The sequence below is a fragment of the Psychrobacter sp. APC 3279 genome (assembly GCF_030407795.1).
In the GTDB taxonomy this organism is placed as follows: Bacteria; Pseudomonadota; Gammaproteobacteria; order Pseudomonadales; family Moraxellaceae; genus Psychrobacter.
In genome coordinates, this window is record NZ_JASDCR010000015.1 from 1 (window position 1) to 57671 (window position 57671).

Annotated in this window: 51 protein-coding genes; 20 read left to right on the top strand and 31 right to left on the bottom strand. The window is 43.2% G+C overall.

Translation table 11 applies throughout. The features are described 5' to 3' along the window. From QL898_RS09205 to QL898_RS09225, 5 genes are all read right to left on the bottom strand, one after another. The coding region (locus QL898_RS09205; RefSeq protein WP_087553676.1) for a GTP-binding protein at positions 1-106 on the bottom strand (106 nt) is incomplete at its 3' end. Positions 107-329: 223 nt separating this feature from the next. After that, positions 330-2456 carry an elongation factor G gene (gene fusA, locus QL898_RS09210; RefSeq protein WP_057761733.1) on the bottom strand — a complete coding sequence of 709 codons (2127 nt, stop codon included), beginning with the start codon at positions 2454-2456 and terminating at the stop codon, positions 330-332. Positions 2457-2799: 343 nt separating this feature from the next. Continuing rightward, positions 2800-3273, bottom strand: a complete 474-nt coding sequence (rpsG, locus tag QL898_RS09215) for a 30S ribosomal protein S7 (RefSeq protein ID WP_057761735.1) — start codon at positions 3271-3273, stop codon at positions 2800-2802. Between the two features lie 217 nt (positions 3274-3490). Then, on the bottom strand, positions 3491-3865 hold the full coding sequence (gene rpsL / locus QL898_RS09220; protein ID WP_011281154.1) for a 30S ribosomal protein S12: 375 nt from the start codon (positions 3863-3865) through the stop codon (positions 3491-3493). Between the two features lie 411 nt (positions 3866-4276). Beyond that, the gene (locus QL898_RS09225; protein ID WP_290176585.1) at positions 4277-5398 is read right to left on the bottom strand and encodes an EcsC family protein; all 1122 of its coding nucleotides are present in this window, start codon (positions 5396-5398) and stop codon (positions 4277-4279) included. 498 nt (positions 5399-5896) lie between these two features. Between QL898_RS09225 and QL898_RS09230 the strand changes: the two genes are divergently transcribed. Then, the gene (locus QL898_RS09230; protein WP_290176586.1) at positions 5897-7132 is read left to right on the top strand and encodes a beta-ketoacyl-ACP synthase II; all 1236 of its coding nucleotides are present in this window, start codon (positions 5897-5899) and stop codon (positions 7130-7132) included. Between the two features lie 3 nt (positions 7133-7135). Further along, positions 7136-8869, top strand: coding sequence for an anthranilate synthase component I family protein (locus QL898_RS09235; protein ID WP_290176587.1), 1734 nt, complete (start codon positions 7136-7138; stop codon positions 8867-8869). Between the two features lie 157 nt (positions 8870-9026). On the opposite strand, the gene hisC is transcribed toward QL898_RS09235, so the two are convergent. The 8 genes from hisC to QL898_RS09275 form a co-directional block, all read right to left on the bottom strand. After that, positions 9027-10157 (bottom strand): histidinol-phosphate transaminase, encoded by a 1131-nt coding sequence (gene hisC, locus QL898_RS09240; protein ID WP_290176588.1) that lies wholly within the window; start codon positions 10155-10157, stop codon positions 9027-9029. 75 nt (positions 10158-10232) lie between these two features. After that, positions 10233-11528 carry a histidinol dehydrogenase gene (gene hisD / locus QL898_RS09245; protein WP_290176589.1) on the bottom strand — a complete coding sequence of 432 codons (1296 nt, stop codon included), beginning with the start codon at positions 11526-11528 and terminating at the stop codon, positions 10233-10235. 250 nt (positions 11529-11778) lie between these two features. Continuing rightward, entirely contained in the window at positions 11779-12471 is a 693-nt protein-coding gene (hisG, locus tag QL898_RS09250; protein WP_101205353.1) for an ATP phosphoribosyltransferase, read from the bottom strand. Between the two features lie 94 nt (positions 12472-12565). Next, entirely contained in the window at positions 12566-13834 is a 1269-nt protein-coding gene (gene murA / locus QL898_RS09255) for a UDP-N-acetylglucosamine 1-carboxyvinyltransferase (protein ID WP_290176590.1), read from the bottom strand. Between the two features lie 111 nt (positions 13835-13945). Next, entirely contained in the window at positions 13946-14197 is a 252-nt protein-coding gene (locus QL898_RS09260) for a BolA/IbaG family iron-sulfur metabolism protein (protein WP_102091608.1), read from the bottom strand. 164 nt (positions 14198-14361) lie between these two features. Continuing rightward, positions 14362-15357, bottom strand: coding sequence for an alpha/beta hydrolase (locus tag QL898_RS09265; RefSeq protein ID WP_290176591.1), 996 nt, complete (start codon positions 15355-15357; stop codon positions 14362-14364). A gap of 236 nt (positions 15358-15593) precedes the next feature. Continuing rightward, positions 15594-16394, bottom strand: a complete 801-nt coding sequence (locus QL898_RS09270) for a BON domain-containing protein (protein WP_290176592.1) — start codon at positions 16392-16394, stop codon at positions 15594-15596. Between the two features lie 267 nt (positions 16395-16661). Beyond that, positions 16662-17147: a YraN family protein gene (locus QL898_RS09275; RefSeq protein WP_201549455.1), complete on the bottom strand. Its 486-nt coding sequence runs from the start codon at positions 17145-17147 to the stop codon at positions 16662-16664. Between the two features lie 143 nt (positions 17148-17290). Here QL898_RS09275 and rsmI point away from each other — a divergent pair, with 143 nt between their 5' ends. Beyond that, complete coding sequence (gene rsmI / locus QL898_RS09280) at positions 17291-18247, top strand: 16S rRNA (cytidine(1402)-2'-O)-methyltransferase (protein ID WP_201549456.1); 957 nt, start codon at positions 17291-17293, stop codon at positions 18245-18247. Between the two features lie 53 nt (positions 18248-18300). Then, on the top strand, positions 18301-19320 hold the full coding sequence (locus tag QL898_RS09285; RefSeq protein ID WP_201549457.1) for an adenosine kinase: 1020 nt from the start codon (positions 18301-18303) through the stop codon (positions 19318-19320). 114 nt (positions 19321-19434) lie between these two features. Here the strand turns inward: QL898_RS09285 and QL898_RS09290 are convergent, their stop codons facing one another. Both QL898_RS09290 and nfuA read right to left on the bottom strand, forming a co-directional pair. Next, positions 19435-20757, bottom strand: coding sequence for an aminotransferase class I/II-fold pyridoxal phosphate-dependent enzyme (locus QL898_RS09290; protein ID WP_201549459.1), 1323 nt, complete (start codon positions 20755-20757; stop codon positions 19435-19437). Positions 20758-21013: 256 nt separating this feature from the next. Next, the gene (nfuA, locus tag QL898_RS09295) at positions 21014-21697 is read right to left on the bottom strand and encodes a Fe-S biogenesis protein NfuA (protein WP_057761762.1); all 684 of its coding nucleotides are present in this window, start codon (positions 21695-21697) and stop codon (positions 21014-21016) included. 570 nt (positions 21698-22267) lie between these two features. Between nfuA and QL898_RS09300 the strand changes: the two genes are divergently transcribed. The 4 genes from QL898_RS09300 to QL898_RS09315 all read left to right on the top strand — a co-directional run bounded on the left by QL898_RS09300 (position 22268) and on the right by QL898_RS09315 (position 27196). Then, positions 22268-23269 carry an alpha/beta fold hydrolase gene (locus tag QL898_RS09300; RefSeq protein WP_201549461.1) on the top strand — a complete coding sequence of 334 codons (1002 nt, stop codon included), beginning with the start codon at positions 22268-22270 and terminating at the stop codon, positions 23267-23269. Between the two features lie 410 nt (positions 23270-23679). After that, positions 23680-24747 (top strand): bifunctional nicotinamide-nucleotide adenylyltransferase/Nudix hydroxylase, encoded by a 1068-nt coding sequence (locus tag QL898_RS09305; RefSeq protein ID WP_057761766.1) that lies wholly within the window; start codon positions 23680-23682, stop codon positions 24745-24747. A 197-nt stretch (positions 24748-24944) separates the two neighbouring features. Continuing rightward, a complete protein-coding gene (locus tag QL898_RS09310; RefSeq protein WP_290176594.1) occupies positions 24945-26342 on the top strand; it encodes a nicotinate phosphoribosyltransferase in 1398 nt (465 codons plus the stop codon). Further along, on the top strand, positions 26336-27196 hold the full coding sequence (locus tag QL898_RS09315; protein ID WP_290176595.1) for an SGNH/GDSL hydrolase family protein: 861 nt from the start codon (positions 26336-26338) through the stop codon (positions 27194-27196). Before QL898_RS09310 ends, QL898_RS09315 begins: the two co-directional genes overlap by 7 nt. A 111-nt stretch (positions 27197-27307) precedes the next feature. On the opposite strand, the gene QL898_RS09320 is transcribed toward QL898_RS09315, so the two are convergent. Then, positions 27308-27586, bottom strand: coding sequence for a type B 50S ribosomal protein L31 (locus QL898_RS09320; RefSeq protein ID WP_057761772.1), 279 nt, complete (start codon positions 27584-27586; stop codon positions 27308-27310). A 503-nt stretch (positions 27587-28089) separates the two neighbouring features. On the opposite strand from QL898_RS09320, the gene QL898_RS09325 reads away from it, so the two are divergent. Both QL898_RS09325 and QL898_RS09330 read left to right on the top strand, forming a co-directional pair. After that, entirely contained in the window at positions 28090-28689 is a 600-nt protein-coding gene (locus tag QL898_RS09325) for a YceI family protein (RefSeq protein WP_290176596.1), read from the top strand. 232 nt (positions 28690-28921) lie between these two features. After that, positions 28922-30013 (top strand): GNAT family N-acetyltransferase, encoded by a 1092-nt coding sequence (locus tag QL898_RS09330; RefSeq protein ID WP_290176597.1) that lies wholly within the window; start codon positions 28922-28924, stop codon positions 30011-30013. A 154-nt stretch (positions 30014-30167) separates the two neighbouring features. On the opposite strand, the gene QL898_RS09335 is transcribed toward QL898_RS09330, so the two are convergent. Next, the gene (locus tag QL898_RS09335) at positions 30168-30602 is read right to left on the bottom strand and encodes a hypothetical protein (protein ID WP_290176598.1); all 435 of its coding nucleotides are present in this window, start codon (positions 30600-30602) and stop codon (positions 30168-30170) included. A 560-nt stretch (positions 30603-31162) separates the two neighbouring features. Between QL898_RS09335 and QL898_RS09340 the strand changes: the two genes are divergently transcribed. Next, positions 31163-32782 (top strand): FAD-dependent oxidoreductase, encoded by a 1620-nt coding sequence (locus QL898_RS09340; RefSeq protein ID WP_290176599.1) that lies wholly within the window; start codon positions 31163-31165, stop codon positions 32780-32782. A gap of 133 nt (positions 32783-32915) precedes the next feature. Here the strand turns inward: QL898_RS09340 and QL898_RS09345 are convergent, their stop codons facing one another. Beyond that, the gene (locus QL898_RS09345; protein ID WP_290176600.1) at positions 32916-33599 is read right to left on the bottom strand and encodes a TIGR00730 family Rossman fold protein; all 684 of its coding nucleotides are present in this window, start codon (positions 33597-33599) and stop codon (positions 32916-32918) included. 381 nt (positions 33600-33980) lie between these two features. On the opposite strand from QL898_RS09345, the gene QL898_RS09350 reads away from it, so the two are divergent. Beyond that, positions 33981-34868, top strand: coding sequence for an alpha/beta fold hydrolase (locus QL898_RS09350; protein ID WP_356638981.1), 888 nt, complete (start codon positions 33981-33983; stop codon positions 34866-34868). Between the two features lie 48 nt (positions 34869-34916). On the opposite strand, the gene QL898_RS09355 is transcribed toward QL898_RS09350, so the two are convergent. Next, a complete protein-coding gene (locus QL898_RS09355) occupies positions 34917-35639 on the bottom strand; it encodes a DUF3820 family protein (protein ID WP_290176602.1) in 723 nt (240 codons plus the stop codon). A 197-nt stretch (positions 35640-35836) separates the two neighbouring features. Here QL898_RS09355 and QL898_RS09360 point away from each other — a divergent pair, with 197 nt between their 5' ends. Next, positions 35837-36427, top strand: coding sequence for a M23 family metallopeptidase (locus QL898_RS09360; RefSeq protein ID WP_290176603.1), 591 nt, complete (start codon positions 35837-35839; stop codon positions 36425-36427). Positions 36428-36534: 107 nt separating this feature from the next. On the opposite strand, the gene phoR is transcribed toward QL898_RS09360, so the two are convergent. The 3 genes from phoR to dtd all read right to left on the bottom strand — a co-directional run bounded on the left by phoR (position 36535) and on the right by dtd (position 38954). After that, the gene (phoR, locus tag QL898_RS09365) at positions 36535-37626 is read right to left on the bottom strand and encodes a phosphate regulon sensor histidine kinase PhoR (protein ID WP_201549547.1); all 1092 of its coding nucleotides are present in this window, start codon (positions 37624-37626) and stop codon (positions 36535-36537) included. 58 nt (positions 37627-37684) lie between these two features. Further along, positions 37685-38389, bottom strand: a complete 705-nt coding sequence (phoB, locus tag QL898_RS09370) for a phosphate regulon transcriptional regulator PhoB (RefSeq protein WP_057761786.1) — start codon at positions 38387-38389, stop codon at positions 37685-37687. Positions 38390-38501: 112 nt separating this feature from the next. Continuing rightward, complete coding sequence (gene dtd, locus QL898_RS09375; protein ID WP_201549548.1) at positions 38502-38954, bottom strand: D-aminoacyl-tRNA deacylase; 453 nt, start codon at positions 38952-38954, stop codon at positions 38502-38504. A gap of 113 nt (positions 38955-39067) precedes the next feature. Here dtd and asd point away from each other — a divergent pair, with 113 nt between their 5' ends. Beyond that, the gene (asd, locus tag QL898_RS09380; RefSeq protein ID WP_290176604.1) at positions 39068-39904 is read left to right on the top strand and encodes an archaetidylserine decarboxylase; all 837 of its coding nucleotides are present in this window, start codon (positions 39068-39070) and stop codon (positions 39902-39904) included. Between the two features lie 93 nt (positions 39905-39997). Here asd and QL898_RS09385 read toward each other — a convergent pair whose 3' ends face one another. The 4 genes from QL898_RS09385 to fadB form a co-directional block, all read right to left on the bottom strand. Further along, positions 39998-40627, bottom strand: coding sequence for an HD domain-containing protein (locus QL898_RS09385; RefSeq protein ID WP_290176605.1), 630 nt, complete (start codon positions 40625-40627; stop codon positions 39998-40000). A 238-nt stretch (positions 40628-40865) separates the two neighbouring features. Beyond that, a complete protein-coding gene (locus QL898_RS09390; RefSeq protein ID WP_201572413.1) occupies positions 40866-41441 on the bottom strand; it encodes an isochorismatase family protein in 576 nt (191 codons plus the stop codon). A 285-nt stretch (positions 41442-41726) separates the two neighbouring features. After that, a complete protein-coding gene (gene fadA, locus QL898_RS09395) occupies positions 41727-42899 on the bottom strand; it encodes an acetyl-CoA C-acyltransferase FadA (RefSeq protein WP_057761795.1) in 1173 nt (390 codons plus the stop codon). Positions 42900-43129: 230 nt separating this feature from the next. After that, positions 43130-45289, bottom strand: coding sequence for a fatty acid oxidation complex subunit alpha FadB (gene fadB, locus QL898_RS09400; RefSeq protein ID WP_290176606.1), 2160 nt, complete (start codon positions 45287-45289; stop codon positions 43130-43132). Positions 45290-46154: 865 nt separating this feature from the next. Between fadB and QL898_RS09405 the strand changes: the two genes are divergently transcribed. From QL898_RS09405 to QL898_RS09420, 4 genes are all read left to right on the top strand, one after another. After that, positions 46155-47249 carry a polyprenyl synthetase family protein gene (locus QL898_RS09405; RefSeq protein WP_290176607.1) on the top strand — a complete coding sequence of 365 codons (1095 nt, stop codon included), beginning with the start codon at positions 46155-46157 and terminating at the stop codon, positions 47247-47249. Positions 47250-47320: 71 nt separating this feature from the next. Then, positions 47321-48139 carry a DUF72 domain-containing protein gene (locus QL898_RS09410; protein ID WP_290176608.1) on the top strand — a complete coding sequence of 273 codons (819 nt, stop codon included), beginning with the start codon at positions 47321-47323 and terminating at the stop codon, positions 48137-48139. A gap of 142 nt (positions 48140-48281) precedes the next feature. Beyond that, on the top strand, positions 48282-49076 hold the full coding sequence (locus QL898_RS09415; RefSeq protein WP_290176609.1) for a tetratricopeptide repeat protein: 795 nt from the start codon (positions 48282-48284) through the stop codon (positions 49074-49076). An 853-nt stretch (positions 49077-49929) separates the two neighbouring features. After that, on the top strand, positions 49930-50670 hold the full coding sequence (locus tag QL898_RS09420) for an SDR family oxidoreductase (RefSeq protein ID WP_290176610.1): 741 nt from the start codon (positions 49930-49932) through the stop codon (positions 50668-50670). 135 nt (positions 50671-50805) lie between these two features. Here QL898_RS09420 and QL898_RS09425 read toward each other — a convergent pair whose 3' ends face one another. Then, complete coding sequence (locus tag QL898_RS09425) at positions 50806-51435, bottom strand: superoxide dismutase (protein WP_290176611.1); 630 nt, start codon at positions 51433-51435, stop codon at positions 50806-50808. A gap of 552 nt (positions 51436-51987) precedes the next feature. Here QL898_RS09425 and rdgB point away from each other — a divergent pair. Both rdgB and tig read left to right on the top strand, forming a co-directional pair. Then, positions 51988-52641 (top strand): RdgB/HAM1 family non-canonical purine NTP pyrophosphatase, encoded by a 654-nt coding sequence (rdgB, locus tag QL898_RS09430; RefSeq protein WP_290176612.1) that lies wholly within the window; start codon positions 51988-51990, stop codon positions 52639-52641. A gap of 533 nt (positions 52642-53174) precedes the next feature. Next, on the top strand, positions 53175-54518 hold the full coding sequence (tig, locus tag QL898_RS09435) for a trigger factor (RefSeq protein WP_102091742.1): 1344 nt from the start codon (positions 53175-53177) through the stop codon (positions 54516-54518). Between the two features lie 168 nt (positions 54519-54686). On the opposite strand, the gene QL898_RS09440 is transcribed toward tig, so the two are convergent. From QL898_RS09440 to ureE, 4 genes are read right to left on the bottom strand one after another with little or no spacing between them, the layout of a single operon-like run. Next, entirely contained in the window at positions 54687-55439 is a 753-nt protein-coding gene (locus tag QL898_RS09440) for a HupE/UreJ family protein (protein ID WP_290176613.1), read from the bottom strand. 49 nt (positions 55440-55488) lie between these two features. Further along, on the bottom strand, positions 55489-56178 hold the full coding sequence (gene ureG, locus QL898_RS09445) for an urease accessory protein UreG (RefSeq protein WP_290176614.1): 690 nt from the start codon (positions 56176-56178) through the stop codon (positions 55489-55491). Positions 56179-56235: 57 nt separating this feature from the next. Then, positions 56236-57030 carry an urease accessory UreF family protein gene (locus QL898_RS09450; RefSeq protein WP_290176615.1) on the bottom strand — a complete coding sequence of 265 codons (795 nt, stop codon included), beginning with the start codon at positions 57028-57030 and terminating at the stop codon, positions 56236-56238. Further along, positions 57020-57646, bottom strand: a complete 627-nt coding sequence (ureE, locus tag QL898_RS09455; protein ID WP_290176616.1) for an urease accessory protein UreE — start codon at positions 57644-57646, stop codon at positions 57020-57022. Before ureE ends, QL898_RS09450 begins: the two co-directional genes overlap by 11 nt. Positions 57647-57671: the final 25 nt, after the last annotated feature.

Genomic DNA, 57671 nt, shown 5'->3' on the forward strand with positions numbered 1-57671 from the left:
CTACGGTTGCGATTGCAGCGGTAAGGGTTGTTTTACCATGGTCAACGTGTCCGATTGTACCGACGTTGACGTGTGGCTTGTTACGTTCAAACTTGGCCTTTGCCATGGGTATTTCCTCTTTTTTTGGGGTTCAAGACTTAACTCATATAAATATGATTATTAAGACGATTTTGACCACATTAAGATAATTGTTAAAAGGTTGCACATACTAATGTGCAGATATTATAAGAAAATCGCGGCCAATAACAAGTCTTTTAACAAGTTATTGGCGTATTCTTTAGTGACAATACACAGACGCACTCTATATTGTCACCTTCAGTAAGTTTTATTTACTCGTCATCATCTTTAGAGTTGAACTTAGAGATGATTTCAGCAGCAACTGATTTTGGAATTTCAGCGTACTTTTGGAATTCCATTGAGTAAGTTGCACGGCCTTGTGACATAGAGCGCATTTGAGTGGCATAACCAAACATTTCCGCTAATGGTACTTCAGCACGAATCTGTTTAGTACCGCCAGGTAGATCTTCCATACCCTGTACCAAACCACGACGACGGTTAAGATCGCCCATGATGTCGCCCATGTAGTCTTCAGGTGTTTCAACTTCTACTTTCATTACTGGCTCAAGTAGCGCTGGATCAGCTGCTAAGAAACCTTTTCTGAAGGCCATAGAACCAGCCATCTTAAATGACAATTCATCAGAGTCAACGTCATGATAAGAACCATCATACAAGGTCGCTTTTACGCCAACTACTGGGTAGCCTGCAAGTACGCCGTTTTTCATGCGCTCTTGGATACCTTTATCAACAGCACCGTGGAATTCTTTTGGTACAGTACCACCAACAACTTCTTCAGCGAATTCATATTCAGTGTCGCCAGCTGGGTCAAGTGGCTCAAGACGTAACCAAACGTGACCAAACTTACCACGACCACCTGTTTGACGTACGAATTTGCCTTCTTGTTCAACAGTGTTACGAATCGTCTCACGATAAGCAACCTGAGGTGCACCGATGTTTGCTTCAACGTTGAATTCACGCTTCATACGGTCAACAAGAATCTCTAGATGTAGCTCACCCATACCACTGATGATCGTCTGACCAGATTCTTCGTCAGTGTGTACACGGAACGATGGATCTTCTTTTGCCAAACGGCCAAGAGCGATTGACATTTTTTCTTGGTCAGCTTTGGTCTTCGGCTCAACAGCTAGAGAGATAACTGGATCTGGGAATTCCATACGCTCAAGAGTGATCACGTTGTCTTCATCACATAGCGTATCACCAGTAGTCACATCTTTCATGCCGACTAGAGCTGCGATATCACCAGTACGAATCTCTGCAAGCTCTTCTTGAGAGTTTGCCATCATCTGTACGATACGGCCAACACGCTCACGCTTCATCTTAACTGGGTTATAAACACTGCTACCCTGCTTCATTACACCAGAATAAACACGTACGAAGGTTAAGTTACCAACGAATTTGTCATTCATGATTTTGAACGCTAGTGCTGAGAAAGGTGCTTCATCTGATGCTTCACGGCTGCCTTCGCTTTCGTCTTTGTCATCAAGAATACCTTTAATAGCAGGTACGTCGATTGGTGCAGGTAGATACTGAATAACGGCATCTAGCATCTTCTGTACACCTTTGTTCTTAAAGGCAGTACCACAAAGAAGCGGGATGATTTCGTTATCGATGGTTAACTGACGAATAGCACCGTGAATTTGTTCTACAGTCAATTCACCGTTTTCTAGGTATTCGTTCATCAACTCTTCGTTTGCTTCAGCAGCGCTTTCTACAAGATGCTCGCGGTATTCTGCTGCTTTTTCTTGTAGTTCAGTTGGGATTTCACGCTCATCATACTGCATACCTTGAGACGCTTCGTCCCAATAGATAGCTTTCATGGTTACTAGATCAACAACGCCTTCGAAGTCATCTTCTTTACCGATTGGAATAACCAATGGTACAGGGTTACCACCCAAACGAGTTTTAATCTGTTCGATAACACGATAGAAATCAGCACCAACACGATCCATTTTGTTTACAAATGCAAGACGTGGTACTTTATATTTGTTCGCCTGACGCCATACGGTCTCAGACTGTGGCTGAACGCCGCCTACTGCACAGTAAACCATGCAAGCGCCATCAAGTACACGCATAGAACGTTCAACTTCGATCGTGAAGTCAACGTGACCTGGGGTATCGATGATGTTGATACGGTGTTCGTCAAACTGTTTAGCCATACCTGACCAAAAACAAGTTGTTGCCGCTGAGGTAATAGTAATACCACGCTCTTGTTCTTGCTCCATCCAGTCCATAGTGGCTGCGCCATCATGTACTTCGCCAATTTTGTGGCTAACACCGGTATAGAATAAAACACGCTCTGTAGTGGTTGTCTTACCAGCATCGATGTGCGCTGAGATACCAATATTGCGATAGCGTTTTAGGGGAGTTTTACGAGCCATAGTGTTTTCCTAGGAAAAGTCGTGTATATAATAATGTATTGTGTCTCTACCTCATACTCTATGACAAAGCGTTCAGCTTCGTAATATTACTTACTGATTATTGAGCCTAATACGGACAAAAAAAGAGCAAATACTAAGAATAGTGCGGCATCAAATTTGGGATGCTCTCCAGCAAAAACTGTATTTGTTAAGAGAGACATCTGAATAGATGTCCGCCACCTCAGTCATCAATAAATAACATTTATATATGACCGAATGATGATGGCGGCAATCAATAGAATAAACAACAATGTAAGATTAAATGGCTTGAGCCTCTAATCTCAAGCTACTATTAAAAAGTAGCTTAGAAACGGTAATGAGAGAATGCTTTGTTAGCATCTGCCATGCGGTGAACTTCGTCACGCTTTTTCATAGCAGCGCCTTTGCCATCAGCAGCATCATTCAATTCGCCAGCTAAACGCAAAGCCATTGATTTTTCAGAACGCTTAGCAGCAGCTTCAGCTAACCAACGCATAGCCAATGCAGTACGACGGGAGGGGCGTACTTCCATTGGTACTTGATAGGTTGCACCGCCAACGCGGCGAGCTTTTACTTCTACCATTGGGCGTACATTTTCTAGTACTTCTTCGAAGAAAGATACTGGATCTTCAACTTTACGCTTCTCACTTACTGTCTCAAGTGCACCGTAAACGATACGCTCAGCAGTAGATTTTTTACCATCACTCATTACATGGTTGATGAATTTTGCAACAGTTTGGCTACCAAACTTAGGATCCGGTAGGATCTCACGGGCAGCAACGACGCGACGTCTTGGCATAATAAATTTCCTTGTCTTCAGGAGTGTCTAACATTCATAACATCGACTATATTTCTTAATAAAAAATAGCGAGTTATCAGTTAGCCTTACTGCATGGTGGTATGTTTTAAGAGCAAATCACAGATATATATTTATATAAAAGCGATATTACTACTGACACCAAACCCATGCACAGTTATTGGGTAGTGCAAAAAGCTTAGTTAATAACGTTTAGTTATTAAACTTTAGGCTTCTTAGCACCGTACTTAGAGCGACCTTGCTTACGGTCTTTAACGCCTGCGCAATCTAATGCACCGCGAACAGTGTGATAACGTACACCTGGTAGATCTTTTACACGACCACCACGGATTAGAACAACACTGTGCTCTTGTAGGTTATGACCTTCGCCGCCGATATAGCTTGATACTTCATAGCCTGAAGTCAAACGTACACGACATACTTTACGCATGGCAGAGTTAGGTTTTTTTGGCGTGGTAGTATATACACGAGTACATACACCGCGACGCTGTGGGCACGCTTCCAACGCAGGAACTTTTGACTTTTCCTTGATGGTTTTGCGACCTTTACGAATCAATTGGTTAGTTGTTGCCATAAGGCATCCTTCTCCCGTTTGGTATAAAACAAAAAAATGGGCCAATGCACCATCTATCTGACAATAATTGCAGATTTCGGGGCACCCATTTTTAGGACAGTGTATTATAAAGAGTTGTTGCTGCTATTTCAACCACTTATGAATGGTTTCGCTTTACAACATTTGATAGATATGCATTCAGCCTCTCATTGTATCACTTTATAGATTTTTCGCCGAAAAATAGCGTAATAAATAAAGCAAACAAAGTGAGCTCAAGCATCATTAAGAAAAGATGTTTAACATTGAAATGGTACTTGATAGTAACTAAGTGGTGGTATTTATCCTAATTTTCAAGTCGTGTTGCTCAATCAAACTAAGATAAATACCATCATGCTTATAAAGCTATAACCCAACTAGCAAATAATATGTTTATTACTTGGCTTTTTTATCAGTCGTTTGCTTGTCTGCGTCTTTTTTACTGCTAGTTTCTTCTTTACTGGTTTCTTCTTTATTAGGGGCTTTTTCTGAATCACTGCTTTTTTCTTGGCGCTCTGTGTCTTTTTTCGCCTCATCAGTACTAGCCTTTTCTACTTTAGCCTCACTGCTGCTGTCATCAGTAATGGCACGATTGGCCAATTTTGCTTCTGGTGCAAAGGTCGCCTGAGCAACACCAATCACTTCATCAATCAATTGGCTATTATAGTGCATGCCGATCGCTACGGCGGTGACAGGAATAAAACGACGAACCCATGATAAGTTGATCTGATCTAAATCTACACCTACTTGACTGGCGACTTTGTCTATTTGCTCAGCATAGAAATTTACATTTTTATTTTTTAGACCGAGATTTTTAAGTTCACTATGTAGTCCATTGCTCTGAGCATTATCAAGCAAGCCTTTACCGATACCTAGACCAGCTAGTAGCGCTTGTTTTTCTTGCATTTTGCTTAAATCAGCGTTTGATAATAGTTCGTACGCCATTTTGACGCCTTGCTTACCTGTCAGCGGCTTATTATATACAGCAGCAATCTGGTAGACCGTACGTAATGAAACCAGTAATAGCCATAGTGTATCAGCGAGCAAACCTGGTAGACCTGCCAAACCCGTCAAACCACCCATCATTGCAAGTGCACGGTTTTGGTTAGCAATATCAGTAGCTAGCGCATAACGCTCTTCGTCATCTAAAGTAGCAATGTTAGCAAAACGATGTTCATTAGGTAAGTCTAGTTGACTCCAGTTGGCAGCGAGGTTGGCCACTTGGGCAAATGCGCCATCAACTGTTGATTGAAAAAAACTATTCGGTACGACTTTCTTGGCATATTTACCATAAGTAGCAAAGCGTGGTCCTAACAGTTGCTGCGTCGCCTTTAGTGTTTGCTCACGAAACAAGTCTTGTTGGTAGTCTTCATCGCCTAGATCTACGGCTTTATATTGACGCGGTTTGCCCGTTTTTGCGTTTACGCTGTCAATCATAGCCCCTACGCGCTCTAGGTTGTTTCGAGTGAAAGAGCCAATGGTATTGATGCTTTTAGAAAGAGTACTACGCTTTGCCATCGTGATGTCCTTAATATGATGAGTTGGTTTTTAATATAGTTGTATTTTAATGCGATAATTTATTATTAATAATAGTGAACTTATTATTTTAGCCAGTTATCTTAACTGGTGTCAGTGCGAACAATGTTATTAGAATCACAAATTTTGTATCTAAAGTATAATTCCGTCCATAGTCAGTAGCTAGTCTTACTTCTCTTCTCTTCACTCAAAACTCAGTCATAAGTGTTATTTTGTCGTTATTTTACACTTGTCCAAAGATTTTCAGTGCTTGATACGTTATCATGTGCCGTAACTGAGAGCATAATTGTACACTGAATTTATATTACCTCTGATAGATCGTTAACAGAATTTAGTTACCTAAATTCATGCTATCGTTATCTACATAGACTATTTTTTCATTATAATGCTCGAATTAACTCATAGTTAAACATCATATATAGATTTACCACGATTATTGCAACCAACTGCTAGCAAGTCGTTACTTATAAGGAATAGCATATGCGCCGCGTCGTTATTACTGGAGCAGGGATTGTCTCTTGTATTGGACATGATTTAGATACTGTCACCACTGCCCTCAAAGAAGGTCAGTCTGGCATCACATTTAATGATTCTTATGCTGAGCACGAGTTTAAATCACACGTGAGCGGTAGCATCAATCAATCAGAACTTGATACCAGTGGTATCGATCGTAAGCTGAAACGGTTCTTTAGTGACGCCAGTCTTTATGCTTATGTTAGTGCGCTAAATGCGATTGAGCACTCTGGCCTGTCACTTGATACTATCAATAACAACCCACGAGTGGGTGTAGTGGCAAGTTCGGGCGGCGCATCAACAGAAAATATCGTCAATGCTATCGATGCTATGCGCGAAAAAGGTCTACGCGGTGTCGGCGCAATGGCAGTACCAAAGACAATGGGCAGCTCAGTATCAGCTGCTTTAGCAACCGGTCTCAAAATCCAAGGCGTCTCCTACTCGCTCGCCTCTGCCTGTGCGACTTCAACACACTGTATCGGTCATGCTGCTGAGCTCATCCAATTGGGTAAAGCCGATGTGGTATTGGCTGGTGGTAGTGAAGCTGAGCATTGGACACAGTCTTGTATGTTTGATGCCATGGGCGCAGTTAGTACTCAGTATAACGACACACCAAAACTTGCTTCAAGAGCTTATGACAAAGACCGTGACGGTTTTGTAATTGCTGCTGGGGGCGCGATGGTTGTTGTAGAGAGTCTGGAGCATGCCCAAGCACGTGGTGCCAATATTTTGGCTGAAATCGTGGGCTATGGTGCCAGCTCTGATGGTGCAGAAATGGTTGCGCCAAGCGGTGAAGGTGCTGTTCGCTGTATGCAACAAGCCTTGGCCGAAGCGGGCCTAGAAAGTGTTGATTACATCAACAGCCATGGTACTAGTACACCGCTGGGCGATATTACTGAGCTTAAAGCGATTGCTAAAGTATTTGATAATGACGTCAGTAAAGTACCTGCTATCAGCTCAACCAAATCAATGACAGGCCATAGCTTGGGCGCTGTTGGTGCACAAGAGCTGATTTATTGTCTACTGATGCTACAGGACAGCTTTATCGCTCCAAGTATCAATGTTGATAACTTAGATCCTGCTGCTGAAGGTTTCGATATCGTCACCGAAATGCGTGCAGCAAATCTTGAAACCTTGATGAGTAATAGCTTTGGCTTTGGTGGTACTAACGCTACGCTAATTATCAAAAAGTTTGACGCTTAACCCATGCTTGTATCAAACCACAATGCAACTGAGCAGACAGATTCTGCGCCATCGCCAGCTAGCAAACCTAGCTGGCGTTTTGGTGACTTATCTGCTGCAGAGCTGATACCGCAGCTACAACGTCACTTGCTCGCTCAAGATATTAAGGCAAACTGGCAACTTGTTTGGCTTAATAATGATGGTCGACCAGTAATCGGTTTCCTCCCAAAAGTCAGCTGGTCTATTTATCTCAATGATAAGCAAGCTCTTAATAGTTTACCTAGTATTTATAAAGTGATTAAAAGTTTTCGCAATACTGACTTAAGTCACGATACTGATGTAAATAGCGATAATAATAGTTATGCTAGTACGACAGCATATATAAGCTATCTAGAGTGGCAAGAGGAGCTGATTGCTTATAGCAATGCTCAAGAAGCTAATCATAATACGTCATATATCAATAACGAAGAAATCCCAAAACCCAGTTATTATCACGGGCTAATCGGTTTTATTGGTTATGATATTGCAGCTCTCGAACTAAGTCCTGCCGATAGAATTGAATTGGCAATGCAGCCGTGTGCCTCGTTGGGACATTATGATATTTATCTAACGCCTACAGCATATGCTGATACAGGTTGGATGTTAAAGAGTCATCTAACTAACAATGATGCTTCTGAGAATACCGATCATGAGACAAACGATATTCTTATAAATACTCTTACCTCTTACCTAGATGAACTGGATCAAAAACTGTCTGATAAACACCTCAATCAGTCACAGTTTAAAAATGTATCAAACATCACCCCCCTAGTTTTAAGTCCGCGATGGAGTAAGCTTGATTATCAACAAGCATTTAATCGCACACAAGATTATCTACAGCAAGGTGACTGCTATCAGATAAACCTGACACAGAAATGGTCTGGCAGTTTAGCGCGTGAAAATAACGATGTTCAATCAGCCTTTTCGCTTATTGACTATTTGCCTGCGCTATATCGCAATACAAAAGCGCCTTTTGCAGGATATGTGAGCGTTGCTCGTAATGATGGTGATTACCTAAATAGAAGCAACAGCTTTGTCGCAGACAGCAATCATTTTGAATTGTTGAGCTGCTCACCTGAGTTGTTTTTTACATTCACTAGAGAAATCGACACTGGCAAACACTCTATTTGCACCAAACCTATCAAGGGAACCATGCCGCGAGGTGGTACTAACGAGCAAGATGAAGTGTATAAGCAGCAACTGGTCAATAGCGAAAAAGACCGTGCCGAAAATGTCATGATTGTAGATTTACTGCGTAATGATTTGGGCAAATACGCCAAAATTGGTAGTGTGAAAGTACCGCAATTATTTGCGATTGAAAGCTTTAGCAACGTGCATCATATGGTCAGTACTATTACCGCTGAGCTAAAAGTTGATGCTCATCCATTGGCTGTATTGTTTGGTAGTTTGCCTGCTGGCTCTATCACTGGCACACCAAAAAAACGCGCTGTCGAAATCATCGCTGAACTGGAATCTACGCCACGCGGTGCTTATTGCGGCACTATGGGTTATATGAACTTTGATGGTAGTGGTCAATGGAATGTTTTGATTCGTACACTGCAAGCCAATGCTTTGTCGAATGATGACTGTAATAAAGAAAGACACGTTAACCTGTGGGCAGGTGGCGGTATTACAGTCGCGTCTGATTGTGATGCTGAATACCAAGAATGCTTAGATAAAGTAGGTAACTTATTATCAGTACTGGCTCAAAAAACCTAAGATAGCGAACTCAAATATTATTGCTAATTTAAAGCAAAAACAAAGCCTGCCAACATAACGTTAGCAGGCTTTGTTTTTAAGACTTATCGATAGTGTTTTACGTGATGAGTAAAGAGACTCACCTATCAATATTCTATATTAAGCTATCAATATAATATTATTCAACAACGCTAGCATCGACTTGCAAGGCTTTTAGAGCATCAATTAAACGGTTGTTCTGCTCTGCCGTACCGATAGTAATACGCAAGTACTCTGCAATACGCGGCTTATCAAAATGGCGAACGATAATGCCTTGCTCGCGTAACGCACTCGCGACAGCACTTGCATCGCCATCTTTTGGACGAGCAAAAACAAAGTTAGCATGTGACGGTAGGACCTTATAGCCCAATGTAGTCAACTCTGCCGTTAGCGACGTACGTAAATCAATGACTTGCTGACGGGTCTGCTCAAAATACTCAGTATCTAACACACTCGCAGTCGCCCCAGCTTGAGCCAACTTATCCAGTGGATAGCTGTTAAAGCTATTTTTCATCCGTGTTAGTGCTTCAATCAACGATGCATTGCCAAAGGCCATACCAACGCGCAATCCAGCAAGAGAACGTGATTTTGAGAAGGTTTGGGTCACGATAACGTTGTCACACTCATTAATTAGGCTAACTGCTGAGACTGGAGCATCTGCATTGCTCTCGTCTATCTGAGCAAAATCAATATACGCTTCATCAATCACAATGACCGCATTAGAATGCTCACTTGCAAGCTTACGAATATCAGCAAGTGACAGCAGTAAGCCTGTTGGTGCATTAGGATTAGCGATGATGATACCGCTACAAGGCTGACGATAAGCATCAGGGTCAATGCTAAAATCTTCTTCTAGAGGAATCTGTACAAGCTCTACACCGAACGTCTGCGCATATACAGGATAGAAGCTATAACCAATATCAGGTGATAGCAGCGGACGCTCTTTTAAAAAGAAACTCGCAAAGACTAAAGCCAAGACTTCATCCGAACCATTACCAACGAATACTTGATTGATATCAAGGTTGTATGACTGTGCCAATGCAGCACGTAGGTCATTAGATTCAGGAGCAGGATACAAACGTAGTTCATCAGCTTGCTGCTCTAAAACCTTGGCAATAGCCTGCCCTACTTTTGGCGAGGGTGGAAATGGGTTTTCATTGGTATTTAGTTTGCATAGATTGTCGTGTTGCGGCTGCTCACCTGGAATATAAGGTGACAAGTTGCGCGCTTTAGACGACCACAGTCTGGTGTCTATCTTTGACTCACTCATAAATTATCCTACTATTAGCCACAAAGACTATTAAAAATAAATATCAAAAGTAAAAGCTAAAAATTCAAAATAAAACTACTGATAACGATAACGTGCAGAACGCGCATGGGCTTCTAAGTCCTCACGCTGCGCCAAAATATCTGCTGTCTCAGCCAAAGGTTTACTGCCAGATTCACTGCAATAAATGATAGATGATTTCTTTTGAAAATCGTAAACACCTAACGGCGAAGAAAATCGCGCTGTGCCTGATGTTGGCAGTACATGGTTCGGTCCTGCACAGTAATCTCCAATAGCTTCAGGCGTATGACGACCCATAAAGATAGCGCCGGCATGACGAATATCGTTCAACAGTGCGTCAGGATTATCAACAGATAACTCTAAATGTTCAGGAGCGATACGATTAATAAGTGCCATACCTTCGCTACGATCTTTTACCAAAATCAGTGCGCCGCGGTTCTGCAATGAGTCACGCGCGATATCTGCTTTTGGCAGTTCAGACAGTGCTTTTTCTATCTCAAGTGCTACTTCGTTGAGCTGCTCTTCGCTAGTCGTCACAAAGATAGCTTGTGCAATACGATCATGTTCAGCTTGAGACAATAGATCCATCGCTAGCCAGTCCGCTCTATCTTGTGCTTCGCCTTCTGCATATACCAATACTTCTGAAGGTCCAGCAATCATGTCGATGCCAACTTGACCAAATACCGCGCGTTTGGCTGCGGCGACATATTTGTTGCCTGGTCCTGTAATTTTGTCCACGGCTGGAATCGTTTCAGTGCCATAGGCCAAGGCTGCTACTGCCTGAGCGCCACCAATGGTAAAGACGCGATCGACTTGAGCCAGATGGGCCGCTGCCAATACTAACGGATTAAGCACACCTTTAGGCGCTGGTACGACCATGATAACTTCAGTGACGCCAGCCACCTTAGCAGGAATAGCATTCATCAATACTGAAGAAGGATATGAGGCCAGACCTCCCGGTACATAAATCCCAACGCGATCAAGTGGTGTAACTTTTTGACCCAATCGGTTGCCTAGCTCATCCTCATACTGCCATGTTTCTTGTACTTGGCGCTCATGGAATGTCTGTACCCGAGTCGCGGCTGTGGTCAACGCTAACTTTACTTTCTCATCAAGATTGGCAAACGCTTCAGCAAGCGCTTCTTTAGACAACTCTAACTCTTGCATCGACGTTGCTGGATGCTGGTCAAACTGCTGAGTCAATGCCAATACGACGTTATCACCATCAGCACGTACTTGGGCGATGATATCATCGACGGTATGTAGTAGTTCGGCATCGTTGACTGTTTCAAAGGCAAGCAACTGTGTCAATTGACTATCAAAATCGGCATTTTGGGTACTTAACTGGCGCATGACCTAATCCTATATCTGAGCATAAAGTAGTGCTAAAAATGAACGGTTTGGAACTGAGTAAAGTGGGTTTATCTTTCAAAGCATTGTGACTTATTCTATGTCTTCTTGTCTGAATTTTACGATGATTTTATGTTTTCGCAAGCTAAGACAACAAAACCAGTTTAGCACGCTACGTCACTCATAGCCTGCTAAACTGGTTTAAAAATTTGTATAACCGTGCTTTATTTTACCAATGACTTGCACTGGATAATTAGCTGTTGGCGATACTATTTTTAAAGCTATCTAAGATTGGTTCTAGTAGTGCAAATTTGCGCTTGTAGCTCACTTGATTGACGATCAGACGTGATGAAACATCACAAATGTGATCGCGGGCTTCAAGTCCATTGGCGCGCAATGTATTACCTGTGTCGACCACATCGACAATCAGATCGCCCAAGCCGACTAACGGCGCAAGCTCCATCGAACCGTAAAGTTTGATGACATCAACCTGCTGACCTTGGCTCGCAAAATAAGCACGAGCGACATTGACATATTTGGTCGCGATACGCAGACGACGATTTGGTAGTGGTGCATCTTTCACACCCGCAGTCATCAGTTTGCATTGAGCAATCTGCAAATCGAGTAATTCATAAACATGATTGGCACCATGCTCAAGCAGCACATCTTTACCCGCCACCCCAAAGTCAGCAGCGCCATGTTCGACATAGGTCGGCACATCGCTGGCACGCAAAATCAATACACGTACATTTGGATTTGAGGTCGGAAAAATCAGTTTACGTGACGCTTCAGGATCTTCTAAAAGATCAACGCCAGCTGCACGTAGCAGCGGCATGGTCTCTTCTAGAATACGGCCTTTTGATAAAGCCAAGGTTAGACCTGAAAACTCATCGTTTACTTCGTTTAATAAACCGCTGGCTGGTAAAGATTTGCTTGTCTCAGTCATAATGACATCGTGTCCATGTGCAGTCCCCTATTGAAAGGGGAGTTTTTAATTTATAACGTAATATGGGTAACAGTCGATATTGAGTCAATCAATATTAAGCGTTGGTATTAATACGCTCGATGTTCACGCCTAAGCTACGCAGCTTGTCTTCAACATGCTCATAACCACGATCGATGTGATAAATACGGTCAATCAAACTCTCGCCTTCAGCGGTCGCCGCTGCCATTACCAATGACATAGACGCGCGTAAATCCGTCGCCATTACTGGCGCTGCAGTAAAGTTTTCCACACCTCTTACTACCGCAGTGTGACCGTCAACCTGAATAGACGCGCCCAAACGATTGAGCTCTGGTACATGCATATAGCGGTTTTCGAAGATGTTTTCGATAAAAGTACTTGTACCATCCGCTAAACAAGCAATAGCCATAAGCTGAGCTTGCATATCCGTTGGGAAACCAGGATGTGGCTGTGTACGGATATCAACTGCCTTTGGACGACCTTTCATCTGCGCACGAATCCAATCATCACCGCTCGTGATAGTTGCACCCATATCTTCGAATTTCTCTAGCACTGGCGTCAATAATAGAGCAGATGTTTTTTTGGTCAATACGTCACCACGTGTCATCAAGGCACCAGCAATGTATGAGCCTGTTTCGATACGGTCAGGGACAACTGAGTATTCACAGCCGTGTAGACGCTCTACCCCTTCGATGGTCATCGTTGATGTACCGATACCGCTTATTTTGGCACCCATCGCAACCAACATGTTTGCTAAATCAACCACTTCTGGCTCTAACGCACAGTTGCCTAAGACAGTTGTGCCTTTGGCCAATGCTGCTGCCATGATGACGTTTTCAGTACCACCAACAGTGATCATATCAAATGAGAAATTACAACCTAATAGCTTGCCACCTTTTGGCGCTTGAGCTTTTACATAGCCATTTTCTACGCTGATTTCGGCACCCATCGCTTCAAAAGCTTTTAGATGCTGATCAACAGGGCGTGAACCAATCGCGCAGCCACCTGGCAATGAGACTTCAGCTTCGCCAAAACGTGCCAGTAACGGCCCTAGTACCAAGATTGACGCGCGCATGGTTTTGACCAAATCATACGGGGCATAAAAGTTATCGATACTCTTGGTATCACAAGTGACCGTATCATCTTGCTTTTGGATTTTGATACCCATGCCACCGATCAATTCAATCAACGTTCGCACGTCTTGTAGTGACGGCACGTTATGCAGTGTCGTTGGCGTCTCAGCCAATATCATAGCTGCGAGTAACGGCAAAGCGGCATTTTTGGCGCCTGAGATGGTGACTTCCCCTGCGATACGACTACTACCAGTGATTAAAAATTGATCCATAAAGGTGACAACCTAGCGATGAGTATAAAAAATTATGAAAACCAGAACTACAACTTTCAACCATGCATATGGCCGATTCAGTAATGTCCAGTCATATAGACAGCTATTTGATTAGCCTTTTGATTGAACGTCCCATTCAGCAGGCGTCAGCGCTTGGATATTGAGTGCGTGAATATCGCCACTCGCAATCTTATCATTGACTAACGCATATACTGCTTGCTGACGTTGAACCGCGCGTTTGCCTTCAAAGCTGGCATCGACCACGCGTACGTCAAACTTATTACCTTGGTTGGCAGCTTGAATAAAAGCGTCTGGGAAGTGAGTCTGTAAAAATGCGATCAAATCGTCAGCGTTCATGCTCATAGAATAGTCTGCCTTAAAGTTTAGAATAGGGTATAGATTTAAAGTGATGACATTATAACAAGAGTTTGCATATCTTACAGTACTGTCTTACTCAAGTGTGTTTAAGCATTAAGACAGTTCTATCAATTAAAAGGTCAAAAGTCGTCGATATGCATAGTGATAAGCTAGTTGAGCGTTTTATCCAAATACGTCAATACTTGCGCACGTACATCATTGACCCAGCGTAGCGGCGGTGCCATCGCACCAATACTGGTTGCGTGACTGGCCCCTTCGATTTCGCCCGTTTCAACGGTTACGCCTGCTTTTTTAAACGCTTCTGTCATTTTGATTGTATTCGTCACATGTACAATTTTGTCTTTTTCAGCGGTTAATAATAAATACGGTGGCTGCGCGCCTTTAATCTGACGATCTGGCATCACCTCATCAGGTGTGGCATTGGGGCCAAACGCTGTTGCACTACTGAACTTACGGAAATCATAGCTATAAGGACCCGCAATCCCAATAACGGCTGCAATATCTGTTGGCTTAATACCATAAGGCGCCAAAAAGTCTTCGTTGGCAACGGCTGCAACAGCATTGAACGCGCCAGCAGAATGCCCCATTACCGCTAGGCGTGACGGATCAGCATGGAGACTGGTCGCATTTTCAATACTCCAAGCAATTGCCTGAGCTGCATCTTTGACATAATCAGGATAGACGTGCTCAGGCGCTTTACGGTAATTAATCACTGCGGTGACATACCCTGCTTTGGCTAAGCTCTGACCTACAAACGCATATTGTTCTTTATTGCCGCTCTCCCATGAACCACCATGGACAAATACCACCATAGGATAGCTGGTATTGATAACACTTTGAGATTTCATTGCTTGTGCTAAAGGTTTTGGATAATAGATATCTAGGTCTTGTGAAGGCTGATCACCATATAAGATATCCTTACTCACTCCAATGCCGCCACTAGAAGTAATGCCATTGACAATAGCCAATGGCGATAATGCCTGTGCGTTTTGCGTGGCTAACGCGATACTGCCCAATGCCAATATTGCCGCACCGCCAAATCTCAACGTTCGTGTTTTCTTATGAGCAGGTTTATTGTGTATGCCTACATTACCAATGACGCTTGTTTCTTCATTTGGTTGTATATTTGTCTGTGAACCCTTCATGACCAGTATCCTATTATATTTATTTATCAATCAGTAGTAACAGCCTAACAGCGATAATGTGTTATCCACTAGCCAATGATGTTTTTGATATTATCATCGTTGGCTAATGCGTTGACTCTACTACCTTTTACTATTGATATAGTAACCACTGGCTGAAGATTTCTCGTGCCTTTACTGTTATTACTATTTAGGCTTATTGTGATTGACGTCATTTATCGCTTGGCGAACTAGAGTGCCTACTGGTTCTGATAAAGGTCAATATAAGGGCTTGATGACGGCTGCGTAGTATTGGCCTCTTCTTCCGTTATGACAATAGGCGTTGCCGTGCTAATAGTAGTATCTTGGGCAGTTGGCGCTACTGCAGGATTGGCCAAATTATTCTCGTACATGATGTCATCATTATTTATTTTGACACCTCTATCGTCAACGACAGTTGTCAGCAATACCAACTCGGTGACCCCAACAGTGCTATTGGCGATATCAATCAGATGACTCTGCTGAGTGGGTGTCATACGACCCATAATGTAGACCACACCATTATTGGTAACGGCTTTAATTTGTGAGGCACTCACACCATCGCTAGCGGCTATTTTGGCCAGCAGCTTTGAAGTGATATAACCATCATGAACCGTTGAGCTATACCCTTTTGACGCACTCACTTCCATCTCATTGTAGACACGGCGTACATCCGGCATAGAGCTAACGACTTTTTCTACTTCTGCTTTGAGCGTTTCAGTTGGCACTTCACCTGTGAGCAGCACTTCGCTATTGAAGCTATCGATACCCATACGACTGGTTTGCTGCAAGTCTTCTTTTAGCCCGTATACATTGATTTTAGCAGTATGTTCAATACTACGATCGAGCAGACGCTGCGGAATCGTGCGCTCAGTCATTGGCACACCATAAGTCCCTTCTGTACTGTTGGTCAGATAGTTGGTGGCACAACCTGTACTGACAACACAGGCAGCAATCATAATGCCAGTCGTAATACGACGTGATGAACCAAAAATAGCAGTGCGCAAATGCATCCGTGTCATTATTTACCTCTTAGAACATGGTTGTGACAATTTTATAAATTGAACAAATCTTACTCTAGGTCGTGTTTTTATTTTGGAGAAACCACGACCTAGTAGTGACGAGCTAAACGTAGCTGTAAGCTAATACTGTATCTAATTTATAGGAACTTGACTATAACCGCTACTTTACTTAATTTTGGCCATCAGCGGTTAGCTTTTTAGTAACGAACCTTACTTGTCAGATGTGGTTAAATGCTTCACTTGGCAGCATCTATCTTATTTACTCTATTACCAAGCACTGGCTATAAAAGCATTTTGAATCCATTCTGGTTGATGGTCTAACTGCTCATTTCTTGAATTTGACTCATTCATCGTGTTGTAAGCAATGACATCAAAGCGGCAATCATAATGAGCATACTCAGGATACTGCTGCAAAAAGGACTGCGCTGTCTTAATAACTTTGCGCTGTTTGCTTGCTGTCACGCTGAGTGCTGCATCGCCATAATTCGAGGACTTGCGCTGACGAACTTCAATAAATACCAGTGTTGACCATGCTGAACTTGTCTCAATCATGACCAGATCCAGCTCACCTATCTTTGGCTGTTGCCAATTTTGTGCGACCAACCTCAACCCTTGCGTTTGTAAATACTCACACGCCTGCTGCTCAAACCGACTACCTTGGCGCTGTTTTGGTGAGGTTAAGATTAAGGACTTATGATTAGGCATAAGGTTAATTGGTCTGATTAACATTTGAGAATTATCATAGCACAACATGCTAAACTAGCCACTTCTACGCATTCTACTCTCACAATCTGTCAATTTCTTCAATTATTATTTGACTGAAAAACCATAGACAATGATTGTACGTACTAGCGCACTATTATTTTTTAACGTCTTTTTAACGACCCGAGGTTTTCATGTCTACCCCTACTGCGATGCCAGCTTGTCTCTATATCGTTGCCACGCCAATTGGCAATATGTCCGACATGACATCGCACGCAATTGATGTCTTAAAGCAGGTCGCCATTATTGCCTGTGAAGACACCCGCACCTCAGGTAAACTACTGTCACATTTTGGCATCGATACCAAAGGCAGCAAAAGTGACGAGACAAAAGACTCAGAGACTCGTCCTGCCAAAAGCAGTGTCGAAGATGATGACACGACCACAAAGCAAAAAGGTCACAATAAGCTATGGGCCTATCACGAGCATAATAGCGCCATTCAAACGCCCAAAATTATCGAAATGATTGAGCAAGGTCATTCAGTTGCCTTGATTAGTGATGCTGGTACACCTCTAGTCAGCGATCCAGGTTATCAACTGGTGCAAGCCGCGCATGAAGCTGGCGTGACCGTATCACCTATCGTTGGGGCTTCTGCTGCAATTGGCGCATTGTCAGTAGCAGGGTTACCCTCTGATAGATTTAGCTTTATTGGGTTCTTGCCCGCCAAAACGCATGGTCGTCAAAAACAGCTGAGCGATTTAATCGCACGTACCGAAACTTTAATCTTTTATGAAGCGCCGCATCGTATCATAGCTAGTTTAGAAGACATGGCAGCGATATTTGGTGCAGATCGCGCGGTAACTTTTTGCCGAGAATTGACCAAGACGTTTGAAACGGTACACAAGAGCACCCTTGGTGAATTGGTTGAGTTTGTCAAAGCAGATGACAATCAGCAACGCGGTGAGATAGTTGTGGTCGTCGCTGGCGTCGGTGTGGCAAAAGATACTGACGACATCAGTACGCATGATAAATTGCTACAGCGTTTGTTGGAGGATTTGTCAGTCAAAAAAGCAGCCGCACTGGCCTCTGACATCACTGGCGTGAAGAAAAATGCACTTTATCAGCGTCTACTAGAGTTGCAAGCAGACTAGTTTTTAATAATAAAAAGATAACCATTTATAAATGAATTGAGGAGAAATAAGCAATGTACGATGTAATGGCAATAGGTAATGCGTTGGTTGATCACGAATATGTGCTGTCAGATGCGGCACTAGAAGAGACCGAGTTGACCAAAGGTAATATGACACTAGCAGAATTTGAGGAGCAGCAGCAACTACTGGCCTACTTTAAACTGGCTGAGATTGAGCCATCAAAACAAGCAGGCGGCGGATCAGCAGCCAATACTATGTTTACCTTTGCCAGCTTAGGCGGTAAGCCTTTTTATGCTTGCCGCGTCGGTGATGATGATCAAGGGGCGTTTTATCTCAGAGACTTGCATGAAGCAGGTGTCGCGACCTCAGACAAATCTATCCATGAAGGCGGTGTGACCGGCTCATGTGTGGTTGCCGTTACCGAAGATGGCGAACGCACCATGCAGACCTATCTTGGCACCTCAAGTGAGATTGCCGCTGACAATGTTGATTTTGACGCATTGACTCAAGCAGATTGGCTATATATAGAAGGCTATCTGGCGATGTCTGAGAGTATCCAACCAGCAATGACTCAATTACGTCAGCAAGCTGGTATTCATAATGCAAAAATCGCCGTAAGCTTTGCTGACCCTGCGGTAGTGAAGTTTGCCAAAGATGGCTTGCTTAATATGCTCGGCAACAAAGTCGCTGTGATATTCTGCAATAGCGAAGAAGCAAAGCTATTCACCGATAAAAAACAAGTCAAAGCAGCAGCGCGTGCACTGCTTGAATATTGCCAAATTGCCGTCGTCACTGATGGTGCCAACGGTGCGGTCATTGCCCATCAGCCTAATGATGAGGCAGAAGTTGAAGTGTATGACGTTGCAACACCAGCAGTGGCCAATGTCATCGATACCAATGGTGCAGGTGATAACTACGCTGGTGCTTTCTTATATGCATTATCGCAGCAGTATAGTCTGCTAGAATGTGGTCGTCTTGCCAGCGAAATATCAGCACAAGTTATTCAGCAGTTTGGACCGCGTCTTGCCTCGCAGGATTATCGAGATATCGCACAGCGTGTACTGTCTGCTTAATCATTAAACACATCTGTGGGACGCAAAACAAAAAGCCCATATCAAATCGATATGGGCTTTTTGTTTATATTAGACTTGTTCAAACAGTTTGCTCAACTTAATAAGCGCTTGTTATTAAGCAGAAGCTAATGCTTGCGCGAGATCGGCTTTGATATCTTCGATATGTTCAATACCAATCGACAGTCGTACCATATCTGTACTAACGCCTGCATTTTCTAGCTCTTGCTCATTTAACTGACGATGGGTCGTCGTCGCTGGATGACAGGCCAATGATTTCGCATCACCGATGTTTACCAAACGAGTAATCAGTTGCAGCGCATCAATAAAGCGCGCTCCTGCTTCCAGTCCACCTTTAACACCAAAGGTCAAAATAGCAGAAGGCGTACCTTTCATGTATTTTTTGGCAAGCTCATGCTCAGGATGGTCAGACAGACCTGCATATTTCACCCACGCAACTTTATCATGGTCACGCAGATATTCTGCAACGGCTTGTGCATTTTGCACGTGACGCTCCATACGCAGACTTAGCGTCTCCATACCTTGCAAGATACCAAAAGCATTGAGCGGGCTGAGGGCTGCGCCAGTATTACGTAATGGCGCAACGCGCGCACGGGCAATAAAGGCTGGCGCGCCTACGTCTTTTACGAAATTTACCCCATGATAGCTATGATCTGGCGTATTCAACAGTGGGAAACGCTCAGGATAATCACCCCAAGCAAACTTACCGCTATCGACAATCGCACCACCGATTGAAGTACCGGTTCCGCTCATATATTTGGTCAATGAGTGAATCACAATATCTGCACCGAACTCAAATGGACGACATATCGCAGGCGTCGCCACGGTATTATCAATCACGACAGGTACACCGTATTTGTGAGCGACATCACTGAGCGCTTGAATATCAACGATATTACCTAGTGGGTTACCGATACTCTCGGCAAAAACCATTTTAGTTTTATCATCAATCAAGTCACGAATGGCTTCTGGGTCTTTATGATCAAAGAAGCGCACTTCGATACCTTGACGCGGCAATGCATGGGCAAACAAATTGTAAGTACCGCCATATAGGGTCGATACGGCGACGATATTGTCGCCTGCTTCGCAAATAGTCTGAATCGCATAAGTAATGGCAGCCATACCAGAAGCTACAGCAAGCGCACCGATACCGCCTTCTAACGCAGCCACACGCTCTTCTAGCACCGCGTTGGTCGGATTCATGATACGAGTATAGATGTTGCCTGCGACTTTTAAATCAAACAGATCTGCACCATGCTGAGTATTATCAAACGCATATGAACTGGTATGATAAATAGGCACGGCGACTGCTTTGGTCGTTGGCTCTACACTATAGCCTGCATGAATCGCTAAGGTCTCAAGACGTTGAGGGGTTTCTGGCTGTTGGGCTGTTTGCTGGTCTGCTGATCCATCACTCATAGTACATTCCTTTATGTTGATAAAAGATGATTTGTTGACGACGTATCGCTCGAAAACCATCTTAAAAAGCTGTCTGCTAAATCATAGCAATAAAAAAAGCTGAGTTCATCATAACTCAGCTTCTTTATTAAAAGAATAGCAAAATACTCATCTCTTCATGACAAATATTCATAAGCAGCAAACCAAACAGGCATATCTATACTAGAGATGATGGCCACCTTTATAGCAGCCACTTTGCTTTTAACTATTTTTTACTTTATTTGTAGTAAGCATTCTCTGTACGAGTATGGTCAGTCTCGTCAACCACTTGGGTCAATTCTGGAATTTGCTGTTTTAGCTGCACTTCAACGCCTTGACGTAGAGTCATATCAACCGCTGAACACCCTTGGCAACCACCGCCAAATTTCAATACAGCGGTCAGACCAATGCCTTCTTCATCAATCAGCTCAAGTAACTGTACGTCACCACCATGCGCTGCTAAGCCAGGGTTAATCTCTGACTGCAATACATAGTTGATACGCTCTTCGACACTGGCATCAGCGCCTACTTTAGGTACTTTAGAGTTTGGTGCGCGGAAAGTCAGCTGACCACCGAAACGATCTTTATTATAGTCGATGACCGCGTCTTCTAGATAAGGTACTGACGCCGCCTCGATAAAGGCAGAGAAGTTTTCATACGTAAAACGCAAGTCAGCACTGTCTTCTTCGCCCGGTTGGTTATAAGCCATGCAGCACTCTGCGCGCGGCGTACCAGGATGCTCAACGAAGATACGCACACCGATACCATCGGTATCCTGTTTAGATAACAAATCTGCCAAGTAGCCTTGAGCTGACTCAGTGATAGTGATGTTACTTTTCGCTTCGACTTGCTCGGTATCTAGGGCTGATTCATAGCCAGCAGTTTGATCTAGTTGGTTATCAGCTTGGTTTTGCTCACTCATAATTTTTCCTATGCGTTATGACACAAACGCTATATCTATTATGGCTACTGTGTCGTGAATTTGGATTTTTAAAATGTTTACGATTTATATAAGACATGCAGACTGGCAATATTTTCGATTTATTATTGTATGACATTGGCCGACATGAGTATAAAGTTTAATCCATCTATAGCAGTCATTATACCTGAATCAAGCATCAATTCCGACCACGCTACTGCGAATTGAACCGTGGCTGTTGCAAATGGTCGTCATTGGTTTTTTTAATGATGCTGACAGTTGCCAAAGTAACTTTATATTTAGATGAGAAACCACAAACACGCTAAATGACTATGTTGGCTGCCAAGTTATTCTCTATATAAAGACAGCGGTACCATTTATCAAGCGCACTCAGCGTTTCCGATATGCCATACCGTTCACATCTAGTCTGAGCAAGTCATCTGGTTTTGACGTAGTATAGTTAATTTGAATGATTGTGCGCAGTAGCGTTATGAGCATAGTAGCTTTTAATCGCCTTGTATTATAAGTATCAACTTGTATAAAGATTAAGTATTTTTTGGATAGGATCATTTTATGATGACACGGACGTTGCACCTAGTAACTACCAAGGATGATGAGAAAATTGCCGTTTGGAAAGTGGTTGATAATTCAGACAAAGATACGATAGCTAACACATCAGAAAACAGCCTGCCTAACATCACACCGCAAAACATATTTTTGACGCATGGTACGTTTTCTGACAAGCAAACTTGCCTCAAAATCGCCGAATATTTTGCAGGGCTTGGTCATCACTGCTACATCATGGAGTGGCGCGGGCATGGTGATAGCTCAAAACCCACCAAAAAATTCAATTTTGAGACGGTTGCTACTTATGATTATGAAGCAACTTTTCGCTATTTTTTTGATGAATTAAAACTCGATAATCTGCACTGCGTCACCCATAGCGGTGGCGGCGTTGGCTTAACCATGTTTCTCGTCCAAAACCCAAGCTATATCGATAAGGTCAATAGCATCAGTATGTTTGCCTGCCAAGCTTTTGGTGCGGCGCCAGACTCGACCAGCTACGCGAAAATCCTTACCGCCAAGGTACTTACTCGACTGGTCGGCTTTATACCCGCTAAGCAGTTCAAGGTAGGCCCTTTTAACGAAAGCTACTATACGATGACCCAGTGGTACGATTGGAATTTGCGTAAAAACTTTAAAAGCAGCTTTTTGAATAAGGCTAATTTTGATAAAGGTAGAGCGAATACAGACGAAGTGAACGAAAGCATTAATCAGCAAAAGAATGTTGGCGATGACTTTATTGACTATCGACATCATATGGCTCAAATCACGATCCCCGTTTATTCTATTAGCGCAAAAGGCGATACCTTCATATCCCCTACTTGCGGCTGTCGTTTGTTTTTTGATGGCTTTAACAATTCAACCAATGTCTTTCGAGAGTACTCGCTTAATAACAGCGATTTAGATGATTATACGCACAGTCGTATTATGATTAGCCGTAATGCTGCAACAGAGATTTGGCCAACGGTGACGGCATGGATAGAAAGGCATGCGAGAACTCAGGATAAATAATGACCACTTTAATACTGATTAGCTTTGCTGTTTTAACTATTGCTATGGCAATTGTCTATCAGTACTACTTTACTGTGACCAAGCAAATAATGAATCGTTACGACAAAGCGCCCTATGTACTCGTCCTGTTTTATAATCCCTCATATCATATAATCTTTTATGCGGATCACAAAAGTGACCTAAAGCCCAAAGAAGCAAATGCTTTTAAGTGCTACTTCTCAATATATACTGTCATGATTATTTTATTTATTACCCTGTTCCTTATAGGAAATACACTCATCTATCTACATACAACCTAGCTAACATTTTCAACAAAACATCTTTATACTTGTCAGAAAGTCATGGGCTGTGTCAGTATTAGCGTCATTAATTTTTAATCAATAAAAATAAGTCGTAGGAAGTTGGCGTCTATGAGTGAATTATCAGAGCAACAGTCAGATAAGCAAAACCTAGATCAGAAAAGCAGTAAGCACTATCGTTATCTGGTCTTTATCGGACGCTTTCAGCCGTTTCATGCTGGGCACAAAGCCGTCATCGATGAGGCACTAAAACGCTCAGACGAAGTAATTATGCTGATCGGCTCAGCCAACTTGCCACGTAGCTTACGCAATCCATTTAGCGTCGCTGAGCGTGCCGCAATGATCAAAGGCGCCTACTCTGAAGAAGAAGCCGCACGCATTCACTGTGTTGGCTTAGATGATGCACTCTACAATGACACCCGCTGGCTACAGTATGTGCAAGCAGGTGTAAAATCTGTCACTGGTGACTTGCAGACGGATATTGGTTTGATTGGTCATTCAAAAGACAGCTCATCGTACTATCTGTCACTGTTCCCCAACTGGGACTCTGTGTCAGTGCCCAATTATCATAACTTATCAGCCACACCGATTCGCGACAGCTATCTGATGGGTGCTACACCGACACCTGAGCGTACGCCTGAGTCGACGCGCAACGTCCTCGATGCATTCAAACAAACTGACGATTATCATCAGCTGCATGAAGAAGCAGACTTTATTGATAAATATAAAAGACAATGGGAATCAGCACCGTACCCGCCTACTTTTATGACTGCCGATGCCTTGATTGTACAGTCGGGACATATCCTACTGGTTGAGCGACGTAGTATGCCAGGGCGTGGACTCTGGGCGCTGCCAGGTGGATTTCTAAATCCAAAAGAGACGCTGTTTGATGCTTGTATCCGTGAACTGCGCGAAGAAACTCGCCTCAAGGTGCCCGAGCCAGTACTGCGCGGCTCTTGCCATAGCCAACATACCTTTGACGACCCATATCGCTCAGCGCGTGGTCGCACCATTACTCAAGCGTTTTATTTTCAGCTCAAAAACGATCCAAAAGGTCTGCCAAAAGTAAAAGGCGGCGATGATGCGACCAAGGCATTTTGGTTACCCTTAGCTGAGCTCGATGCGAAGATGATGTTTGAAGATCACTATGCGATTATTACTAAAATGGTTGGCTTATAGTTCGCTGCTAATCGTTTTTTCTAGTAGCTTTCTTTAGTAGCTTTTTCTAATAGCTACTTGAGCAAATTATTATCAAAACAGCTATCACTAAATATCGCACTAATCATTTGATATCAATGCCGATAGACGGCAATCAACCGCCGCCACTGTTCTTTTATTAAAGCAGCTGCGGCATTTCAAAGCAGAGGAGTTCTGTGATGTATACCAGTAACCTAAACAACTTAATCTTAAATAGCGACAGCTATAAGACCTCACATTGGGTGCAATATCCAAGCGGAAGTGAGTATCTGTCAAGCTATATTGAGGCGCGCAAGGGCGACTACGATGTGGTGTTCTTTGGTCTACAAGCCTTTATCAAAGAGTACCTAAGCACGCCTATCACTCATCAAGATATTGATGAAGCCGAAAAGGTCATTCAAGCGCATGGCCTAACCTTCAATCGTGCTGGTTGGGAGCATTTGATTGAAAAACACGACGGCTATTTGCCATTGCGTATCCAAGCCGTACCAGAAGGCAGTATCGTGCCTGTGTCCAATGTAGTCTGCCAAGTGATCAACACCGATCCTGAGTTTTACTGGCTACCCAGCTATATCGAAACAGCGCTATTGCGTGCAATTTGGTATCCATCCACGGTCGCTAGTGTTTCCCACTATTGCAAAGACATTATCCGTCAAGCGTTAGAGAAATCAGCGGACAATACAGAGTCGCTACCTTTTCGCTTGCATGACTTTGGCGCGCGCGGTGCATCGAGCCAAGAAACGGTTGCACTTGGTAGCTTAGCGCATTTGGTCAACTTTGCTGGTACTGACTCGATGACAGCGCTTATTGCTGCTAGTCGCTGGTATCAGATGGGTAATGATATGCCTGCATTCTCTATTCCAGCGGCCGAGCACAGTACGATGACAGCTTGGGGACGTGATGGCGAGACTGCTGCTTTTCACAATATGATTGAGCAGTTTGGCGGTAAAGACAAAGCCTTTTCGGTCGTTTCAGATAGTTATGATTTATGGAATGCCATCGACAATATCTGGGGTGACGCCTTAAAAGATGAAGTCAAAAATATGGGCGGCACTTTGGTCATTCGACCAGACAGCGGCGAACCTACCAAAGTCGTCCGCGAAGCGTTGGAGCGCTTGGCAGTGAAGTTCGGTACGACTGTAAACAGCAAAGGCTATAAAGTGCTGCCCGACTACGTACGCATCATCCAAGGTGATGGCATCAGCTCGCAAAGCTTAAGCAAAATTATTAACGTAGTAATCAAAGCGGGCTTTAGCATAGAAAACGTGACGTTTGGCATGGGCGGTGGTCTATTGCAGCAAGTCAACCGCGACACCATGAGTTGGGCAATGAAATCTAGCGCTATCTCTATCGATGGCGCATGGAAGGATATTTATAAAGATCCTGTCACCAGCCGCTCAAAACGCTCGAAAAAAGGACGATTGGCACTGGTAAAAGACGACAGCGGCCAGCTAACAACCGTCAAAGAAAATGAGATGAGCGACCCAACTGATAATCTATTACGTGATGTCTACGTCGATGGTCAATTGTTAATTGAAGACAGTCTCACCACTATCAGGGAACGTGCAGGATGGTAGATACTAATAAGCTGACATCGGTTGCAAGAGACGTCTTACTTGCCCCTGTCTACCTCTATCAAGGTCGCAAAATCAAGCGTGATACGGTTCGCTTGCCTGAACCACATGGCGAAAGGCACGGCATGATTGAGCTGCCTCAAGCGAATAATGAGGTATCAACGCAAAATGCTAAGACATTTAACCTCATGGTAGTTGGTGATTCGGCAGCGGCAGGTGTGGGTAGCCAAACGCAGCAAGAAGCGTTGGTCGGTAAGCTCATCCCGATACTGGAACAAAACGAAACTATCCAATCAAGCTTTGCTCGACTCAATTGGTCATTGCAAGCGACAACAGGTCATACCAGCTTTGATATTCTACGCAGGTTATATGTCCTACCGGCTCCTGAGCAGCCTATTGATGTGATGTTGCTAAGCGTAGGGGTTAATGACACGACGTCCAATGTCTCTGTACATAAATGGCAACAGCAAATTGAAGACATTATCAATATCGCACAGCGCAAATTTGGCGTACGAGAATTGGTTTTTTTAAGTTTGCCGCCGATGGCGCAAATGCCTGCAATCCCTGCCCCGCTCAATAACTTTGTGGGCGCAAAAGCATCGATACTTGATGGGATATTACAGCAGGTCTGTGCGGCTCATGCTAGTGTCACTTATATGGCAACCGACTTTACAAGGATGCTAGAAGAGCATGCAAATGGTTCGGCTATAGATATCAATGTGATGTTTGCCAGTGATGGATTTCATCCTAACAGTCTGATGTACGGCTATTGGGCACAGCAGATAGTAGAGACTATTATCCAATTATTAGATTCTATTCAGTTATTAGACTCATCTACCACTGAGTTTGAGCGCTAAACAGCCTGTTAGCTTTATTTTTAGACAATAGAAAATTAAACCAAAAAAAACCGCTGAATAATCAGCGGTTTTTTATTGCTTAGCGAAATATATTTACACCATAAGTGTAAATTATTCAGCAGCGTCTGCAGCTTTCTTGCTACGGCCACCAAATGCGCCAAAGCGTTTGTTGAAGCTTGCAACACGACCTTCAGTAGAAGTTTTACGTTGCTCACCAGTATAGAATGGATGCGACGCACTTGAGATATCAAGTGGGTAGTATGGGTATTCTTTACCTTCGTATTCACGAGTCGCTTTAGTCTTAGCAGTTGAGCGAGTCAAAAAGAACACGTCAGCGTTAGTGTCGTGGAATAAAACTTCTTGGTAATTAGGATGGATATCTTTACGCATAATATACTCTCTAGGTCCGATGTATGTACAACGTCTAAATACAGCATCAGCGATGATGTATCAAACAAATGATGACATACGTAACTGAGGCACTAAGGACATTACAAGTATGGCAACTGCGTCACTGGCTTATTCCAGCACCCAACACCACCCTTCTGTTCGCTTAGCCTTTCCCCAGCGGGAAAATTAAACCGCGATTTTAACGGTTTTTGACGTAAGACGCAAGGAGCAGTTGTGATAGAGATATGTGATAAGTTGTCACTGAAAGCTCGAGAGTGTTGAGATAGGCGATTGATTTTAGTACAGTAATAAAGTTAGTTAAATTAATCAATGATATCTACTATTGTAGATAATCTAACCAAATACAACCTTAGCTCTTAATTATACATAGTATACTTAAAGGGTACAGCTACGCGATACAAACTCCATTTGAACATCGCTACCAGCAACTAATTTACTTCTCAATCACTCGTAACTTAACTGAATTAAATAAGGAATATTTAATGATAAATACTAAAATAAGCACGGCCACCAAAGCACTATTTATTGGCTCAGCATTAGCAGTTACTACCATGGCAAGCGCTGCCCTACCGACTCAATGGCAGCTAGATGACTCCCATACTCGTGTTGGATTTTCTGTCAGTCATTTAGGGTTTTCAACCACGATGGGCCACTTCAATGATGTCAAAGGCATGGTGAATTACGATATCAAAGCGCCCGATAAAACCAGCATGAACTTTACCATTGCAACTGATAGTATCGATACCAATTGGGATGCTCGTGACAAGCATTTAAAAACGGATGAGTTTTTTAATGTTGCAAAGTATCCAACCATGACTTTCAAATCTACTCAGGTCAAATTCATTAATCCGCAGCAGGCTAAAGTAACGGGTGACTTTACTTTACTTGGTCAAACCAAACCACTAACCCTAGATGTCACGTTAAACAAAATCGCTAATAGCCCTCTTACCAAAGAGCCAGTCGTTGGTTTCCGCGCTACTGGTACACTTGATCGCGCCGCTTATGGTATGACCGCTTACGTTGACGGTATCACGACCAATGTCCCTATCCAAATCGATGGCGAGCTAGTAGAAAAGAAATAACTGTAAGCTTATAGCTCTCTAACGGCTTTTGAAAAAAACGAGGAAAGCAGCCTACCCTCATCTATAGAGGCAGGCTGCTTTTTTATTTCCTGCAAATTCTTCTACGCTCTTATCAAATATATTCATTATTTTACATAAAAGGTTTTTATATACTTGAAGGCTTCATACTTTGTTGTTATATTCATATATACGGATTTACGAATATATAACGCAACACTGAGGGAGCAGCAACGTGGATACAGTACAAGTTGATTACATAGCGATAGATGCTGGGTGGGATAAGAAGGTATCAAATCATCATTTTGATATATACCACTTATCTGGTTGGATTGCGGCCTCAGCTGTCATCGACAAGGGCAAACCTCAAGGAATCATCGCTCGCTATAAAGATAAAGAAGTATTGTTACCCATCATAATTAGAGACATTGACTCAGAGCACTGGGATGCTACTTCCACTTATGGCTACGGTGGCCCGTTAATGGACAAAACCCTCACTGATGCCGAGTTAGACGTCGTACTAGATGAGATAAGAGCTTTTCTTTGCGAGAGAGGCTGCGTGTCTTTGTTTATGCGGTTGCATCCGATTATTAATAAAGAATGGATACCCACAGTTGGCAAAGCACTGACTCACGGGCTGACTCTGATGTCTGATTTGAGTAAGTCAGAAAAAGAGCATTGGAGCGAAACACAAAATCGACATCGCCGCGGTATCAAAAAAGCCATAAAAATGGATGTCGTGACAAAAACAGAATTCTTAACCAGACAGAATGCGATAATGTTCTCAGACATTTATAAAGAGACGATGCGACACGTCAATGCCAGTGATTATTACTTCTTTGATGATGATTATTTCTTCAATTTGCTTGAAAACCTTCAAGAAAAAATACTGTTGATAACTGCCTATCAAGACGATAAAGCGATTGGGTCTTCTATATATACGCTCTGCCAAGAGTCTGGCATTATGCAGTTCCATCTTGGCGGTACGCTGAACGCTTATACACATCTACAACCTTCTAAACTTATCACTCACGTTGCTCGCAATTGGGGACGAGAGAACCGTTATGAAGTGCTACATCTTGGTGGCGGCGTTGGCTCCAATTTAGATTCTTTATATGAGTATAAGAAAGGCTTTAGCTCACAAGAGTTACTATTCAAGACTTACAGGCTCATCGTCAACGTAGTGAAATATACAGAGTTAGTGGCGGATATCTGGTTCACGGAAAGTGATCTGCTTTCAGACTTTTTTCCTTTATATCGAAAAGAGCCTAGCAAAGAAGAAGTGCTAGAGACTATTCAGATTGAGCCTTTAGCAAAGATGACATAGTACAGATTACATCTAATACTAGAGAATATATGAGCGCTGCTGTTAATATAGTAAAGAGTAACCCCAAGCAAATAAAAAGCAGCCTGCCTCTATAATTGAGGACAGGCTGCTTTTTTATCTTAACGTTTTCGAGTCAGTCTATATCTAACACCTGCTATTTGCTTGGGATAACATGCCAAACACCAAGTTTATCATCACCGTCTTTGTCACCAACTTTTGTGTCATTAGCGTAGAAGTATAAAGGCTTACCGTTCATTGCCCACTGATATTTGCCATCTTCACGCTTGAATGCAGCAAACTGACCTGAAGCTTTAGCATCGTTAGGCGCTTTGAAAATTGGCCACACAACTTGGCAAGCTGCACCGCAATCTGACTGGTTCATAGAGTCTTTATCAAACGTATATAACGTCATATGGTTGGTAGCATCCACCAACACCCCATTTTTACTAGTGACTGGTGCTGTATTATTGCTCGTTGCCTGTACTTCATGCGTACCTGACATATCGTTACCGACTACGTTTTTTAAAGTAGTACAGCCAGTTAGTGCCAATACACCTGTTAGTGCCGATAACACCATTATATTTTTCATCATAACTTCCTTGTAATTTTAGTCGTATTTTTTATAGCGATAAGCTTGTGGTTGTTTACTGTGTCGACTGTCCCTGTTGTTAATTCTGATATTTGTAGTTTTGAACAGTCATCAAAACAGAACCTACGCTTTTTGTTAAGCAAAATAAATATAGCATATGGTTTTATATTATCTTGATAATCAATATACTCGCTTACAAAAGTGGTCGAATTTTACAAAACAGTAAAACGGGCTTATTTTCGATTTCACAAATTTGCCACCTCTCTCGTTTACTCTATTTTTAAACAGGTTCGTTTGTCTGGAAAACTTCACACTTATAGCGCCTCGTTGACAAAACTCATGCATCTTCTTACGTATTTCCCATCATATTGTCTGTAGTTCTTCGTAAAATAAACCTATAGAGATGAAGAATAGCTAAACAATAGAAAAGATGACTATTGAAGTTCAGATTTGTGTGTTGAACTTAATTACCTTCGCACGCATATCAAGAAATATAGAACATTGAATAAATATACCGAGCACGGCCTAATACAGATGCTATTAAGGATACAACGACGACAATGACTCAGTCTTTTGATAAAAACTACGCTCAATCCTTTAATCATGACGCTAATTCTGAGGTGTTATTTTACGGGGCAAAAAACACTCAACCTAAAAAACGTGTTGGCATTTTGGGCGGCGGTACTGCGGGATCGACGATTGCAATTCGACTTGCTGCGTTAGGATTAGAGACCTATTTGTTTGAAAAGAAAAAATCTCTCATTGATGGACCACCTATGTGTCATTTGCATGCAGGTGGTAATTTATATCGTGAAATACCGGACGAGGATTGCGTAGCACTGCTCAAGCAATGTATCGATATTTTGCGTTTGTATCCGCACACTATTGACGTTCGTCCTACGGTGTTTGCCGTACCGACACGTGATGAAGGGTTGCCTGAAGATTTACTACCGCGTTTAGATATTTTGACCGATGCTTATCAAGAACTGATTGAGCAAGATGCTAATAATAAGGTATTGGGCGAGCCTGAAGATTACTATCAGCTCTATAGTCATGAGCAATTGATTGAGCTGTCTGAACGTGAGCAAGTCGCTGTACCAAGTACGGTTGATGAGTGGATGATTCCAGTCGCTAGATATTTGGATTTGAACAAAGTTAAATTTCCATTAATTGTCGTTCAAGAATATGGCTGGAATATTTTTCGTTTAGCCGCTTCTGCTAAGCTTGCGCTCGAAGAGTACGACAATGCGCACGTATTTACTGAAACTGCGGTACAAAAAGTCGTGCCGGTAGATTGTGAGAACTGTACCAACGCTGACCATCATGTCACCAAATGGCGTATCGACTATCAACAAATCCATAATCAAGAACACGCCTCTCAGCCTGAGTCTATCGAAGTTGATTATTTAGTCAACGCTTGCGGATTTCGTACAGGTGTTATTGACGATATGGTTGGTGTCGAAGTCACGCGTATGGTTGAGTTTAAATCGTCTTATGTGACCCATTGGGGCGATGCTGGTGGACAGATACCAGAGATTATCGTTTATGGTCAACGAGGTACGCCAGAAGGCATGGCGCAGCTTACTCCTTACCCTGGCGGATATTTTCAGATTCATGGTATGAGTAAAGCCATTACTTTGTTTGATGATGGTCTTGTCGCATCAAGTGAAGACAGTGCGCAGCCCAAACTGCCACAGCAATATGTGCATTATATTGAAAATGGTTGGGATAAAGCGCCTCTACAAGCGCGTAGCCAGCAAGCGATTGAGTATGTGGCTGAGTTTGTACCGACATTTAACAGCGCACGTACTGTTGGTAACGCGCTATATGGTGGACAGCAGATTCCTGGACAAGATGATACGCTGCGAGTCGCTGATGTGAGTTTATACTCTAATATACGCTATGCCCGTGCAGAAAACGTCAAAGCATCTTCGACTTTGATTGCCGCTGACCAAATAGTTAATGAGCTAACAGATCTAGGTTTGATAGAGAACGATACACCTCTGAATCGTAGTCGCTATGCTCATGAGTGGTCGTACCTTGTCCATAACGATAGTCTGGCTGTCGATGAGGTTGCACGTGAGCTCGCTGAGCAGCGTGGATTCCCAATCGCTATGGCTCATGTTAATCATAGTATTCGTGAAGTTGCATTGGATGATCTTACGCCTGCTGATGCCTAATAGACATGATTCGCTGATAGGTTGTTAACACATATAAAAAAAGGAGCAGATTACCGAGATTTGGTTGTCTGCTCCTTTTTTGCAATAGCTTTTAATATTTAAGCATTTGCTGTGTACTAATAGCTATAATGGCTTAACTATTACTACCAGCCATTTTCTCCGTATCCACAGCATCATCTATGGTTACTACTGTCTGTAGCATATCGATCGCTTCGCTGATGGTATTACACACCACTAGACGATCTAAATCTTCCTGCTTCATAAAGCCTTGCTCAGTGGTATATTTCAAATGCTCAATCATACGGTCATAAAAACCATTGATGTTCAAAATGATCATTGGTTTTTCGTGTTGGTACAATTGACGCCATGTGGCGATTTCCATAATCTCTTCTAATGTTCCTAGCCCGCCTGGTAGCGTGATAAAAGCATCGGCATACTCTGCCATAACGGTCTTACGCGTGTGCATAGTGTCAGTCAAATGCAACCGAGTCAGCTGCTCATGAGCGATTTCGTGCTTGAGCATAAAGGTTGGAATCACGCCTACTGCTTGTGCGCCGCCATTAATTACTTCATCCGCAACTGCGCCCATCAGACCGATACTAGCGCCACCATATACTAGCCCCATGCCATTATTTGCTAAGGCACTGCCAAGCTCGCGTGCCGCCTGTTCATAAACGTCACCATTGCCCAAGCGCGAACCACAATACACAGCCACGAGCGGCATTGACAAGGCAGACTTATCGACTGCTTTTTCGATATTTGTAATGTCTTTACTCGTGATTACGTCATAAGTATCATCTTTAATTTTCATTTGCATATAGCTTCCTTAATTAACTGTCAGTTTTTATTGAGTGCTTGTTATTAGTGAAGGCTGCATACCGACACCTATCATTTATATTGTCATGCACATGATTCATAAGACAAACTCAACCAAGTTATACGAAACTTGGAAGTCATATTTGAGCAACTGTCTTGCCAGCATTTATCTTAACATAAGCAATGCTACCACATAGTCACAACGATTTATCACTACGCAACGACTACACTTTCAAGATGCGCATTTATTGTTCATCATAGTTCGATATTCATTATCTACTAATAAAAATACTAAGGTATACCCATGGATAATCACAACACCTCTCCTACTGCCGAGCTATCAAGCTCTGTGGTTAATAGCAATCTCACTAATAAAAGCAATATGAATGACGCGAGCAATATTGATATTTACTCATTAAGCATCATGACCGATCGCAACCAAGCATTGGCAGCCACTGTCTATCGCCCTAAAGATGCGACAAAAAAAGCAATCATGATGGCACCTGCCACAGGTATTAAGCGTCACTTTTATCATAATTTTGCGACCTATCTAGCAGAAAGCGGCTTTGGGGTGCTGACATTTGATAACGAAGGAATCGGTGAGTCCCTATCGACCGATCTGGCAAAATGTAGCGCTTCCTTGATCAGTTGGGGTCGCCATGACATGCCAGCTGTACTTGATGCCTTACAAGATGAGTTTCCTGATGCGACTTATCATCTCATCGGTCATAGCGCAGGTGGTCAGCTCATCGGCTTGATGCCTAATTATCAGGCGATTAGCTCAGTGTTCAACGTCGCTTGCTCGTCAGGACGTATCAAAAATATGGGCATGCCATATAAGCTCAAAGCCATGGGGTTTATGGATGCGTTTATTCCATTCACTAATTTAACACTGGGCTATACACCCTCAGACAAAATCGGTATGGGTGAGCCACTGCCACGCGGCGTGGCTCGTCAATGGCGTGAATGGTGCAATGGGGCGGGCTATATCAAAACCGCATTTGGCAAAAGCATACACACGCATTTCTATGATGAGCTCAGCATGCCAGCACTATGGCTTGGCTTTAGCGATGATGATATCGCCAACAGTGAAAACATGGACGATATGATAAGGGTATTTACAAAAATGCCCATAGAAAAGCGATTCTTAGACCCTGAGGATTTTGGACTAAATCATATCGGTCATATGCGCTATTTTAGCAGTAAGACCAATATCAAAGCGCCGCAGCTATGGCAAATGGCGGTGACATGGTTGCACGACCAACCATAATCTTATCGTCACGTAGCCTCTTATATATTAGCTACGTAATAACTTAGATTACTTTTTCGCGTTTTCTGCTTCATCCAGTTGTAAGCGTTTAGTCAGTGCCGAATACAGCGAAGGCTGCATGTTATGAATATTGCCTATCATCCATTTAACATAGCTGATGGGCACGTCTTTAATCGGTTTGCCTTTATGCTTACCAAACGGCATTTTGTTCACAGGAGTCGCTTTATTAGAGATAGCATGTGCTGCTGCAAAATCTGTCGGCGCAATCTCTAGACGCTCGCAGCATGCTTGATACAGCAAATAGCACATTCGAGCATCGCCAAGCGCATCATGAGCGGCAATCGTCATTGCACTCGCTTCACCCTTACCCAACAGCTGCTCGATACACTTAGACTGACCGTAAGCACGCCATTCTGGAAAGGCGGCCCGCGCAAGTCTCACCGTACAAATCAGCTTAGCAGAAGGACTGCCAATCACTCGCCAATCAAAACGTACATTGTGACCAATCAAGTACTCTGGCAATTCAAACTGCTTCAACTCAAAGCGCTCAAGTCCAGCCACATCAGCATCGGTAATACCATGCACTTTTATGACAATAGGTGAAATAGATCGACCACTGTTAAAGTATTTCATCCATTCAAAGCCAGTTGCTACATTGATAGTAGCAACTTGGATAGGTCTAGGATCACTACCCTGATCTGTTTCGGTATCGATAACCAGCGCTGTTTCGCGCGTGGCAGAAATATCAGCAGGCTTAAAAACATTATTCATAAAGTATTAACCGTCAGTAGCAACTGTCTATGCTCAGCAGAAATGCTAAGTAGATAAAACTGTATTTGCTGTCTATATCCTTAACCATAAGAATAACTATGGGGGTAAAAACGATAGATAACAATGCGATACATACGTTGTTAGACGAAGCTTTTATAATAAAATCTCAAATGACATCAAATATATATGAGACATCAATGCTAGCAGATGGAAACAACCAGCCTCCCAGACCTTCTTTTTTTAGTCGTTTAATAAGCCTGTTGATTAAGGCTATCGTATTGCTAGCACTGTTATTTGTCTTCGATAAACTGCTACCCAGTATCAGTCAACAAACGCAATCATTTGTGGTTGCCAAATGGCAGCAATTGAGTCTATTGCAACAAGAACTGCCGACCGAAAACAGCTTGCCCAGTCCACTACCAGAACGAAACCTGACAGACACTTGGGGCGCGGCACGTAGTCAAGGCCGCTCCCACGAAGGTATCGATATCTTTGCGCCTCGCAATACTCCCATACAGTCGACCACGCAAGGTGTGGTAAGCAAGGTTGGTGAAAACACATTGGGCGGACGCGTGGTTGTGGTGGTAGGGCCGGGTGGCGCAGGACATTACTACGCCCACCTAGAAGACTATGCTGACATCTCTCCCAATGACTGGGTCAATCAGGGCGATGTGATAGGTTATGTGGGTGATAGCGGTAATGCAAAAGGGACACCAACACATGTCCATTATGGTATCTATATTAATGGTAGTGCGGTCAACCCTTATCCGCTTTTGCAAAAGGATTAACGAATACAGAAAAGTATGTCGTTATCCTAATTTGAAGTAGTGCTAAGTTTATATTAACCAAAAAGCTAAAGCCGAAAAACTGTCGTTAATACAGACCCTAAATCATATTAATTGGCTGTGACGGATCTGACATAATTTGAGGGGAATACCACACTAAATGTCGACCCTTCCCCTTCTACTGAATCGATTTGCAATTGCGCTTCGTGCTGGTGCAATACGTGCTTTACAATCGCGAGTCCCAACCCCGTACCACCTGTCGCACGACTGCGACCTTTGTCGATACGATAGAAACGCTCTGTCAAACGGGCGATATGTTCTGACGCAATACCGATCCCATCATCTTCGACCGCGAAACGGCAACCATCAGACGTCCTTGTCCAGCTGATAGTGATATTGCCGCCCTTTGGCGTATATTTGATTGCATTGATTACTAGATTGGATAGCGCACTATTCAAGTACATCTCTGACCCGTACAGCCCATCATAGGTATCTATATGCAAATGAATGATGTGTTTGTACGCTTGGTTGTACGCTTGGGCATCGTCGTAGATATTGGTTAGTAGCTTAGTCATATCTATATAATGCAGCTCGTGTGACTCTTCAATTTCAATCTTAGACAGTAGCAATAAATCATTCACGATTCTGTTCATACGGGCTGTTTGCTGCGTCATCAGCTCAAAACCGCGACGCCATTGCGGCGGCATATCTGGCTGATCGGAGAAATTCTCCAGATAGCCCATCATCACAGTCAATGGTGTTCTAAGCTCATGCGAGACATTCGCCACAAAATCTTGACGCATTTGCTCTAAGTGCCGCAAGCGGGTCACATCATATACAAACAGCAGTTTTTCATCACCGAAAGGGGTCAATTCACACTTCAAGTAGCGACTAGGATCTCGCCATGATTCTATATGGACGCCATCGTTAGGTATCGTTGTACCTTCATAATACTGGCGGAACTCAGGGACAGTAATAAAGTCAAAAATGTTCTGACCTTTATCCTCTGGCTGTAGCAGCAATAAATCTTGTGCCGCCTGATTCCACCATTCTAGGCCGTCATTATTGTTGAGCAAAATCACTGCATCGCGCAAGGCTCGTAGTGCACTGCCGATTTTTTTGAGTTGCTCCGCTGTACTTTGAGTAGAGATTTGCTCTAGTAAAGCTGATTGCTCACTTTGTACTGACGCTATCTTGTCCATCTCTTATCCTTACCACTATCCGCGGCCTTTATATTGCTGCGGCATTATTTGTACAAGATTAACTTGGCTCAATCAGGCTAGAAAATCGGTAGCCTGTTCCACGTACTGTCTGTATCAATGTATCACAGTCATAAGGTCGCAGTAATTTGCGTAGACGTTTGATATGCACATCGATGGTTCGGTCTTCGATATATACATTGCCGCCCCATACCTGATCGAGCAGCTGCGTTCGTGTATAGGCGCGCTCAGGGTGGCTCATAAAAAATGCCAATAGGCGATACTCTGTGGGCCCAACATCAACGATTTTACCGGCAGCTGTCACGCGCTGACTCTTGGTATCTAAACTTAACTGGCCAATTTCGATAGGTTTGTCGCTGCTCATCGCGCTACTGCGGCGTAGTACGGCTTTGATTCTAGAAATCAGTTCACGAGTCGAAAAAGGCTTGGTCATATAATCATCTGCGCCTGCATCTAGACCATGCACCTTACTGTCTTCTTCACTTTTTGCCGTTAGCATAATGACTGGTATTTCAGAGAGTAGCTCATCGTTTTTTAGCATGCGACAAAAATCCACACCGCTCTTGTCACCCGGCAACATCCAGTCTAATAGTATCAGTGATGGTCTATGATCGACCACTTGCTGATGCGCCTCTGACACGTCAGCCGCTTGCAAGCTATCAAACCCAGCCATCTCTAGCGTCATGACAACCATTTCACGAATCGCAGGTTCATCTTCAACAATCAAAATTTGCTCATTATACATAGGACATTCTCGGTGTTAGCGGACAAAATCTAGCATGTAAAAAGGCGATATGTACTCACCAGTCTCTACCTATTAAACGGATTAATTATGACAGCTTGATGACACTCTAAAATCAGATTTCTAGTAAAAAATTGAGCGGCCCATCATTGACACTCGACACTTGCATATCAGCACCAAACTGACCAGTTGCCACGTTCGGGTGCTTAGTTTTGGCATAGTCGACCAGTTGTTCAAATAGCGCTTGTGCCGCAGCAGGTGCCATCGCACCACCAAAGTCTGGTCGGCGACCTTTGTCTGTTTTTGCCATCAAGGTAAATTGTGAAACTAATAATAGCCCACCAGCAACCTGCTGAACGTTTTTATCCAGTTTACCAAATTTGGCAGGATCTTCGTCATTTTCAAAAATGCGATAGGTTAGTATTTTGTCAATCATACGCTGGGCAGTAGCAAAATCGTCTTCGTGTCCTAAGCCAATATATGCCAATACCCCATGCTCAATTTCACCAATACACTGCTGATCGACGACCACACTAGCGTGCTTCACCCGTTGTATGAGTGCTTTCATTTACTGACTCCTTAACAGATTATGGCCATACAATAATATGCTGTCCATGATAAAATACCGTCATTAACTTAACTATTATTTATTACATTACACCTTATTTTGGTAGCCTTATTATGAATGTATTTACCACCTTACAACAGCTTGTGCCGCAGCAAAAGCTCAGTAAAGTCGCTGGACGTTTGGCCGCCAGTCGTCATCCTTATGTCAAACGCACCTTTATCCGTAGCTTCGCCAAAGCTTATAATATCAGCTTAGACGAGTACGAACGCCAAAGCCTCAACGCTTATGAAAGTTTTAATGACTTTTTTACCCGCGAGTTAAAAGAAGACGCTCGTACCATCGACGCCACTGCAAATGGTATCGTGAGCCCTGCGGACGGTATTATCTCTCAGCTAGGACAAATCGAAGACCACAAACTACTACAAGCCAAAGGTCGTCACTATGATGTCGGACAATTACTTGCCGATAGTGAAGACGGCAGTTATTTCGCTGATGGTAGTTTTGCAACTATCTACTTAGCACCTAGCAATTATCACCGTGTGCATATGCCGTTTACTGGCACATTGACCAAGACTCGCTATGTGCCTGGTACACTGTTCTCGGTAAATAATACTACGGCGGCTAACGTGCCAGACTTGTTTGCGCGTAATGAGCGTCTAGTCTGTATGTTTGATACCAAGTATGGCAAAGCAGCTGTCGTAATGGTTGGTGCTATGATCGTCGCTGGTATTGAAACCGTCGCCACTGGCAAAATCACCCGCACGGATGATATACAGGAAGCGGATCACGATATGCAGTTTGCTGCAGGCGAAGAGCTTGGACGCTTCTATCTAGGCTCAACGGCTATTGTAGTATTACCAAAAGCAGCGAAGGCTGACTGGCTAGATAGTATGCAAGCCAACGGCGTCGTGCAAATGGGTCAATTGCTAGGATTGGCAAACGCTCAATAACATGTTGGTATAAGAGTACTGAAAATATCAGCCCAGTTAAGCGTAAATCATCATGCTTAATTGGGCTTTTTTATGCCTATCATTTATGCAGATTTACGCGTCAATTAACCAGCCTTGCTGAGTTGCGTATGCAATATTATGTGAGAGCCAATCATGGATAGGGGGAAAGCTGTCTTTGATAAATGCATGAGCACCCGCCACCTGCGAGCGCGTAACGCCAAGCTCAATCCACGTTTTACCGTTGGTATTCAGATTGAGCAAAAACGGCAATAAGCGGTCGACCACTCTGAGTAACTGACTCTCTTTGCTACTTCCTGTTTCCTGCGCTTCCCAAACCTCGCTTAAATCACTAATGCCATTGCCTCGCTCACGTTGCAATCTGGCAATGCCTGCACGCTCTTCGACGTGTGCATCAGTACGCGTAACGGCATACAAAAAAGTATCGCCGGCATCAATCTCACCTAAATCATGAACCAGCGCCATCTTCAGCAATTTTTCATGATTGACATCTAGCGCAAATAATTCAGCAATCGACCAACATGCCATTGCTAAATGCCAAGAATGTTCGGCAGAGTTTTCTTTGCGAGTGGTCTGTGTCACATAGCTGCGGCGATTCACGAGTTTAAGCGCATCTAACTCTAATAAGAAATGAGTGACATCGTCGATGTTGATATGTGGAGTTGATTCGGAATGAGTGAGTGATATAGAGCTGGCTTGCGACATTGATTTTCTCTGGCTTTCTCTAGCTATTGGTTTTAACGCTTATAAGTTCTAGCGATTTTAAGTTTCATTGTTCAAGATATTATAGTGGGTTTGATATCTAGCAATGGTTAAAAGACTATTACCATTGTCAAAAAAATAGCGCTTATTTTACCAAGCGCTATCTATTATAAATTAGAAAATAAATGGTCAAATTGAGTCCCTATTTATCCAAGTCTTTAAGCACCTAAAGCTTAACCACCTACTTAATCAAATTAATAATGGTTTTAAACGCAGGATCTTCGCTGCTACGGCACAGTTCAAACAAGATTGATTCGACAGTACTGATCACCCCACCTGCACGGCGAATACGGCGAATTGCTTGCTTTTTGTCATAAGGAAAACGTGAACCCACTGCATCCCCAATAATGACAGGCTGCATACCATTATCCAATAAATCTAGTGCCGTTTGCATAATACAGACATGAGCTTCAGCACCAAAAAGCAACACGGTACTACGGTTCTGCTGCGCTAAATGGTGCCATGAATCATTATTATCGCAGGCACTAAAGGTGACCTTTTCAAAGCTCTTGGCATTGTCTCCTTCGAGTATGTCGCGCAGCTCTGGCAAGGTATCGCCCAATCCTTTTTTATATTGTTCATTGAGCATGATTGGAATATTGAGCGCTTGCAGCCCTTTAATCAAGGTAACGGTTTTTTTGACGATATTTTCGTGATCATAGATATGCGGCGTTAAGCGCTCTTGCACATCAACAATCATTGCTTGGGTATTCTCACGAGCGATTCGATAGGTGCGATCATTAATCATAGTAGACATAGTACACTCCTTGTACGGCTGACAGTTGCAACTAAAAACTATTTTAGAATTATCATAAACAGTGCCATGGTTCATCTTTCTCTTATTTAGTCATAGTTTCATGAATGCGTCAATGGAGATAATTTTTAATCGCCGTAATACTGTGTTTTTCGACTCTGTGATTTACTAACTGGCCAACTATTAATTTTACTCATAAAAAAACCTCTAGCCGTTATGACTAGAGGTTCTTCGTTAGCGAGTAGCTACTTATTGAGTGTTCAAATAATATTGTTTATATCAATAAGATTAAACACGCTCAATAATAGTAGCGATACCTTGGCCAAGACCAATACACATTGTCGCTAGACCGATTTCAGTATCTGATTGCTCCATCGCGTTTAGCAATGTCACCGTGATACGAGCGCCTGAACATCCTAGTGGATGACCTAGAGCAATGGCACCACCGTTGATGTTAACGATGTCTTGCTTATCAGATAGGTTCAGACCTTTTAATACTGATAGACCTTGAGCAGCAAATGCTTCGTTTAGCTCGATGGTTTGCATGTCATCGATGCTCATGCCAGCACGCTTCAATGCTTTTTGGGTAGCAGGTACAGGACCATAGCCCATGATAGCAGCATCACAACCAGCAACAGCCATACTACGGATACGGGCACGTGGTTTTAGACCTAGGTCTTTGGCTTTTTGTGCGCTCATTACTAGCATTGCTGACGCACCGTCAGATAGTGCAGATGAGGTTGCCGCTGTTACTGTACCGCCTTTTGGATCAAACGCTGGACGTAGCTTTTGCATTTGTTCCATCGTTGCGTCTGGACGAATCACTTCATCAACCGTACATAGTTGCAGACGACCAGCAGCATCATGACCTTCGATACCGATGATTTCATTGTCAAAACGACCTTCAGTGGTTGCAGCCCATGCGCGGCGATGTGACTCAAGACCAAACGCGTCTTGCTCTTCGCGCGTGATGTTGTTCATACGACCTAGCATTTCAGCAGTCAAGCCCATCATGTTTGACGCTTTTGCATAATGCTTAGAAGCAGCAGGGTTTAGATCAACACCGTGCATCATGCCGACGTGACCCATGTGCTCAACACCACCGATAATGAATACATCACCTTGGTTGGTCATGATTTGTGCAGCGGCAGTATGTAGTGCCTGCATAGAAGAACCACATAGACGGTTAACCGTTTGGCCACCAGCAGTCTTTGGGATACCAGCTAGCAAACCGATGTTACGACCGATGTTCAAGCCTTGCTCTAGTGTCTGGTTTACACAGCCCCAGATAATGTCTTCGATATCATTGGTATCAAAGTCATTACGTTCTACTAGCGCACGTACTAGTTCAGCTGACATGCTATCAGCACGTACATGACGGAACATACCGTTTTTGGTTTTGCCCATTGCCGAGCGTACGCCATCTACGATGACCACATCTTTTGGACTTAAAGTTGTCATACCATATTCCTTTTCAATTTTTATTGTCAGTGTAGTCAACCCAATTTACGACTATTACCTTGTTAACCCCGCTCAAAGTACAATAGGTACATTTGCGCTTGATTTACTCGTACTAGCATTAAACTGAACCAACTATAATCGTACGTTCGCTATTGGAGACGATTCATGTCTCAATTGCTTTCATGCAAAATAGCAAACGTACTGCACTTCATCCTAGTAATGACTGACTATTACGCTGTTGCGTAAAAAGTCTCGCCTGCGGCTGCCATGTCGCGAATCTTTTGTGGCGCTTCATAAGCTTTGCCAAGATGTGCGTATTTTTCACATAGTGCCAAGTAGTTATCTAAACCCATTTGGTCGACATAACGGCAAGGGCCACCACGGAATGGCGGGAAACCTACGCCCATAATCATCGCCATGTCGGCCTCGCTTGGTGTGCTTACTATGTTGTCTTCTAGGCAGCGAACCGTTTCGTTGCAGAAAGCAATCATAGTGCGATCAATGATTGCTTGATCGTCAAAGGTTTGTTTTTCGCTATCGGTCGTGGCTTTTAGCAGCTCGTAAGTGGCTTCGTCAGCAACTTTCTTTGGCTTACCGCGCTTGTCCACTTCGTACTTATAGAAACCGATACCGTTTTTCTGACCCAGACGCTCATTGTCATATAGATGCTGAATCGCACCTTTATAATCAGGCTTCATGCGATCAGGGAAACCATCAGCCATCACTGCTGCACCATGTACACCTGTATCTAGACCGACCACGTCGATTAGATATGCAGGGCCCATCGGCCAGCCGAATTTTTCCATCACTTTATCGACATGAGCAAAGTCAGCACCTTGCTTCAGTAGCAAGTCAAACGCGCCAAAGTATGGGAACAATACACGGTTTACCAAGAAACCTGGGCAGTCGTTAACTACTACTGGCACTTTACCCATTTTAGAAGCAAGTGCAACAGTAGTCGCGATAGCTTCTTCAGATGATTTCTCACCGCGGATAACTTCTACCAATGGCATACGGTGTACTGGGTTGAAGAAATGCATACCGACGAAGTTTTCTGGACGCTCAAGCGCTTCTGCTAGGAACGTAATAGAGATAGTCGAGGTGTTTGACGCTAGGATACAGTCGTCTTTTACCAAGCCTTCTACTTCTTTTAGTACCGCACGCTTCACGTTTGGATTTTCTACGACCGCTTCGATTACGATATCAGTCTCAGCAAAATCACCGTAGTTCAAAGTAGGACGGATACGGCTTAACGTTTCACCCATTTTTGCTGGGGTCATTTTGCCGCGTTCTACCATTTTGCCAAGTAGTTTGCTCGCTTCGCCCATACCAAGGTCTAATTGCTCAGACTTGATATCTTTCATAATGATTGGCAACCCTTTGCTGGCTGCTTGATAAGCAATACCGCCACCCATGATACCAGCGCCTAGTACAGCGGCTTCACTAATGTCGTGTGCTTGCTTGCTGTGTTTTTTGGCCAGTTTTTTGACTAGCTGATCGTTTAAGAATAGACCAACCAAGCTCTCTGCTTGTGGCGTCTTAGCCGCTTTAGCAAAACCAGCCGCTTCTACTTCGATTGCTTTGTCACGTGATAAATTAACGTGCTTTTCGATCGTTTCGATAGCGATTGCTGGTGCTGGGTATTGCTTAGGATTGGCTTTAGCGAAAATAGCACCTTTGGCACTGTTGAACGCCATCGCTTGCTCAAGCTGGTTTAGCTTAACTGGAGCCAGTTTTTCTTCACGTTTTGCTTTCCAATCAAGCTCACCTGAGATACATTTTTTGACTAGATCAATTGCGGCATCTTGCAAGTCATCAGCAGGTACAGTCGCATCAACCAAGCCTAGTTTTAATGCTGCCAATGCTTTCTTTGGGCTACCAGTCGCGATCAGCTCAAGTGCGTTATCGATACCGATGATACGCGTACTACGAACTGTACCGCCGAAACCTGGGAAGATACCTAGCTGAGTTTCTGGCAAACCGATGATGGCTTTGTCACTCATGACACGGTATTCACAAACCAAAGTCATTTCACAACCGCCGCCCATCGCCGCGCCATTGATAGCCGCAACTTTCGGGAATGGCAGGTCTTCGAAACGATTGAAAGCGTCATTAACATGAACGACCCAATCTTTGATCTCGCTTTCTGATTTTTTGAAAGAACCGACGAATTCTGTGATATCAGCACCAGCGATAAACACGCCTTTAGCTGAAGTAACGATAAGACCTTTTACGTTGTCGGCTTTTTCTAACGCACTAACTGCTTCACCAAACTGTTTGTTGGTTTCGGCATCAAATTTGTTCACGCTCTCATTTTCGGCGTTGTACTGCATGTTGGCGATGCCATCCTCTAGCATTGTCACCGTGATGCGATTTCCTTGGTATACCATTTGAAACTCCTTTCTATATAACGAAAGCTACGTTTTGAATTAAAATAAATAGCCAGTTACTGTTAGTAAAATGGGTAATAGCACTGTGCGCTTGTCATGTTATAAAGACAAACATATAACCAGCTCACAAGTGAAGATGTCTTTATTATCCAGCGTTCATCATGATGCACGTATTTTGCGTCTCTTGCATGACATCATATGACGCTTCATTTATATACTGCTGTTGCAGGCACTGATGTTCAAAATATTGACTGAGACTTGGTCTAACACTCGGTATCGACGATTGAACATCCTGAGAAAAACCCAGTAGGGTCACCATCAGACCATTTTCACGTCAATTAGTGTAGGGGATTATGCCCCTAACTGTCACAAGCTAATACCATACTCGCAAGTCACTCTTAAATCACTTGCAGGCATTTACCTTACGCTAAAAGTGTTTTAGTGAATAAATGTATACTGAATTGTTAATTTAGATTTATTTCGTGTTGTTGGCTTCATGCATGCCATCTTTAGAATGACAGTCCGTTAGCGCTACTTAATAAATGCTACTTGGTCAGTGCTAGCTATTCAGTGTAAGCATTCAGTACCACTTTTCTACGGTAATAAGATTAACGTGCCAGCCTAGCTTGCTCTTTTATCAGAACATATTCAACCAGAGAGTGACATCATCCATCCGTAACGAAATCTTGTCGCTATATTGCAGCTGAGACTGCTCTACTTTCGAATAGACTTTGGTAGACAGATGCAAAAAACAATCAATTGATACCGTGTGTCACATAAGCAATATGACCTATCATGCTACACTAATAGCGTTTTTACCTTATCCCTAATAAGTTTTACTGTATCCCTGATAAATGGTTGGATTATGACTGTTTCCCTTACTTCTAGTACTACCTCTACTGGCGTTATCCCTTTTAACTTTGTCTCTTTTCAAAGCACTGAGCAGTTTCATGGTGCTGTGCGCGAGCAATTGGCGCAAGACATTGAGGTCTTGTTCGCTTATGCCAAGCTTCCTAGCCCGCTAGTAGATGCCTGCCGCTATGTGATGACTGGACAAGGCAAACTGGTACGCCCACTGATGGTTGCCAGCGCGTTTGCCAGTATTAATAGCAGCAATAATGAACGTACAGACGAGCCTAATGACGACATTGACGACATTGATGACATCGATACTCTCGATGCTGATCTAGATACGCTACTAGAAAACGACTCAGACTATGATATGTCGCGCCGTGCTGCATTGGCGGTAGAACTGCTACATACCTACTCACTGGTACATGATGACTTGCCATGTATGGACGATGATGAGCTGCGCCGTGGGCAGCCGACTGCGCATATCGCCTTTGATGAAGCGACAGCTCTGCTGGCAGGAGATGTATTGCAGACACTAGCGTTTGAAGTATTAACTGCAGAGATGCCAACCTTTGCGCCATTCGATGCAAATATCGCAAGTCAGCTTATGGCAATATTTGCGCCGCGCGCCAGACGCATGGTGTCAGGTCAAATGCTAGACCTCAATGCCGAAGCCAGTGCCAGTATCGCGCAGGATGGTTTAGAAGCCATCCACCGTGATAAGACAGGTGCGTTGATTGAAGCGGCAATGCTCATGGGCGGCGTCTGTGCTGGTGCAACGGCCCCACAGCGCATGGCATTGCAAGAATGCGCCCAACATATCGGTCTGGCGTTTCAAGTCCAAGATGACGTGCTAGATGTCACGATGACGACTGATACGCTTGGTAAGCCTGCGGGTAGCGATGAAAAACTGGACAAATCTACCTATGTAAAACTAATGGGTGTCGATAATGCGACTAGCTACGCGCAATCGCTTTTTAACGATGGACGCGCAGCCATTTCTCATGAACTACATAGTCGTGAGCTTAGCGACAATGACTATAACATTGGCACAGACAATGATGCGCTACTGGCATTGATTGAATGGCTCTGGTCACGTAAAAAATAGCTTGTCGAATAGCAGTCGAAAGCAGATATCGTAGTAAATTTCATTATTCAAAACGGCAGTGAGTGGTCAACATGGACAGTTCCCCTACCCCGCGCATTTATCTTGGCACTGGTGGCTATAGCGATACCGATTTGCTCGGTACGCTGTATCCCACCGGCACCAAAAAAACCGATTTCTTACGTGAATACGCCAAACAATACGGCGCAGTCGAAATCAACAGTACATTTTATGCACCCATCGGGCAAAAAGCCTTTGCTGGAATGATTGATAAAGCCTATGCGCAGGCCGATAGTCAGCTCAAGTTTGCCGTCAAACTGCATCAAGACTTTACTCATGCGCGCAAAGGCACTGCCGAGCACGCACAGGCATTTTTAAACGCCTTATCTCCGCTCATTGAAGCAAATGCTTTAGCGCCTTTATTACTTCAGTTCCCACATGGCTTTGATCGTACTCGTGAACATCGACTCTATCTGGCTAATCTCGTCAGTTGGTTTCAGGACTACCCACTCGCTATTGAATTTCGTCATAACGGCTGGCACACCCCGCAAGTGGTCGATAGTTTCCAGCAGCAAGGTCTCATTTGGTGTAGCGTCGATTATCCCAAAGTCAGTGGGTTGCCACCATCACGATTGATATTTACTGAACGCACTGGCTATCTGCGCATGCATGGTAATAATCTAAACTGGTGGGATGCGATGAGCGCGGCTGATCGCCATGATTATCGTTATAGCGAGGCTGAGATGCAAGACTGGGCGCAAGCGATTGCTAATCAGCGTCGGCACTTTGATACGCTCTATATTTTCTTTCAAAACACTGTAAATGCACACGCTTATTATAATATTGCAATGTTGCGTGAAGCGTTGGGTAAGTTTGGGTTTGATGTTTTGTAGGGTAAATCAGGCGGTAGGCGTACCAAAAAATCTTGTATACAAAAAAATTGATGCATAGAACGCACCCTTATTTTTTATTATTTGCAATGTTAGCTCATTGTTTTATTTTTTAAACCTAGCGGTTTTATTTAGGAGTATGTATATGCTTATCTGGTTTGTAGTCGGAGCGATAATCTTATCTATAATCATATTGAAATATTATGGAAAAAATAGAGAGTCCGATTCTTTTAAGCTAATTAAAAAATTAGCCCATCAGGGTAACCCGCGCGATCAAATTAATCTTGCAATGATGTATTATCAAGGTAACGGTGTGCATAAAGACTTTACTAGAGCGATTGAGTGGGCAGAAAAAGCTGCCATACAAGGTAGCTCTGAAGCTTTATTTGCTATGGGTATAATGTATACCAATAAGAATGATCTTAAGGCATTTGAATCATATTTACAATCAGCTATACAAGGTAATATAAACGCTAAAGAAATGACAGGTCTCATGTATAAGGAAGGCAGAGGTATAAAGCAAGATCACATTAAAGCATTTGAGTGGATGCAAAAAGCTGCTATGCAAAGTCACGCTAATGCTCAGAATGAGCTTAGTCGCATGTATGCGGAAGGCAGAGGTGTAAAGCAAGATCATATCAAGGCATTTGAATGGATGCAAAAATCTGCTATGCAAGATCATGCTAATGCTCAGAATGAGCTTGGCGCAATGTATGATGAAGGAAGAATTATACAGCAAGACTATACCAAGGCACTTCATTGGTATCTAAAAGCGGCAGTACAAGGTCACGCACAAGCTCAATTTAATCTTAGTGGAATATACTATCAAGGCAAAGGCGTACAGCAAAACAAAGCTGAAGCACTTAGTTGGTTGGATAAATCTTGTAAAAATGGATACAAAGATGCTTGTAAAGCTTATCGGACCTTAAGTCAAGGATAGGCAACTACATATATAACTAAACTATATAAACTTAATCCCATGGCTGTTGTTCTTTATCAGTAGCATACCTAGCGATAGATATGAAAGAATCCTTACCCTTATAAATATTGCTTTCGTAATAAAACCCCTCGAAATACAACCTACAAAAACAGTTATAAAAGTAAATTCTAGCCTGTTTAGATTCATTCAAGGGAAACTTGCTAGTCTCTGAGAAATGATCTTGAATATGAGTCGTTATCAAGGTTAGTATTATAACGTCTGAAGCATAAATACTAGAGCCTGAGAATATTTTCTGAAACTCTCTCTGTGAAATTATGTTAGCTTTCTCTAGCAAATTTCCAGTTTCAAGCAAAATGGTATGACTCATTACTTCTCGTTCTTTTTTACTTACCCCTTTGGCTAGAACTATCCACTCATTAAAAGGTCTGATGGTTAATTGGGTAGCATTTTTGAAAGAGAAGAGTCCTTTAATAAAAAGAAATAGAACTATCGCTATCACAGCAACTACTAAAAAAATTTCCACTCTCACCCCTGAAACAACATATTAAAGAACATAAGTACAGCAATTATCATTTCGACATTAGCACAACCTACGTACAGTCATCAAACCAAAAAAGGACGCCTCGACGCCTCTTAGTATCCTTTTGTCTTATCCAAACCCTCAGCAACGCAAAATTTTATCTTTCAAACCTACAGAAGCCCAGCTCATACACTTACCTAAAAACAAGCATACAGAATCGCTCTACTTATTCGTTTTACACACTGGTAACTTATATCCTACTAATCAAGAGACATCAGTCACAACGCCATATAGACGTACTGATGTTTATCTAAAATAATAGAGAGAATAATAATGACAACACTAAAAAATAAAGTCGCGATTGTAACTGGTTCATCAAAAGGTATCGGCGCGCAAATAGCATTATCGCTCGCAGCAGCAGGGGCTAAAACCGTCATTAATTATGCAAACGATGTTTCAGCAGCCAACGATATCGTAAGCCAGATTAAATCCGCAGGCGGTGAAGCCATTGCCGTTCAAGCTGATGTTAGCAATACTAAGCAAGTCGAAGCAATGTTTGATGCCACTATCAGCGCGTTTGGTAAGCCAGATATTCTGGTCAATAGCGCAGGTATAATGATTAATAAACCCATTGCCGAGACCACCGACGAAGACTTTGACCGTATATTTGCTATTAATGTAAAAGGCACGTTCAATACATTGCGTGAAGCTGCGACTAAACTCAATGACGGTGGTAGTGTCGTAAATCTCTCAAGTACGACCACTCGTATGCTGCTACCTAGTTACGGCACCTACTGTGCGACCAAAGGCGCGGTCGATCAGCTGACCCGTATATTTGCCAAAGAAGTTGGTGAGCGCAACATCACGGTCAATGCAGTATCTCCTGGCCCTACTGATACCGAGCTATTTCATCAAGGTAAATCGGATGACACGGTAGAGAGACTTGCTAGTATGTCACCGTTTAACCGTATCGGTGAACCAGTTGATATCGCTCGTGTAGTGGCGTTTTTGGTCAGTGAAGAAGCAGCTTGGGTCACTGGACAAAATATCGGCGCAAACGGTGGTATCGCCTAGTAACGTAATAGCGATGCTCTATCAAAAATATGTTTTAATCAAATATCAAAATAGATAGCTATATAGAAAGCTAGCACATAAAAAAAGGACACCTCGCGGTGTCCTTTTTTCAATCAAATATTTAGTCGTTAAAGGTTACTCTTCAACGCCAGCATCTTGACCTTTATATTTTGCGTTTGCGTAGTCCCAGTTCACTAGCTTGTCTAGGAACGTGTCAACATAGTCAGGACGACGGTTACGGTAATCTACATAGTACGCGTGTTCCCATACATCACAAGTCAATACAGCTACTTGGTCATGTGCAAGTGGGGTGTCAGCATTAGCAGTTTTGGCGATTGATAGTTTGCCACCGACTTTATCAGCGACTAGCCATGCCCAACCTGAACCGAACTGGGTCAATGCTGCGTTTTTGAACTCTTCACGGAACTTGTCATAGCTACCGAAATCTTCTTCGATTTTTGCTTTTAGATCGCCAGTAGGTTCGCCGCCGCCGTTCGTTGGCGTCATGCAGTTCCAGTAGAACGTGTGGTTCCATACTTGAGCTGCTTGGTTGAACATACCTTGCTTGCTGTCATCTTTAGCAGTCGCTACGATGATTTCTGGCAATGTTTTGTCTTCTAGACCAGAACCTGGCAAAATGTCTTTTAGCTTGTTTACATAAGCAGCATGATGCTTGTCATGATGATACTCTAGCGTTTCGGCACTGATATGTGGCTCTAGTGCGTCTTTTGCATATGGTAGGTCTGGTAAAGTAATGTTTGACATAATTATTTTATCCTTGCTGTTTAGCCGTTAGTTTATAAAAACTTGCTTATAGAAGCTGAATTTTACGCTATTTTTACACCGCAAAAAACACTATAAAATAGCGGACTAAATTGGCTGAGTTTATTGTTTGAAATGAACTTTATCGCTTGATACACGGTACTGTTCAATACAATATCACGTATCATTATGAATCCAAAATTAACCTAGCGGTTACTTATTGCTATTATTCTTCGCCAAAAAGCCAAGTCTCTGACTTTATAGACTTTTATTAACTTAATATTCACAAGCTATAAGATATAATTCACTGTAGCTTGGTATTTATTATAGCAATAGTGGCCAATAATATCAGTTACCAAATGTTATAGCCCGTACAATCTGTATAGCGATTGGTTATTTATTACACGGTAACTGCATCCACTCTAAACTCATGCGTTATCATTGTTAGTATAACTAATTCAATTGACAAATAATTTACCGATTAACGCTACAAAAGATAAATAAAGCCTACTCGAATAATAGTTTTTCATCATTTTCATATAACGGAATGACTCTATGAGCACCACTGTTAACTCGTTAACTGCTACCCATCCGACATCTGGCAACCAATGGGTACTGGCCAGTAACAATAAAGGCAAATTGGCTGAGTTTAAACGACTATTTGCCGAAGCGAACTTGGACGTGACGATTGTCCCGCAAGGTCAACTCGATATCGAAGATGCGATCGAGGATGGTCTAAGCTTTATAGAAAACGCCATTATTAAAGCCCGTCATGCGAGCCGTATCAGTGGGCTGCCTGCAATTGCTGATGATTCGGGACTGTGCGTGCCTGTACTAGGTAATGCGCCAGGTATCTACTCTGCTCGCTACGCTGGTGAGCATGGTAACGATAGTAAAAATAATGCCAAGCTCGTCGCTGACTTGCAGCCTATCCGCGCAGCAGAGCCGGATACTCCGATCAAAGGTACGTTCGTTTGCGTACTGGCAATGGTGCGTCATGCCGATGACCCGCTACCGATTGTCGCCCAAGGATTATGGCATGGCGAAATCTTGGATACGCTACATGGTGACGGCGGTTTTGGCTATGATCCATTGTTTTGGTTACCTGACTTGCAAGCCAGTGCGGCTAGTCTAAGCGCTGTTGATAAAAACAGCATCAGCCATCGTGGTCAGGCAATCCAACAGCTATTGGCGCAGCTACCTTTATAAGTATTTGTAGCTGTTCTATCCATAACTATCCGTAAGCGCGCTCAATGCTCATAATGCGCTTGCAACCTTATCGCTGTTTCTTGTCCGTTATCTGATTTATTGAATACGAATCTGGCTAAATTTTTATATAAAATTAAGCCATATAAGAGCAAGCAACATAAGGAAACATGCTGTCAAAGAGATAATTTTTACTTTAATAAACAGATAGATTATACTGTTCTACTTTTAAAATTTTGTTGAAATCCGTTATTTGGCTGTATAATTCACCAAAAAGCGTTATTATGCGGTGCATTAACGGTTTATTATCGATATTTGATAGCATGGACAACCTCAGCAGGTTCACCTTTTGGTATCAGCGGCGATTGCTACTGGCACTGAATTTGACGTTGTGCGCTATCGCTATCCCCTATTTATTTCAACGGCAGCCCGTCGTACATGCCCGTAATTTGAGGCGCGGTCTGTCTATTACAATTTAACCCTAAGTACTATTTCATTAATCAAACGTACTACTTAATCCTAAAGGTGTAATTAACATGGCTACAGATTTACAAGTCACAACCAACAAGCTATCTAATAAAGAAACTCAGCTAACGGTTAAAGTTCCTGTTGAAAAAATTCAAAACAAAGTTGAAGGCCGTATTCGCCAAGTTGCGAAAACTGCCAAGATTGACGGTTTCCGTAAAGGTAACGTCCCTATGTCACACATCCGCTCTCAGTACGGTGCTGGCATTCAACAAGAAGTTATCAACGATGTCATCCGTGATACTGTATTTGAAGCGATCAAATCTGAAGACATCCGCGCTGTTGGCATGCCTAACATCGACGACGTAAAACTTGAAGACGATTTCTTGGTGTATCAAGCCACTGTTGAAATCTTCCCAGAAGTTGACGTACAAGGTATCGATGAGATCGAAGTTGAGCGTCACACTGCACAAGTGAGTGAAGAAGACGTTGACACCATGATCGAAAACCTACAAAAGCAACGTGAAGAATTCGTTGAGAAAAAAGGCATGGCGGCGAAAGACAACCAAGTGACTTTTGACTTTGAAGGCTCTATCGACGGCGAAAAATTTGAAGGCGGTTCTGCTGAAGACTTCAAACTAGTTATCGGTAGCAACCAAATGATTCCAGGTTTTGAAGCGGGTATCAAAGGCATGAAAGCTGGCGAAGAAAAAACTATCGACGTAACTTTCCCAGAAGATTACCAAGCTGAGAACCTAGCTGGTAAAGAAGCTCAGTTCAAAATCAACGTAAAATTGGTTGAAAAATCTAAGCTACCTGAAATCAACGAAGAGTTCCTTGAGCTATTCGGCGTGAAAGAAGGCGGCGTTGAGAAATTGAAAGAAGACGTACGCAAAAACATGGAACGCGAAATCAAAAACGCTGCGCGTAGCCAAGTTAAGCAAGCGACTTTTGACGCATTGCTAGAAAAGAACGAGTTTGACGTACCAAACGCGATGCTAGAGCAAGAAATCGAGCGTCAACGCAACATGATGATGCAACGTTTTTCTCAGCAGTTCGGCGCAAATGCTGATAGCTTCGATAAAGACATGCTGCCAAATGAGCTATTTGAAGAGCAAGCGCTACGTGCTGCCCGTCTTGGCATCATCGTTGCCCGTGTTATCGATACCAAAGGCTTAGAAGTAGATCAAGAGCGTGTTGAAACCTTCATCAAAGAAGCCGCTGAAAACTACGAAGATCCAGCAGAAGTGATCGAGTACTACACCAATGACAAGCAGCAGCGCGCTAACATTGAGTCTGTTGTACTAGAAGACCAAGTAGTAGATTACTTGATCGCACAAGGTAAAGTAACTGACAAAGAAGTTAGCTACCAAGACTTGCTAGCTGCTCAGCAACAACAGCAGCAAGCAATGTAATTGATACGACAAGCTGTCTTTTTAGATATGCTGTAGTCGGTTATCAAAGCTAAAATGCGCCCCCGACCTTTTGATCGGGGGCGCATTTTTTATGGCGTTCGCTAGCTAGATAAAATCAGCCACAAACATCGAACCTACAAACATCGTACTTGTACTATAAAGCGCGCTTTAGACTAAAACAGGCGCAAATACGGCGCTCAATCCTAGTAGCACTAGCCCGCGCTGTAGCCACAAACTATCACTAAAGCGTTGCTGCAACTGCTGACTAACCAGCGTACCAACTGCATATAGCGCTAGCATCGTGACCATCATCCCTGCGTAAAATCCCAGCTGACCGCTCACACCGACATTTGCTGGTACTTCCATCGCGTGTGCCATGCCATGAAACACTGCCAGACCACCAAAGCCAAACAGTGACAACTGCTGAATACTTGGCGTGCGTGCTGTATGGGTCTGAGCAGAGAATGCTTCTTGTCTGCTTTTCTGGCTCATCAAGACCATAGCCAATACGACTACCGACAGTGATATCGCCACTTCAATCAGCCCAGATGATGCAGCAAATGCGATACCGCCAATCAGCACGCCAGCCGTGCCCAATATCGCGCCTAATGACAACCCTGCCGTCAATGACATCATGCCTAAGCGCTGCTTTTGCAGGCCATAAAACAACATGCCCATGCCTACTGCCAAAAACAGATGATCAAGGCCAGTGACTGGATGCATCAGTCCTGCTTGCAACGTACCTAAAAACGACGGTGCTTGCGTGGTAGTGGAGTGAATATGACCTGAATGCGCCTGCGCCAATGACGGCAGCATTAGCGATGTCATCATCACAGCCGAACCAGACACGATATGACGAGCTGAGAGCACTTGTGAGAAGCGAGAGTTTTCGGTGTTGAGATCCTTTGTACACTGTGTCATGCGGTTTTCCTTATTCTTTATATTTTAATGGTAAAAGCTCATCTGCTCTTTAGGCAAGCATGCCATGTTCTTTAATAAAGGCGATAATCTCGTCTAGCCCATCACCTGTTTTCATGTTGCTAAAGACAAAAGGTTTGTCGCCACGCATTTTTTTGGCATCGCGTTCCATCACCTCCAGCGAAGCACCAACCATTGGTGCAAGGTCGGTCTTATTGATAATTAACAAATCAGATTTGGTGATACCCGGGCCACCCTTACGAGGTATCTTATCGCCTGCAGAGACATCAATGACGTACAAGGTCAAATCAGACAGCTCTGGGCTAAATGTCGCAGCTAGATTGTCGCCACCTGACTCAATGATAATCAACTCCAACCCTTCAAAAGTGGCTTGTAACTCAGCAATCGCAGTCAGATTAATAGAAGCATCTTCGCGGATAGCCGTATGCGGACAGCCGCCCGTCTCTACACCGCGGATACGCTCAGCAGGCATGGCATCATTGCGGGTCAAAAACTCTGAATCTTCTTTGGTATAGATGTCATTGGTCACCACTGCCATATTGACCGTATCACGCAGGTTTTGGCATAGTCTTAAAGTCAAAGCAGTTTTACCACTACCAACTGGCCCGCCAATCCCAAGGCGTAAACACGATAAGGCAGAAGATGGTTTCTGGCTATCACTATCAGTTTGTACATCTGATGTAGCATGAGAGTTTTGTGGTTTAAGCGGAGTTAGAGACATATTAATTTCCTAAAACAGTTTGTATATTAATAAGTATAAATAGAAATAGAGTTGCAGTTATGAGCGGAACAAACGGCTGTATTGCTCCTCATGCATACTTGAGAGAATAGCCAAATTGGGTAAATTGTTCGAGATATTAAGCGATTCATAGAGGTCTTGGCATAGCTGCTGACAGTCCGACTCTTCACTTTTATCTAAGGTATCCATAGTATTTATCGATGTGATTAAAGCATCGAAAGCCTGTTGCACATCATCGCTTAGAGCTTCGACCTGAGCACCCAGATCGCTTTGCAATTGCCACAGAATACGCTGACCTGCCATCTGTCCTAGCGGCACTGTCTTGACAGCGGCGAGCACCATATTCTCTAGTTGCGCAAATCCATAAGTAGTCATCGACTGCACTAGTGGCAGTTGCCAATGCTGAGCAACATGAGCAAAAAGCGGCAAAAAGCCATCTTCAGGTATTTCGGCCGGTATGCCAAGGCTCAGTACTTCATTGAGCCAAGATACCATTGCTTGAGCCAGTTGTTGAGACTCAAGTACAAACTCCTTACTCTCTAGGCTGGCATGATAATCATGTGCTAGATTTGCCGCTAGCGCTTCATGACCTTGGCTGAGCGCGCGCATTATTAGCCCTAATACAGGCAGCTCGTAGCCAGCAACCGCAAGCGCTAGATAGTCCTGCATAAATGTAAGCGTACTGGCTTCATCAAAGACAACCTCTGACTCAATCGCTGACTCCACACCTTGCGAATAGGTATAGCTACCAATCGGCAAATTGCTCGATGCCAGCATCAGTAGCTGTCCAAGTTGGGCAGACTGAGTAGGCTGAGCACTGGTATTAACCATCATTTGAACGACCTACAGGCGCATCATGATGACTATGGCTATGTCCGTGGCTGTGGCTTTCATCATGGCTATGACTTTCCTTATAACTATGAGAGTCACTATGTGCATGGGAGTGAGAGTGGCCATGCGCATGCCCTTGGCCCGTTTGATAAGCGCCTGTCTCAGGCTCAAATGGCACTGACGTAGACTCGATATGTAAACCAAGATTTTCTAGCATTTGAGCGAGCACATGATCGTTTTCAAAATATAGCGCATAGCCTGCATTACCCTGATCAAAACTGTGGTCAAACATCAATGGCACATGACGGTTGCCCAAGTGATAAGCGCCTTTCATTAGTAGAAAGTCATCGTCAGCCGTCACTTTGGTCACCGCTTGCGGCTTGGCGATGACTTGCATCAACTCCCCTGCTGCATTGATAAGGACATCATTTCCTTTTAGTACACCTGTACGAGGCAAGTCAACACCAACTGCCTCACCTGAAACAGTAATGGCTCTAAAGCGGGAATGCTGACGAGTATCAAAATCCAATAGCAGGTAATCATCGGCTTGATACTGTTCTACCAATTGTGCTTTTTGGGTATCGCTAAGCGTACTTAAACGGGTATTAAATATTTTCATTATTCTTCTCTGGCTGTTGTTGCTC

Coding starts and splice junctions, on each gene's coding strand:
- fusA (WP_057761733.1), bottom strand. CDS start 2,456: ATGGCTCGTAAAACTCCCCTAAAACGCTATCGCAATATTGGTATCTCA.
- rpsG (WP_057761735.1), bottom strand. CDS start 3,273: ATGCCAAGACGTCGCGTCGTTGCTGCCCGTGAGATCCTACCGGATCCT.
- rpsL (WP_011281154.1), bottom strand. CDS start 3,865: ATGGCAACAACTAACCAATTGATTCGTAAAGGTCGCAAAACCATCAAG.
- QL898_RS09225 (WP_290176585.1), bottom strand. CDS start 5,398: ATGGCAAAGCGTAGTACTCTTTCTAAAAGCATCAATACCATTGGCTCT.
- QL898_RS09230 (WP_290176586.1), top strand. CDS start 5,897: ATGCGCCGCGTCGTTATTACTGGAGCAGGGATTGTCTCTTGTATTGGA.
- QL898_RS09235 (WP_290176587.1), top strand. CDS start 7,136: ATGCTTGTATCAAACCACAATGCAACTGAGCAGACAGATTCTGCGCCA.
- hisC (WP_290176588.1), bottom strand. CDS start 10,157: ATGAGTGAGTCAAAGATAGACACCAGACTGTGGTCGTCTAAAGCGCGC.
- hisD (WP_290176589.1), bottom strand. CDS start 11,528: ATGCGCCAGTTAAGTACCCAAAATGCCGATTTTGATAGTCAATTGACA.
- hisG (WP_101205353.1), bottom strand. CDS start 12,471: ATGACTGAGACAAGCAAATCTTTACCAGCCAGCGGTTTATTAAACGAA.
- murA (WP_290176590.1), bottom strand. CDS start 13,834: ATGGATCAATTTTTAATCACTGGTAGTAGTCGTATCGCAGGGGAAGTC.
- QL898_RS09260 (WP_102091608.1), bottom strand. CDS start 14,197: ATGAGCATGAACGCTGACGATTTGATCGCATTTTTACAGACTCACTTC.
- QL898_RS09265 (WP_290176591.1), bottom strand. CDS start 15,357: ATGAAGGGTTCACAGACAAATATACAACCAAATGAAGAAACAAGCGTC.
- QL898_RS09270 (WP_290176592.1), bottom strand. CDS start 16,394: ATGACACGGATGCATTTGCGCACTGCTATTTTTGGTTCATCACGTCGT.
- QL898_RS09275 (WP_201549455.1), bottom strand. CDS start 17,147: ATGTTGTGCTATGATAATTCTCAAATGTTAATCAGACCAATTAACCTT.
- rsmI (WP_201549456.1), top strand. CDS start 17,291: ATGTCTACCCCTACTGCGATGCCAGCTTGTCTCTATATCGTTGCCACG.
- QL898_RS09285 (WP_201549457.1), top strand. CDS start 18,301: ATGTACGATGTAATGGCAATAGGTAATGCGTTGGTTGATCACGAATAT.
- QL898_RS09290 (WP_201549459.1), bottom strand. CDS start 20,757: ATGAGTGATGGATCAGCAGACCAGCAAACAGCCCAACAGCCAGAAACC.
- nfuA (WP_057761762.1), bottom strand. CDS start 21,697: ATGAGTGAGCAAAACCAAGCTGATAACCAACTAGATCAAACTGCTGGC.
- QL898_RS09300 (WP_201549461.1), top strand. CDS start 22,268: ATGATGACACGGACGTTGCACCTAGTAACTACCAAGGATGATGAGAAA.
- QL898_RS09305 (WP_057761766.1), top strand. CDS start 23,680: ATGAGTGAATTATCAGAGCAACAGTCAGATAAGCAAAACCTAGATCAG.
- QL898_RS09310 (WP_290176594.1), top strand. CDS start 24,945: ATGTATACCAGTAACCTAAACAACTTAATCTTAAATAGCGACAGCTAT.
- QL898_RS09315 (WP_290176595.1), top strand. CDS start 26,336: ATGGTAGATACTAATAAGCTGACATCGGTTGCAAGAGACGTCTTACTT.
- QL898_RS09320 (WP_057761772.1), bottom strand. CDS start 27,586: ATGCGTAAAGATATCCATCCTAATTACCAAGAAGTTTTATTCCACGAC.
- QL898_RS09325 (WP_290176596.1), top strand. CDS start 28,090: ATGATAAATACTAAAATAAGCACGGCCACCAAAGCACTATTTATTGGC.
- QL898_RS09335 (WP_290176598.1), bottom strand. CDS start 30,602: ATGAAAAATATAATGGTGTTATCGGCACTAACAGGTGTATTGGCACTA.
- QL898_RS09340 (WP_290176599.1), top strand. CDS start 31,163: ATGACTCAGTCTTTTGATAAAAACTACGCTCAATCCTTTAATCATGAC.
- QL898_RS09345 (WP_290176600.1), bottom strand. CDS start 33,599: ATGCAAATGAAAATTAAAGATGATACTTATGACGTAATCACGAGTAAA.
- QL898_RS09350 (WP_356638981.1), top strand. CDS start 33,981: ATGAATGACGCGAGCAATATTGATATTTACTCATTAAGCATCATGACC.
- QL898_RS09355 (WP_290176602.1), bottom strand. CDS start 35,639: ATGAATAATGTTTTTAAGCCTGCTGATATTTCTGCCACGCGCGAAACA.
- QL898_RS09360 (WP_290176603.1), top strand. CDS start 35,837: ATGCTAGCAGATGGAAACAACCAGCCTCCCAGACCTTCTTTTTTTAGT.
- phoR (WP_201549547.1), bottom strand. CDS start 37,626: ATGGACAAGATAGCGTCAGTACAAAGTGAGCAATCAGCTTTACTAGAG.
- phoB (WP_057761786.1), bottom strand. CDS start 38,389: ATGTATAATGAGCAAATTTTGATTGTTGAAGATGAACCTGCGATTCGT.
- dtd (WP_201549548.1), bottom strand. CDS start 38,954: ATGAAAGCACTCATACAACGGGTGAAGCACGCTAGTGTGGTCGTCGAT.
- asd (WP_290176604.1), top strand. CDS start 39,068: ATGAATGTATTTACCACCTTACAACAGCTTGTGCCGCAGCAAAAGCTC.
- QL898_RS09385 (WP_290176605.1), bottom strand. CDS start 40,627: ATGTCGCAAGCCAGCTCTATATCACTCACTCATTCCGAATCAACTCCA.
- QL898_RS09390 (WP_201572413.1), bottom strand. CDS start 41,441: ATGTCTACTATGATTAATGATCGCACCTATCGAATCGCTCGTGAGAAT.
- fadA (WP_057761795.1), bottom strand. CDS start 42,899: ATGACAACTTTAAGTCCAAAAGATGTGGTCATCGTAGATGGCGTACGC.
- fadB (WP_290176606.1), bottom strand. CDS start 45,289: ATGGTATACCAAGGAAATCGCATCACGGTGACAATGCTAGAGGATGGC.
- QL898_RS09405 (WP_290176607.1), top strand. CDS start 46,155: ATGACTGTTTCCCTTACTTCTAGTACTACCTCTACTGGCGTTATCCCT.
- QL898_RS09410 (WP_290176608.1), top strand. CDS start 47,321: ATGGACAGTTCCCCTACCCCGCGCATTTATCTTGGCACTGGTGGCTAT.
- QL898_RS09415 (WP_290176609.1), top strand. CDS start 48,282: ATGCTTATCTGGTTTGTAGTCGGAGCGATAATCTTATCTATAATCATA.
- QL898_RS09420 (WP_290176610.1), top strand. CDS start 49,930: ATGACAACACTAAAAAATAAAGTCGCGATTGTAACTGGTTCATCAAAA.
- QL898_RS09425 (WP_290176611.1), bottom strand. CDS start 51,435: ATGTCAAACATTACTTTACCAGACCTACCATATGCAAAAGACGCACTA.
- rdgB (WP_290176612.1), top strand. CDS start 51,988: ATGAGCACCACTGTTAACTCGTTAACTGCTACCCATCCGACATCTGGC.
- tig (WP_102091742.1), top strand. CDS start 53,175: ATGGCTACAGATTTACAAGTCACAACCAACAAGCTATCTAATAAAGAA.
- QL898_RS09440 (WP_290176613.1), bottom strand. CDS start 55,439: ATGACACAGTGTACAAAGGATCTCAACACCGAAAACTCTCGCTTCTCA.
- ureG (WP_290176614.1), bottom strand. CDS start 56,178: ATGTCTCTAACTCCGCTTAAACCACAAAACTCTCATGCTACATCAGAT.
- QL898_RS09450 (WP_290176615.1), bottom strand. CDS start 57,030: ATGATGGTTAATACCAGTGCTCAGCCTACTCAGTCTGCCCAACTTGGA.
- ureE (WP_290176616.1), bottom strand. CDS start 57,646: ATGAAAATATTTAATACCCGTTTAAGTACGCTTAGCGATACCCAAAAA.